This window comes from Nocardia brasiliensis NBRC 14402 (genome assembly GCF_000308475.2).
GTDB classification, from domain to species: Bacteria; Actinomycetota; Actinomycetes; order Mycobacteriales; family Mycobacteriaceae; genus Nocardia; species Nocardia brasiliensis.
Genome location: NZ_BAFT02000090.1, coordinates 1 through 52,129, shown reverse-complemented (window position 1 = coordinate 52,129; position 52,129 = coordinate 1). Strand labels below are relative to the sequence as shown.

43 protein-coding genes are annotated in these 52,129 nt (G+C 67.7%); 25 read left to right on the top strand and 18 right to left on the bottom strand.

The features are described 5' to 3' along the window. Positions 1–516 precede the first annotated feature (516 nt). Positions 517–1,512, bottom strand: coding sequence for an alpha/beta hydrolase (locus TY25_RS31070; RefSeq protein WP_042262113.1), 996 nt, complete (start codon positions 1,510–1,512; stop codon positions 517–519). 417 nt (positions 1,513–1,929) lie between these two features. Here TY25_RS31070 and TY25_RS31065 point away from each other — a divergent pair, with 417 nt between their 5' ends. After that, positions 1,930–2,322 carry a hemophore-related protein gene (locus TY25_RS31065; protein WP_051728014.1) on the top strand — a complete coding sequence of 131 codons (393 nt, stop codon included), beginning with the start codon at positions 1,930–1,932 and terminating at the stop codon, positions 2,320–2,322. 160 nt (positions 2,323–2,482) lie between these two features. Beyond that, positions 2,483–3,778, top strand: coding sequence for a M18 family aminopeptidase (locus TY25_RS31060; protein WP_042262112.1), 1,296 nt, complete (start codon positions 2,483–2,485; stop codon positions 3,776–3,778). On the opposite strand, the gene TY25_RS31055 is transcribed toward TY25_RS31060, so the two are convergent. Beyond that, entirely contained in the window at positions 3,727–5,052 is a 1,326-nt protein-coding gene (locus TY25_RS31055; RefSeq protein ID WP_081869213.1) for a glycosyltransferase 87 family protein, read from the bottom strand. The two genes, TY25_RS31060 and TY25_RS31055, sit on opposite strands and share 52 nt — an antisense overlap. A gap of 199 nt (positions 5,053–5,251) precedes the next feature. Here TY25_RS31055 and purL point away from each other — a divergent pair, with 199 nt between their 5' ends. Together purL and TY25_RS31045 are read left to right on the top strand one after the other, a co-directional pair. Beyond that, positions 5,252–7,546, top strand: coding sequence for a phosphoribosylformylglycinamidine synthase subunit PurL (purL, locus tag TY25_RS31050; protein ID WP_042262110.1), 2,295 nt, complete (start codon positions 5,252–5,254; stop codon positions 7,544–7,546). Further along, positions 7,546–9,303 (top strand): alpha/beta hydrolase, encoded by a 1,758-nt coding sequence (locus tag TY25_RS31045; RefSeq protein WP_052383299.1) that lies wholly within the window; start codon positions 7,546–7,548, stop codon positions 9,301–9,303. Before purL ends, TY25_RS31045 begins: the two co-directional genes overlap by 1 nt. 64 nt (positions 9,304–9,367) lie before the next feature. On the opposite strand, the gene TY25_RS31040 is transcribed toward TY25_RS31045, so the two are convergent. After that, on the bottom strand, positions 9,368–9,658 hold the full coding sequence (locus TY25_RS31040) for a YiaA/YiaB family inner membrane protein (protein ID WP_014981461.1): 291 nt from the start codon (positions 9,656–9,658) through the stop codon (positions 9,368–9,370). A 237-nt stretch (positions 9,659–9,895) separates the two neighbouring features. Between TY25_RS31040 and TY25_RS31035 the strand changes: the two genes are divergently transcribed. The 4 genes from TY25_RS31035 to TY25_RS31020 all read left to right on the top strand — a co-directional run bounded on the left by TY25_RS31035 (position 9,896) and on the right by TY25_RS31020 (position 14,411). Then, a complete protein-coding gene (locus TY25_RS31035) occupies positions 9,896–11,635 on the top strand; it encodes an alpha/beta hydrolase (RefSeq protein WP_042262104.1) in 1,740 nt (579 codons plus the stop codon). Then, the gene (locus tag TY25_RS31030; RefSeq protein WP_052383298.1) at positions 11,632–12,312 is read left to right on the top strand and encodes a CPBP family intramembrane glutamic endopeptidase; all 681 of its coding nucleotides are present in this window, start codon (positions 11,632–11,634) and stop codon (positions 12,310–12,312) included. Before TY25_RS31035 ends, TY25_RS31030 begins: the two co-directional genes overlap by 4 nt. Before the next feature lie 126 nt (positions 12,313–12,438). Further along, positions 12,439–13,953: a serine hydrolase domain-containing protein gene (locus tag TY25_RS31025; protein ID WP_226887077.1), complete on the top strand. Its 1,515-nt coding sequence runs from the start codon at positions 12,439–12,441 to the stop codon at positions 13,951–13,953. A 65-nt stretch (positions 13,954–14,018) separates the two neighbouring features. Continuing rightward, complete coding sequence (locus TY25_RS31020) at positions 14,019–14,411, top strand: sterol carrier family protein (protein WP_042262099.1); 393 nt, start codon at positions 14,019–14,021, stop codon at positions 14,409–14,411. Positions 14,412–14,579: 168 nt separating this feature from the next. Here TY25_RS31020 and TY25_RS31015 read toward each other — a convergent pair whose 3' ends face one another. Next, positions 14,580–15,848, bottom strand: coding sequence for a YhgE/Pip domain-containing protein (locus TY25_RS31015; protein ID WP_042262094.1), 1,269 nt, complete (start codon positions 15,846–15,848; stop codon positions 14,580–14,582). 234 nt (positions 15,849–16,082) lie between these two features. Here TY25_RS31015 and purF point away from each other — a divergent pair, with 234 nt between their 5' ends. The 6 genes from purF to purM all read left to right on the top strand — a co-directional run bounded on the left by purF (position 16,083) and on the right by purM (position 25,027). Further along, positions 16,083–17,663, top strand: a complete 1,581-nt coding sequence (gene purF / locus TY25_RS31010; RefSeq protein ID WP_042262092.1) for an amidophosphoribosyltransferase — start codon at positions 16,083–16,085, stop codon at positions 17,661–17,663. A 515-nt stretch (positions 17,664–18,178) separates the two neighbouring features. Continuing rightward, complete coding sequence (locus TY25_RS31005) at positions 18,179–19,795, top strand: ABC transporter substrate-binding protein (RefSeq protein ID WP_081869212.1); 1,617 nt, start codon at positions 18,179–18,181, stop codon at positions 19,793–19,795. A gap of 122 nt (positions 19,796–19,917) precedes the next feature. Beyond that, positions 19,918–20,928 (top strand): ABC transporter permease, encoded by a 1,011-nt coding sequence (locus TY25_RS31000; protein WP_226887514.1) that lies wholly within the window; start codon positions 19,918–19,920, stop codon positions 20,926–20,928. A 92-nt stretch (positions 20,929–21,020) separates the two neighbouring features. After that, complete coding sequence (locus tag TY25_RS30995; protein WP_226887513.1) at positions 21,021–22,016, top strand: ABC transporter permease; 996 nt, start codon at positions 21,021–21,023, stop codon at positions 22,014–22,016. After that, positions 22,013–23,725: an ABC transporter ATP-binding protein gene (locus TY25_RS30990; RefSeq protein ID WP_042262086.1), complete on the top strand. Its 1,713-nt coding sequence runs from the start codon at positions 22,013–22,015 to the stop codon at positions 23,723–23,725. The genes TY25_RS30995 and TY25_RS30990 overlap by 4 nt, the downstream gene beginning before the upstream one ends. A gap of 225 nt (positions 23,726–23,950) precedes the next feature. After that, complete coding sequence (gene purM, locus TY25_RS30985) at positions 23,951–25,027, top strand: phosphoribosylformylglycinamidine cyclo-ligase (RefSeq protein ID WP_029898795.1); 1,077 nt, start codon at positions 23,951–23,953, stop codon at positions 25,025–25,027. Between the two features lie 611 nt (positions 25,028–25,638). On the opposite strand, the gene TY25_RS30980 is transcribed toward purM, so the two are convergent. The 4 genes from TY25_RS30980 to ygfZ all read right to left on the bottom strand — a co-directional run bounded on the left by TY25_RS30980 (position 25,639) and on the right by ygfZ (position 28,932). Next, a complete protein-coding gene (locus tag TY25_RS30980) occupies positions 25,639–25,845 on the bottom strand; it encodes a DUF3073 domain-containing protein (RefSeq protein WP_014981474.1) in 207 nt (68 codons plus the stop codon). A gap of 176 nt (positions 25,846–26,021) precedes the next feature. Beyond that, complete coding sequence (locus TY25_RS30975; protein ID WP_042262083.1) at positions 26,022–26,975, bottom strand: asparaginase; 954 nt, start codon at positions 26,973–26,975, stop codon at positions 26,022–26,024. Beyond that, positions 26,972–27,712 (bottom strand): MOSC domain-containing protein, encoded by a 741-nt coding sequence (locus TY25_RS30970; protein ID WP_042262081.1) that lies wholly within the window; start codon positions 27,710–27,712, stop codon positions 26,972–26,974. Before TY25_RS30970 ends, TY25_RS30975 begins: the two co-directional genes overlap by 4 nt. Before the next feature lie 107 nt (positions 27,713–27,819). Continuing rightward, a complete protein-coding gene (gene ygfZ, locus TY25_RS30965; RefSeq protein WP_042262080.1) occupies positions 27,820–28,932 on the bottom strand; it encodes a CAF17-like 4Fe-4S cluster assembly/insertion protein YgfZ in 1,113 nt (370 codons plus the stop codon). Positions 28,933–29,115: 183 nt separating this feature from the next. Here ygfZ and TY25_RS30960 point away from each other — a divergent pair, with 183 nt between their 5' ends. The 5 genes from TY25_RS30960 to cydC all read left to right on the top strand — a co-directional run bounded on the left by TY25_RS30960 (position 29,116) and on the right by cydC (position 36,662). Continuing rightward, the gene (locus tag TY25_RS30960) at positions 29,116–30,036 is read left to right on the top strand and encodes an aminodeoxychorismate lyase (protein ID WP_042262078.1); all 921 of its coding nucleotides are present in this window, start codon (positions 29,116–29,118) and stop codon (positions 30,034–30,036) included. Between the two features lie 212 nt (positions 30,037–30,248). Continuing rightward, the gene (locus tag TY25_RS30955; protein WP_042262077.1) at positions 30,249–31,748 is read left to right on the top strand and encodes a cytochrome ubiquinol oxidase subunit I; all 1,500 of its coding nucleotides are present in this window, start codon (positions 30,249–30,251) and stop codon (positions 31,746–31,748) included. A 9-nt stretch (positions 31,749–31,757) separates the two neighbouring features. Continuing rightward, positions 31,758–32,780 carry a cytochrome d ubiquinol oxidase subunit II gene (cydB, locus tag TY25_RS30950; protein WP_042262071.1) on the top strand — a complete coding sequence of 341 codons (1,023 nt, stop codon included), beginning with the start codon at positions 31,758–31,760 and terminating at the stop codon, positions 32,778–32,780. 4 nt (positions 32,781–32,784) lie between these two features. Beyond that, on the top strand, positions 32,785–34,812 hold the full coding sequence (locus tag TY25_RS30945) for an ABC transporter ATP-binding protein/permease (protein WP_042262069.1): 2,028 nt from the start codon (positions 32,785–32,787) through the stop codon (positions 34,810–34,812). Further along, entirely contained in the window at positions 34,809–36,662 is a 1,854-nt protein-coding gene (gene cydC / locus TY25_RS42055) for a thiol reductant ABC exporter subunit CydC (RefSeq protein WP_042262068.1), read from the top strand. Before TY25_RS30945 ends, cydC begins: the two co-directional genes overlap by 4 nt. A gap of 444 nt (positions 36,663–37,106) precedes the next feature. Here the strand turns inward: cydC and TY25_RS30935 are convergent, their stop codons facing one another. The 6 genes from TY25_RS30935 to TY25_RS30905 form a co-directional block, all read right to left on the bottom strand. Next, positions 37,107–37,814, bottom strand: a complete 708-nt coding sequence (locus TY25_RS30935) for a heme-binding beta-barrel domain-containing protein (protein ID WP_042262066.1) — start codon at positions 37,812–37,814, stop codon at positions 37,107–37,109. Positions 37,815–38,084: 270 nt separating this feature from the next. After that, positions 38,085–38,390 (bottom strand): DUF1416 domain-containing protein, encoded by a 306-nt coding sequence (locus TY25_RS30925; protein WP_014981486.1) that lies wholly within the window; start codon positions 38,388–38,390, stop codon positions 38,085–38,087. A gap of 2 nt (positions 38,391–38,392) precedes the next feature. After that, on the bottom strand, positions 38,393–39,226 hold the full coding sequence (locus tag TY25_RS30920; RefSeq protein ID WP_042262063.1) for a sulfurtransferase: 834 nt from the start codon (positions 39,224–39,226) through the stop codon (positions 38,393–38,395). Between the two features lie 29 nt (positions 39,227–39,255). Beyond that, positions 39,256–39,774 (bottom strand): DUF4395 domain-containing protein, encoded by a 519-nt coding sequence (locus TY25_RS30915; RefSeq protein WP_042262060.1) that lies wholly within the window; start codon positions 39,772–39,774, stop codon positions 39,256–39,258. Positions 39,775–40,074: 300 nt separating this feature from the next. After that, a complete protein-coding gene (locus tag TY25_RS30910) occupies positions 40,075–40,515 on the bottom strand; it encodes a thioredoxin family protein (protein ID WP_042262058.1) in 441 nt (146 codons plus the stop codon). Then, positions 40,512–41,312 carry an LmeA family phospholipid-binding protein gene (locus TY25_RS30905; protein WP_042262056.1) on the bottom strand — a complete coding sequence of 267 codons (801 nt, stop codon included), beginning with the start codon at positions 41,310–41,312 and terminating at the stop codon, positions 40,512–40,514. The genes TY25_RS30910 and TY25_RS30905 overlap by 4 nt, the downstream gene beginning before the upstream one ends. Positions 41,313–41,506: 194 nt before the next feature. On the opposite strand from TY25_RS30905, the gene TY25_RS30900 reads away from it, so the two are divergent. The 6 genes from TY25_RS30900 (at position 41,507) to pstB (ending at position 47,524) form a co-directional block, all read left to right on the top strand. Then, positions 41,507–42,271, top strand: coding sequence for a winged helix-turn-helix transcriptional regulator (locus TY25_RS30900; protein ID WP_042262054.1), 765 nt, complete (start codon positions 41,507–41,509; stop codon positions 42,269–42,271). A 179-nt stretch (positions 42,272–42,450) separates the two neighbouring features. Beyond that, the gene (gene mshD / locus TY25_RS30895; protein ID WP_226887075.1) at positions 42,451–43,401 is read left to right on the top strand and encodes a mycothiol synthase; all 951 of its coding nucleotides are present in this window, start codon (positions 42,451–42,453) and stop codon (positions 43,399–43,401) included. Positions 43,402–43,644: 243 nt separating this feature from the next. Beyond that, positions 43,645–44,757, top strand: coding sequence for a phosphate ABC transporter substrate-binding protein PstS (gene pstS / locus TY25_RS30890; RefSeq protein WP_088607050.1), 1,113 nt, complete (start codon positions 43,645–43,647; stop codon positions 44,755–44,757). A 100-nt stretch (positions 44,758–44,857) separates the two neighbouring features. Next, a complete protein-coding gene (pstC, locus tag TY25_RS30885) occupies positions 44,858–45,829 on the top strand; it encodes a phosphate ABC transporter permease subunit PstC (RefSeq protein ID WP_042262117.1) in 972 nt (323 codons plus the stop codon). Next, positions 45,829–46,728, top strand: a complete 900-nt coding sequence (gene pstA / locus TY25_RS30880) for a phosphate ABC transporter permease PstA (protein ID WP_042262051.1) — start codon at positions 45,829–45,831, stop codon at positions 46,726–46,728. The genes pstC and pstA overlap by 1 nt, the downstream gene beginning before the upstream one ends. A gap of 19 nt (positions 46,729–46,747) precedes the next feature. Beyond that, positions 46,748–47,524, top strand: coding sequence for a phosphate ABC transporter ATP-binding protein PstB (gene pstB / locus TY25_RS30875; protein ID WP_014981496.1), 777 nt, complete (start codon positions 46,748–46,750; stop codon positions 47,522–47,524). Positions 47,525–47,573: 49 nt separating this feature from the next. Here pstB and TY25_RS30870 read toward each other — a convergent pair whose 3' ends face one another. The 4 genes from TY25_RS30870 to TY25_RS30855 form a co-directional block, all read right to left on the bottom strand. Continuing rightward, a complete protein-coding gene (locus tag TY25_RS30870) occupies positions 47,574–49,118 on the bottom strand; it encodes a hypothetical protein (protein WP_042262049.1) in 1,545 nt (514 codons plus the stop codon). Further along, the gene (locus tag TY25_RS30865) at positions 49,115–49,405 is read right to left on the bottom strand and encodes a hypothetical protein (RefSeq protein WP_115347013.1); all 291 of its coding nucleotides are present in this window, start codon (positions 49,403–49,405) and stop codon (positions 49,115–49,117) included. The genes TY25_RS30870 and TY25_RS30865 overlap by 4 nt, the downstream gene beginning before the upstream one ends. 167 nt (positions 49,406–49,572) lie before the next feature. After that, positions 49,573–50,235, bottom strand: coding sequence for a phosphate signaling complex protein PhoU (phoU, locus tag TY25_RS30860; protein WP_014981499.1), 663 nt, complete (start codon positions 50,233–50,235; stop codon positions 49,573–49,575). A 102-nt stretch (positions 50,236–50,337) separates the two neighbouring features. Beyond that, the coding region (locus TY25_RS30855) for an LCP family protein (RefSeq protein ID WP_052383296.1) at positions 50,338–52,129 on the bottom strand (1,792 nt) is incomplete at its 5' end.

Below are 52,129 nucleotides of genomic sequence, written 5' to 3'. Positions count from 1 at the left end.
AGCCGTGGCGGCCCTGGGCGTGATTCTCGGAATCATCGTCGCCGTCGTCTAGTTGTCACCTCTGACTGGCTACTGATCCAGTCAGCACAGAACGAAATCGTGCCGGACGACTGCAGCGTCCGGCACGCTTCTTTTTATCCGGCTGAGTTCGGCTCCGGAGAATTGTTGTAGCCGAACAGTGAAATAGATTGTGTTCATTTCAGGCCCGGTGCGGATGGCTCCCGATGATGTAGCTCGGAGTCTCCGGCCGTGCCCGGGGGATACCTATCGAGAGGGCCGTGTGCGGGGTCGTGCGTCGGGGCTCGAATATCGCCGGTGCGGGCATATCGTGCGCGGCCGGCACCCGGGCAGATAGGCTTCCTGCGGTGTTTACCCGCCGACCACCGTCGAGCGCTGCGCCGCGGTTCGCCTCAGTGCGCGTAACCTGTTGGCCCCCATACGAATCGGAGGACCGGGGCGGCCCGTACGCAGGCTGCACCCGGTCCTCCGGACCGTCGAACTATCGGTGGTGGGGAATTATTCTTTCACGCCCATGCCGTGCGCGAGGGTCGGCCAGGACAGCTTCAGCTCGTCCTGCCAGTAGCCCCACGAATGCGTCCCGGTGTCGTGGATGGTGAAGGTGGCGGGAATGCCCAGCGAATCCAGTTTCGTCTTCAGATTCTGGGTGCAGTGCGCCGTGGCCGCCTCGATCAGGCCGCCGATGATGATCTGGTTGGCCAGACCGTTCGGGCCGGGCTGCGTATGCGGTCCGTCCAGGGTGTCGTAACGACCCGGCATGCCATTACCCGAGGAGATATACAGTTCGGTGCCGCGCAGGCCCTCGGCGTTGACGTAGGGGTCGTTGGCGATCCATTCCCGGGAACCGGTCGGCCCCCACATGTTCTCGTGGCTGGCGCCGCCGTAACCGTCGACGACGAACTTCACGAATCGCGAACCGAGCGGGTCACTGGTCTGTGCGCAACCGCTGTACGCGGCCGCCACGTTGTAGAGACCCGGTTTGGCGATGGGCAATGCGAGCACGGTGGTCGCGGAGGTCGAGATACCCGCGATCCCGTTCACGCCATTCGTGCCGAGTGCCGCATCGATGATCGGCGGCAACTCTTCGGTCAGATAGGTCTTCCATTTGTTGCGGCCGAGTACCGGATCATCCTTGATCCAGTCGGTGTAGTAACTGAACATCCCGCCGATCGGCAGGATCAGGTTCACGTCTTTGTCCGCCATGAACGCGCGGGCGTCGCTTTGCGCCTGCCAGGAGGCGATGTCGATACCGCCGCCCGCGCCGCTCAGCAGATACAGGCTCGGGCGCGGCTTGGACGTATCGGCGGGGCGCTGGATTTCGACCGGAAAGGTCTTGTCCATCGCCGCGGAATAAACCTGAAGTCGGATATTGCGGTCGTCGATGGTCTCTGTGTCGGTTATCCGAGATCCGTCCGGTGCGGTAACCGAAGTGGTCAGCAGTTTTGCATCGGTGGCCGGGTCGGCCGTTGCCGCCGATACACCCAGTGCGGTCATGGCGCAGGCGAGCAGTCCGGTCGCCGCGATGGAGGCTACGGAACGTGATCTGCGGGAGTTGTGTGCTTCTGCGTTTACGCTCCAATTCATAGGACAAGCTTTTAGCACGCCGTTCGGATCGCACATGCGGCGACACGAAGCAATGTCCGAATTACGTAGAATCCTCGGCAAACTGGTCAGTTGTCATAGGTGGCGTTCCGGAAGCTGCCAAGGGGCGCAACGTTCTTCGCCGCACCAGCGGTCATCGGTCGTCCACTGTGGAAATCTCCGCGGCAATTCACCACGTCCGGACGCGAATGCGCGGACATATCCGGGTGCGGAACGGATGCACTTGGTACTTCGTGGAAGTCCTTGGGTACCATCTGCGCCGGGGTATTCAGCCCCGACATCCGATCGAGCTCTCCGAAGGGTGAATTCATGAAGATGCTCAACCCGCGTTACGCCTTCGCTTCTCTCGCCATCACCGGTATCGCCGCCGGCGCCTCGCTGTTCGGCACCGGAATTGCCGCGGCGGATATGATCGACGATCTCGCTCCGCTGCTGAGCTCGGAATGCTCCTTCAAGCAGATCGACGCCGCGATCCATCAGGACGCGCCGGAGATGGCCGCGAAGCTCGACGCCTCGCCGGTGCAGAAGATGGCGCTGGAGGCGGCCTACAACATGCCGACCGACGTGCGTGTGAAGACGTTCCAGGAGTTCACCGCGCAGAAGAAGAGCGGCGTGGAGACCCCGCTCGACGCCATGAGCCCGGACCTGGGCGACAAGATGACGAAGATCAGCACGTCCTGCAAGACGTTCCCGCAGTCGTAGTTTCGCGCTAGAACTACTTGGGCACTCGCGCTGTTCGACGGACAGTGGGTGGGCAGGTCGGCGTTCGCGCCTCGGCGGGGACGCCACCGGCCCTGCTCTCGACCGGCCCCGCGGGTCGGCGTTCGATCACCGCGGCGCACGCGTGCCTAGGATCGCAGACATGCCCGTTTCCTCTACTGCTGCCACGGCCACCGGGTTGTGCGCGTTCGTCGACGAATCGCCCTCGCCCTTCCACGTCTGCCGAACGGTGGCAGCGGAACTGGAAGCCGCCGGGTTCACCCGGCTGGCCGAGGCGGACCCGTGGCCGGCGGACGGGGCCGGTAAGCATTTCGTGGTGCGCGGTGGTTCGCTGATCGCCTGGGCCGCCGATGCCGCGGGGGTGACGCCGTTCCGGGTGGTCGGCGCGCACACCGACAGCCCGAACCTGCGCGTCAAACAGCATCCCGACCTGGCGTCCGCGGGCTGGCAGCTGGTCGGCCTGGAGCCCTACGGCGGCGCCTGGCTGAATTCCTGGCTGGACCGCGAACTCGGGATCTCCGGGCGGCTGAGCGTGCGCGACGGAGATGCGGTGCGCGAGAAGCTGGTTCGCATCGATGATCCGATTCTGCGGGTGCCGCAGCTGGCCATTCACCTGTCCGACGATCGCAAGGGCGTCGCACTGGATCCGCAGCGGCACGTGAACGCGGTGTGGGGTGTCGGCCGGGAGCCGCGCTCGTTCCTCGAATTCGTCGCCGAGCACGCCGATCTCGACCCCGCCGCGGTGCTCGGCTGGGAACTGATGACGCACGACCTGGCGCCGAGCCGGATCGTCGGCCGCGACCTCGATCTGGTCAGCGCACCGCGCCTGGACAACCAAGGCACCTGCTACGCGGGCCTGCAGGCCTTCCTCGCCGCGGCCGCCGAGCCCGGTGCCGCGATTCCGGTGCTCGTCATGTTCGACCACGAGGAGGTCGGCAGTCAGTCCGATCGCGGCGCCCAGTCCGATCTGCTGCCCCGGGTGCTGGAGCGGATCGTGCTCACCCGCGGTGGCGACCGCACGGAATACCTTGCCTCGCTGGCCGGTTCGGTGGTCGCCTCCGGCGATATGGCGCATGCGACGCATCCCAACTACCCGGAGCGGCATGAGCCCGCGCATCGGATCGAGGTGAACGGCGGGCCGGTGCTCAAGGTCAACCAGAATCTGCGCTACGCCACCGATGCGGCCGGAGCCGGCGCGTTCGCGCTGGCCTGCGCGCAGGCCGGAGTTCCGTTGCAGCGCTACGTGCATCGCGCCGATCTGCCCTGCGGCTCGACGATCGGCCCGATGACGGCCGCGGGCACCGGCATCACCACGGTCGATGTCGGCGCGGCCCAGCTGGCGATGCATTCGGCGCGCGAAGTGATGGGCGCCGCCGACGTGCCCGCCTACGCCGCGGCGCTGGCCGCCTTCCTCACGCCCGCCGCCACCGGGCGGTAGGTGAGCACCGCGACGACGAAGACGGCGAGGGTGGCCAGCACATAGCTGCTGCCGATGAGCTGCTGCCACCACGCCCAGTCGAGTTCCTTGTCGTCGGAGTGCGGCAGCAGCCACTGCGGTCCGATCAGGAACATGACGGTCAGCGCACCGACGCAGCCGAGGAACACCGGCGAACGCTTGCCGCGCACGATCACGTCCGCGGTCACCACCGCGGCGGGCGCGATCCACACCCAGTGGTGCGACCAGGAGACCGGCGAAACCAGCAGCACCGCAGCCGCATTCACCAGCAGCGCGGCCACCGTGGCGCCCGCGTCGATCAGCCTGCGCATCCAGACCGCGGCCAGCGCGACCGCGACCAGCGACAGCACGATCCACAGCACGGTGGCCGCCGAGTCGGGCAGACCGAGCCGGAACGCCATACCCTTGATCGACTGGTTGCCCGCGAAATAGGGCGGGCCGATCCGGCCGGTGTCGGCCAGCGTGTGGAACCAGTACTCGGTCGAATCGCTCGGGAACAACAGGAAGCCCAGACCCACCGCCCCGATCGCCGAGACGATCAGCGTGCCCGCCGCCTTCCAGTCCTTGCGCAGCAGGAAGTACAGCAGGTAGCCGCCGGGGATCAGTTTCACCGACACCGCGATGCCGATCAGCATGCCGCGCGGCCAGAATGGCTTGCGCACCAGGCAATCCAGCGTGACGGCGGCCATCAGCACCAGGTTGATCTGGCCGAAACCGAAGGTCTGGCGCAGCGGTTCGAAGGTCTGCAGCAGCGCGACCGCCCCGATCACCAGGGTCCACATGGTGACCCTGGGCAGCCCCGGCCGGATCCGGGCGAGCACCAGCCACAGCGTGATCGCCAGGCTCGCCAGCGAACTCGTCAGCACGATCACCTCGGCGACCGGCAGCGCGATCAGCGCGAGCGGGGCGAAGAACAGCGCGGCCAGCGGGGGATAGGTGAACGGCAGGCCGATACCCGCCACCGGCGGCATCGGGCCGTACAGCTCGCCGTCGTCGAGCCAGACCCGGGCACCGTTGCGGTACACCTGTAGATCGATGTAGCCGGTCCACCAGTGCACGACCAGCGACAGCACCGCGGACGCGGCGAACAGGCCGATGGCGAGCAGGAGCCAGCGCAGTTGGTCACCGGACAGCGGAACGCGCACCTGGGCAGTCGACTCGGTGCTGGTGCCATCCTGCCCGTCGTGCTCGGCAACCGGCCCGGCCTTCGCGACAACCGGCTCAGCGGAATCCGCGATCCCCGATCGTTCGTTCACGGGCCCCAGCGTAACTGTGTGGGACGGTGTGACCCGCGTCGGCGCGCGTGGCCACCCGCGCGCGCTGTGACCGGGCGCACAGGAAAACGGCGAACCGGGCGTGAGGTGTATGCGGCCCGGTGCCCACGAACCGTGACGGCTAAACTTCCAGGCGAATCCCCAGCTTCGCGCTCCCGGCCCGAAAGGACCCTGGTACCCCGTGACTTCGCAGGTCGACACCGTCAGCGCAGCCGCAGCAACTCCCGACGTGCCGCAACCCTATAAAGAGCTGGGTCTGAAGGACGACGAGTACGCCCGCATCAAGGACATTCTCGGCCGCAGGCCGACCGACGCCGAGTTGGCGATGTACTCGGTGATGTGGAGCGAGCACTGCTCCTACAAGTCCTCGAAGGTGCACCTGCGCTACTTCGGCCAGACCACCACCGAGCAGATGCGCGCCTCGATGCTCGCGGGCATCGGCGAGAACGCGGGTGTGGTGGACGTCGGCGACGGCTGGGCGGTCACCTTCAAGGTGGAGAGCCACAATCACCCGTCCTACGTCGAGCCCTACCAGGGCGCGGCGACCGGCGTCGGCGGCATCGTGCGCGACATCATGGCGATGGGCGCGCGCCCGATCGCGGTGATGGATCAGCTGCGCTTCGGCGCCGCGGACGCGGCCGACACCCGGCGCGTGGTCGACGGCGTGGTGCGCGGGGTCGGCGGTTACGGCAATTCCCTCGGCCTGCCGAATATCGGCGGCGAGACCGTGTTCGATGCCTCCTACCAAGGCAATCCGCTGGTGAACGCGCTGTGCGCGGGCGTGATGCGGGTCGAGGATCTGCACCTGGCCTTCGCCTCCGGCACCGGCAACAAGATCATTCTTTTCGGTGCGCGCACCGGCCTGGACGGCATCGGCGGCGTCTCCGTGCTCGCCTCGGACACCTTCTCCGGTGACGAATCCGGTACCGGTCGCAAGAAGCTGCCGAGCGTGCAGGTGGGCGATCCGTTCACCGAGAAGGTGCTCATCGAGTGCTGTCTCGAGCTGTACGCGGCCAAGCTGGTGGTCGGCATCCAGGACCTCGGCGGCGCCGGATTGTCCTGCGCCACCTCCGAACTGGCGGCCGCGGGCGACGGCGGCATGCACATCGAACTGGACCGGGTGCCGATGCGCGCCACCGGGATGACCCCGGCCGAGGTGCTCTCCAGCGAATCGCAGGAGCGCATGTGCGCCGTGGTGACCCCGGAGAACGTGGACGCCTTCATGGCCGTGTGCCGTAAGTGGGACACGCTCGCCACGGTGATCGGCGAGGTCACCGACGGCGACCGGCTGGTCGTCACCTGGCACGGCGAGACCGTGGTCGACGTCCCGCCGCGCACCGTCGCGCACGAGGGCCCGGTGTACGAGCGCCCGGTGCAGCGACCGGACGAGCAGGACGCGCTGATCGCCGACAGCACCGGCAAGCTGACCCGCCCGAAGACCGGCGACGAACTGCGCGCCACGCTGCTGCAGATGCTGGCCAGCCCGCAGCTGTGCAGCCGCAAGTGGATCACCGAGCAGTACGACCGCTACGTGCGCGGCAATACCGTGCTCGCCGAGCACGCCGACGCGGGCGTCATCCGGATCGACGAGTCGACCGGGCGCGGTATCGCGCTGGCCACCGACGCGTCCGGCCGCTACACCAAGCTGGACCCCTACACCGGCGCGCAGCTCGCGCTCGCCGAGGCGTTCCGCAACGTGGCCACCACCGGCGCGACCCCGAAGGCCGTCACCAACTGCCTGAACTTCGGTTCGCCGGAGGATCCGGGCGTGATGTGGCAGTTCCAGCAGGCCGTGCGCGGTCTCGCGGACGGCTGTGTGGCGCTGGGCATTCCGGTCACCGGCGGCAACGTGAGCTTCTACAACCAGACCGGGCAGACGGCCATCCTGCCGACCCCCGTGGTCGGCGTGCTCGGCGTCATCGACGACGTGCACCGGCGCATCCCGACCGGGCTCGGGCTGGAGCCGGGCGAGACCCTGATCCTGCTCGGTGACACCCACGACGAATTCGACGGCTCGATCTGGTCCCAGGTCGTGCACGATCACCTGGGCGGTGTGCCGCCGAAGGTCGATTTCGCGCGCGAGCAGCTGCTGGCCGAGGTGCTCACCGCGGGTTCGCGCGACGGCATGATCAGTGCCGCACACGACCTTTCGGAGGGTGGCCTGATCCAGGCCGTCGTGGAGGCCGCGCTGGCCGGTGAAACCGGTTGCCGCATCCTGCTTCCCGAGGACGCGGACCCGTTCGTCACGCTGTTCTCCGAATCGGCGGGCCGGGTGCTCGTCGCGGTGCCGCGCTCGGAGGAGACCCGGTTCACCAAGATGTGCACCGCCCGCGAACTGCCGTGGGTGCGCATCGGCGTGGTCGACCAGGGCGCGGATTCGGTTGAGGTGCAGGGACAGTTCTCCGTCCCGATGGACGAGCTGCGGGCCGCGCACGAGGGCACGCTGCCGAAGTTGTTCGGAGCAAGTGCGCTCTGATGGCGGCTGAGGCTGGAGCGGTCTCAGTAGTACGTGTGCGCGACGGCGCCGGCCGGATCGTCGGCGCCGTCGAGCGTTTCTTCCGCCCGAACTATGTGGGTCTTGTCGTCGCGACGCTGTTCTTCTCGTTGTCGCTGACGCCCTCGCTGCTGCCGCGGGATTGGTTGTTCGAGGGACTGATCGGCGGGGTCAACGCGGCCATCGGCTACGGCGTCGGCTGTCTGCTGGAGTTGATGTACCGCAGCTGGATTCGGCCGCGGCTGCCCGAGCAGGTCACCACAGTGCTGGCGGACCTGCCTGCGCGGCTGCCCGCGGTGGCGAAGGTGGTGGTGCTGCTCGGCTGTGCGCTGGCCGCGGTGCTCATGCTGGTGCAGTCGGCGCGCTGGCAGCGCGAGATCACCCAGCTGATGGGCATGGACGACATCACGACCAGCGGCTTCCTGCGTACCGGTGCGTTGAGCGCCGCCGTGATCGCGCTGGTGATCGGTGTGTTCCGGGCGGTGCGCTGGCTGGTGCGGTGGGTCGCGGGTGAGCTGACGAAGTGGGTGCACGTCCCGCGCCGCCTGGCCATGCCGCTCGGCTTCCTGATCGTCACCATCGTGGCCGTCACGCTGTTCAACGGCGTGCTGGCGAAAGCCTTCTTCTCGGTGGCGAATTCGGCGTTCAGCGTGCGCAACAGCCACACCTCGCCCAATGCCACACAACCGCAGCTGCCCGAAAGATCCGGCAGCCCGGCCTCATTGGCGAAGTGGGAGACCCTCGGCTCGGAGGGGCGATGGTTCGTCTCCTACGTGCCGAGCGCCGCGGACATCGAAAAGGTCACCGGCAAACCGGCCAAGGAGCCGATCCGGGTGTACACCGGCTTGGAATCGGCGGACGGTCCCGAGGCGCAAGCCGAACTGGCCGTCGCCGAACTCGAGCGGACGGGGGCCTTCGATCGCAAGATCCTGGTCGTGGTGACCACGACCGGCACCGGCTGGGTCGACTCGACCAGCGCCGAATCCGTGGAGATGATGTACGGCGGCGACAGCGCGATCGTCGCCACCCAGTACTCGTATCTACCCAGCGTGCTGTCCTTCCTTTCGGACAAGGACAAGGCGACCCGGATGGGAAAGCTGGTGTTCGACAAGGTGTACGAGCACTGGTCGGTGCGGCCGGCCGAGGCCAGGCCGAAGCTGCTCGTCTACGGGGAGAGCCTCGGCTCGCAGGGGGCCGAAGGCGCGTTCTCCGGTCTCGCCGACCTGCGTAACCGGACCGATGGCGTGCTCTGGGTGGGGCCGCCGAACTCGAACCGGTTGTGGAGTGAATTCGTGGCGCGGCGCGATCCCGGCTCTCCCGAGGTACTGCCGACCTACGCCGACGGCCTCGTGGTGCGTTTCGCGGACGGCCGCGGTGATCTGTGGCAGCCGTCGAGCACCTGGCTGACACCGCGCGTCGCCTACCTGCAGCACGCGTCCGATCCGGTGGTGTGGTGGTCGCCGGATCTGCTGTTCAGCGAACCGGATTGGCTGCGCGAACCGCGCGGCTCCGACGTGTCGCCGACGATGGCGTGGTATCCGATCGTCACGTTCTGGCAGGTCGCCGCCGATCTGCCCAATGCGCAGGGCGTCAACGACGGACACGGGCACCGCTACGGCACGCTGGTGCTCGACGCCTGGGCCGCGATCGCGCAGCCGCCGGACTGGACCGCCGATCTCTCGGACCGGATCCGAAACTACTTGGCGGAGTCGGCAGTTCGGGAACGCTCGCTCAAGTGACGAGTTGATCCGCTGGCCTGGGCGGGCCAGGACCCCTCGTCACCGGGCCCGCCCAGGAGCGTGATCAGGCGATGGTGTTGAACGGATCGTGCTCGGCGAGCAGCTTTTCCATCCGTGCCTGATCGATGCGACCGTGCACGGTCGCGGCTTCGTGCTGGTCCCGCACCACCTTCGCCAAGGTGAAGGTGCTGGTGACCAGGAAGAGAAGGCTCATCGCCAGAAAGCTGCGCTGCCAGATGTCCAGCGGCAGATACAGAATGCCCGCGCCCGCCCCGAAAAAGCTGACGCCGAACGCGATCGCGGCCTGGGCGACGAAGGCCGAGGTGGTCTTCGGCTGTGCGTTGGGAGTGCTCATGCCAAGAATTCTGGCGACACGCGTACCCGCACAACCGTGTACAACTACTCGAGCACCCTGGGTAGTTGCCGATCCGTCGTTGCGGGAGACGACAGGCGCGGCAGGCGAGTGTGATCTGTGTCGATCCGCCGCTTGGCGGCCTGGCCAACACTCGCCGGCGGAACCGGACCGCCATACTGTTGCGATGATGATCGCTATGGAACTGCTCGCGGCCGAACTCCGCACGCGCTGAGTTTCGTGCTAGAGACCGCCTCCACCCTGACGAAGCTGCGTACGCGCGGCGTCGTCGTCGTGCGGCGCGTGGAAGACGTCATCGACCTGAACTATGTCGGACTGGTCTTCGCCACGTTGTTCTTCGCGCTGTCGGTGACGCCGTCGTTGGTGCCGCGCGACTGGCTGTTCCAGGGTCTGATCAGTGGGGTCAACGCCGCGCTCGGCTACGGCGTCGGCTGCCTGCTCGAGTGGTTGTTCCGGCTGTGGGTGCGGCCGCGGTTGCAGAAGTTCCTGCCGCCGCCGCCCACCTGGGTGCGCTACGCCGTGAAGTCCGCGATCTTGTTCACCGCGGCGTTGAGTGCGGCGCTGATGCTGGTCCAGTCGGCGCGCTGGCAGCGCGAGATCACCGCGCTGATGGGCATGGAAGGCACCACGACACCGGCCTATCTGCGCACCGGATTGCTGAGCATGGCGGTCGGCGCGGCCGTGGTGGCCGCGTACCGGACGGTGCGCGAGACCATCCTGTTCCTGGCCCGGCTGCTCAACCGGTGGGTCCGGGTGCCGCGCGAGCTGGCGCCCGCCGCCGGCTTCCTGGTGCTCGTCGTGCTGACCGTGACGATCTTCAACGGTGTGGCCTCGCGCGCGTTCTTCGCCGTGGCCAATTCCGCGTTCAGCGTGCGCAACGACCACACGTCGACGAATGCGATCCAGCCGACCCAACCGGAACGGTCCGGCAGTCCTGCGTCCCTGGCCAAATGGGAGACCCTCGGGTTCGAGGGGCGCTGGTTCGTCTCGCACGGACCGACCGCGAGCAAGATCAGCGAGGTGACCGGCAAGCCCGCGCGCGAGCCGATCCGCGCCTATGTCGGGTTGGAGTCGGCCAAGAACGGCGAGGAACCCGCGGAGCTGGCGGCCGCCGAACTCGAACGCACCGGCGCCTTCGATCGCAAGGTGCTCGTGGTGGTGACGACCACCGGCACCGGCTGGGTCAATGCCATGGCGGCGGGTGCGATCGAATACATGTACGGCGGCGACAGTGCGATCATCGCCACGCAGTACTCGTATCTGCCGAGCGTGCTGTCGTTCCTGGCCGACCGTGGCAAAGCCGCGACGGCCGGAAAAGAGTTGTTCGACGCGGTATATCGGCACTGGAGCGCGCGCCCGCAACAGCAACGGCCGAAGCTGCTGGTCTACGGGGAGAGCCTGGGCTCGCAGGGCTCCGAGGCGGCGTTCGACGGGCTCGCCGACCTGCGCACGAAGGTGGACGGCGCGCTCTGGGTGGGGCCGCCGAACTCGAATCGCCTGTGGGAGCAGTTCGTTTCGCGGCGCGATCCGGGCTCACGCGAGGTCGAGCCGGTTTATGCGGACGGCTTGGTCGTGCGATTCGCCTCGGACAGTGCGGATCTCGCGCGTCCGTCCACCGAGTGGCGGCCGCCGCGGATCGCATACCTGCAACACGCCTCGGACCCGATCGTCTGGTGGTCGACGGATCTGATCTTCTCGCAACCGGATTGGCTGTCGGAACCGCGCGGTTCCGATGTCTCTTCACAGATGCGCTGGTGGCCGTTCGTCACCTTCTGGCAGGTGGCCGCCGACCTCACCAATGCCCAGGGCGTCACCGACGGGCACGGGCACCGCTACGGCAGCCTCGTGCTGGACGGCTGGGCGGCAGTGGCGGCGCCGCCGGACTGGTCGGCGGCGATGTCGGACCGGATCAGGGCGGAGATCGAGTCCGCCGAGGATTTCGAACGGAAGATCAAGTGAGCCGTTTACCGAAAGCCTTTGCTGCCGTCGGGATTCCGCTGGTTTGGAGCAATCTCGTGCTGCCCGGGCTCGGGCTCGGAGTGCGCGGGCGGACCGCGGCCAATGCGGGGTTCGCCACGGCTTACGCCGCTTCCTTTCGGGGTGTTCCTGATTGGTTTTCTGCGAAGGGTTTTCGTTACGGTGCGATGTCGGCTGCGCTGGTTGCCGCCGGTTACGGTGTGGCCCTTGCGATCCCGTCGGCGCGCCGAGGCTTGGCGGCGGCCGCTGATCGAGCGCCGGATGTTCCGGTCGCCGAGTGGGTCGGTGTGCACATCCCGATCGGCACGGTTTACAGCGAAGAGCTGATCTTTCGGGCGACGTTGGAACCCCTGCTGGACAAAGCTTTTGGTTCGATCGCCGGAACCGTGGTGGGTTCGTCTACCTTCGGCTGCTGGCATATCCATCCGGCGCGAGCCGCGGGTGACAGTGTGCCGGTGACCGTGGCCGCCACCGCCGCGGGTGGTTTCGTTCTCGGCTGGCTCCGCCGTCGTACAGCGAGCGCCACGGCTCCCGCTCTGCTGCATCTCGCCACGAATGTGGGTGGTGCCGTTGCGCCGCAATTGGCTCGGCGACTGTCCTTCGGGCAGGGCGAGACACGGCCATCGCTGCATGGGCCGGTTGGCGGGGGCGACCGCTAGCGCGTTCCGCCCCGGGCCGGCATGTGTTGCCGGCCGGGCACTTTGTGGTCGCCGAATTCCGCTGAATCGGCTGTGAACTGGCATTTCTGACGCTTCCGCGATGACTCTTGCGTACAACGTTCTGCCATGAGTACAGTGTTCGCAGCAGGAGAACGGCGTACGCGCCGACTGGAAGCAGGGCAGGAGAAGGACATGTCGAACACGGTGAACCAGGGCGTCGAAGATGGCCGGAAGCCAGGTGGAAATGCGGCTGGGCACGCGTTTTCCCTGGCGCATTGGCAGCAGCGGCTGGACGAACTGCGTGCCACGCACCATGTGCCCGGCGCAGCGCTGGCCGTGCTGGTCGACGGCGAAATCCACGAAATCGCCAGCGGGGTACTGCATCGCGGCACGGGTGTACCGGTCACCACCGATGCGGTGTTCCTGTGCGGGTCGGTCGCGAAGGTCTACACCGCGACGATGATCGTGCGGCTCGCGGATGCCGGCAAACTGGATCTCGACGCCCGGGTGCGGGATGTGCTGCCCGAGTTCGCGACGCCGGATGCCGAAGCGACCCAGCAGATCACGGTGCGTCAGCTGCTCAGCCACACCGGCGGCGTGACCAACGACTTCAACTTCGACGGTGGCCGCGGCGACGACTGCCTCGCCCGATATGTCGCGGCGGCAAGGGAAGTCGCGCTCGACTGCAAACCGGGGACGGCGATGTCCTACGGCAGCCTGGGCTACGGAGTGCTCGGGCGCATCATCGAGGTGATCACCGGCACCACCTTCGATCAGGCACTACAGGATCTGATCGCCACCCCGCTCGGCCTCGGCCAGCTGGTGACGCTGCCGGAACAGGCGCTGAAGTTCCCCACCGCGATGAGCCACCTCGGTGCGCCGGGGGCCTACCCCGAACCCGCGCCGGAGTGGGACATCATGCCGCGTGCGGTCGCGCCGATGGCCAGGGTGATCACCTCCGCTGGCGACATGGTGCGGTTCGCCCGCCTGCACCTCGACGGTGGTCGCGCCGCCGACGGCACCGTGCTGCTGTCCGCGCAAGCCGTTGCGGCGATGCAGGATCAGGTGGTGGAGGTGCCGGACAAGTGGTCGGTCAGCGCGGACGGATGGGGTCTGGGCTGGACCTTGTACGACTGGGACGGCATCAAAGGATTCGGCCACGACGGTGCCGCGATCGGCCAGTACGCGTACCTGCGGGTCGTCCCCGCGGCCGGGGTGGCGGTCGCGCTGCTCACCAATGGTGGTGGCGCGCGCCAGCTTTACGCGTCGCTGTTCCGTGAGCTGCTCGGCGAATTGGCCGGGGTGCGGGTGCCGGAAGCTTTCGCCCCGGCCGACCCGCCGGTGCAGGTGGACATCGCGCCGTTCGTCGGCACCTATCGGCGGGCCGGTGTCGTGATCACGGTCAGCAAGCGCGCGGACGGATCCGCGCACATGCTCTACGAATTCGTCGACGACATGAAGGACATGTCGCCGCCCCTGAGCATGGACCTCACCCCTGTCTCGCCCACCGTCTTCGCCGCCTCCGGCGCTGGCCCCTCATTCAGCGAGGACTACATGCCCGTCGTCTTCAGCACCCTCACCGACGGCACCGAAGCCTGCTACGTAGGCATGCGCGCCACCCCCAAACATCCCACCCCCTGAAGCCGGGTAGCGAGGGCGCCGGGGCGTCGGATCGGGGGTGGGGGTGCGTCGGTAATGTCGGTGGGGTGGCACGTCAGACGGTGAGTCCGGCCGAGTTGCGGTCGGCGGTGGATGCGGTGAGCGAATGGCTGCGGGACGAATCGGCGGCGGCGCCTGCGCGCACCGAACTCGCCGCGGCGGTCCGCGCGACGGCCCGCACACTGGCCGCTTCGGCACCGGGCCACTCGGTGGAGGTCCGGGTGCCACCGTTCGTCGCGGTCCAGTGCATCGAGGGCCCCCGCCACACCAGAGGCACACCCCCGAACGTCGTCGAAACCGACCCCCGCACTTGGCTACTCCTCGCCACCGGCCTCCTGGATTTCGACGCCGCCGGCACCGCCGGCACCCTCACCGCCTCCGGCAACCGCGCCCCCGAAGTAGCCCACTGGCTCCCCATCGCCCGCCTCACCACGGATTGAACCCTGCGGTGGCCCACTGGCGCCCCGCGCTGACGAACGGTGCGGTCCCGTCGAGCAGATAGCCGCCCACCGTGCGACGGGCGGCGAGCGACGGCGGTTCGGCCGCGCCGGCATAGCTGACACCGGCGCGGAGCCGCCCGTCCCGCAGATCCGCGGTGAGAATGCTGGTCAGGCTTCGACGCGGTTGGTGCGGTGCAGGCCTTTGCGGTCGTAGAAGCGGGTGATGGCGGCGCCGAAGGCCAGGCCGATGGCGAGGCCGAGGACGGCCATCCAGACGCCACGGGACAGGCCCGCTGCGAAATTCGCGTCGAAGTACAGGATGGCGCGGATGCCGAGGAACACCTGGTGCATCGGTTCGAAGGAGGCGAGCCAGCCGAAGTACTGCGGGGTCGCCTCGATCGGGACGGTGCCGCCGGAGGACGGGAGGCCCAGGATGATGAACAGGATCAGGTTCACCAGCAGGCCCGCCGAACCGATCGCGGCCAGCATGGACAACCCGGTGGCGCCGACGGCGATCATGGCGAGCGCGCTGTAGAGGAACAGTGCGAGCGGATGGTCGATCGGCATGTCCAGGATCTTGCCGACGATCAGGAAGACCGCCGAGACGATGTTCGCGGTCACCACCAGCACGCCCCACTTGATCAGCAGGGTGCGGAAGCGGGAGATCGGCGTCGGCGGATAGTGCACGTACCACGGCCCGTATTCGGTGGGAATGAAACCGAGTTGGGCGTCGATCATCGTGTGGATGACCATCGCGCCGACCACGCCGGCCAGCAGCAACAGCAGCGCGTAGAAGAACGCGGACAGGCCTTGGCCGGTGCCGTCGGGCAGCGGGCGATACTGCTGGACGACCACTTTCACCGGATCGGCGATCGCCAGCCGGGTCGCGCCGGACAGTTCGGGCGCGGGCGGCCCGCCGGGCTGCGGTTTCAGCTGTTCGTTCACCTGATCGGTGAGCTGCTTGCCGACCTGCTTGTTCACTTCGGTCAGCGCCTGATTGCCGACCCGCAACACGATCTGGGTGCCGAACGCGCCGGTGCGCGGGTTGGTCTGCAGCGTGATGATCGGGCGTTCCAGGTCGCCGGGGATCACGCTGCCGATGCCGAGATTGCCGAGCTGCTTGCTGAAGTCACTCGGAATCACGATCGCGCCGTAGACCTTGCCGGCCTGCAGCTGCCGTTCGGCCTCGCTGATGCTGATCACCTGCAGGTCGACCTTGTCCGCGGGCACCCCGGTGCGCAGTGCCTCGGTGATCTGCTCGCCGAAGTTGACCTGCTGCTGCCCGTCGGCCTTCTTGATGACATCGCCCACATCCTGATTCACCAGGGCGATCGGAAAGTCGTGCAGGTTCTTCTCCGGATCGACGACGTAATCCAGATACATGATGCCGAGCAGAGCGGTCAGCAGGGTCAGCACGGAGATGGGAAACAGCACCATACGGGCCCATGGCCGGCGCTGCGGTCCCGTTCCCGCCGTGTTCGATCCCGCTCCGCCGCCGGTGTCCGCGCTGTCGGTAGTCGTCACGGCAGGCACGGTAACAGTTACCGGCCCGCCTGCGCCGGGTCCTGGGGCGTGCTCGATTGCTGTCCGGATGCGGTGGCGAGTGATCGCGAACGAAGTTTCACCCGTAGAATGAAATCGCCCCCAGCCCGCCCGAACAGGGAGCAAACGGTGACCAACGCCGAACTGCCGGTCGTAAGCACATCCGCCACCCCCGATCAGGACGAGAACGAGCCACGCGAGGAGTGTGGCGTGTTCGGTGTCTGGGCCCCGAGCGAGGACGTGGCGAAGCTCACGTACTACGGGCTCTATGCCCTGCAGCATCGCGGCCAGGAGGCGGCGGGCATCGCGGTCTCCGACGGTTCGCAGATCTTGGTCTTCAAGGACCTGGGTTTGGTCAGTCAGGTTTTCGACGAGCAGACGCTGGCCGCCATGCCGGGCCATATCGCCGTCGGGCACTGCCGCTACTCCACCACGGGCGGGGTGACCTGGGAGAACGCACAGCCGATCTTCCGCACCACCGCGGTCGGCTCCGGACTTGCCCTGGGCCACAACGGCAATCTCGTCAACACCGCCGAATTGGCGGGCCGGGCAAGGGAACTCGGACTCATCGGCGCGACGGTGGCGAACGGCCGCCCGCAGCCGATCGCCGCGACCTCCGACTCCGACGTGATCACCGCGCTGCTCGCGCACGCCTCTGCCGATTCGAGCATCGAGCAGGCGGCGATGGAACTGCTGCCGACCTTGAAGGGCGCGTTCTGCCTGACCTTCATGGACGAGCACACCCTCTACGCCGCGCGCGACCCGCACGGCGTGCGCCCGCTGTGCCTCGGCCGGCTCGACCGTGGCTGGGTTGTTGCCAGTGAGACCGCGGCCCTGGACATCGTCGGCGCGGCGTTCGTCCGGGAGATCGAGCCGGGCGAACTGCTGGCGATCGACGCCGACGGCGTGCGCTCGATGCGGTTCGCCAACCCCGAGCCCAAGGGCTGTGTCTTCGAATACGTGTACCTGGCCAGGCCGGACAGCACGATCTCCGGCCGTTCGGTGCATGCCACCCGGGTCGAGATCGGTCGCCGCCTGGCCAAGGAACATCCGGTCGAGGCCGACCTGGTGATCCCGGTGCCGGAGTCCGGCACGCCGGCCGCGGTCGGGTACGCGCAGGGTTCCGGCGTGCCCTACGGCCAAGGCCTGATGAAGAACGCCTATGTGGGGCGCACGTTCATCCAGCCGAGCCAGACCATCCGTCAGCTCGGCATCCGGCTCAAGCTCAATCCGTTGCGTGAGGTGATCCGCGGCAAGCGGCTGATCGTGGTGGACGATTCGATCGTGCGCGGCAACACCCAGCGCGCCCTCATCCGGATGCTGCGTGAGGCGGGCGCGCTGGAGATCCATGTCCGGATCGCGTCGCCGCCGGTGAAGTGGCCGTGCTTCTACGGCATCGACTTCGCCTCGCCCGCGGAGTTGATCGCCAACGGTTCCGGCGCGGAGGGCAGCTTCGACGAGATGGTGGAGGGGGTGCGCCGCTCGATCGGCGCGGACACCCTCGGCTACATCTCCACCGAGGGCATGATCGCGGCGACCGAGCAGCCACGTTCGCGGTTGTGCTGCGCGTGCTTCGACGGCCACTACCCGATCCCGCTGCCCACCGAGGCGGCTATCGGCAAGAACGTGCTCGAGGGCATGCTCACCGGCCAGTCCGAGGCGGCCCTGCTGGCCGACAACGCCAACGCCAGCGCGCTCAGCCGCCCGTAGTCCCAATCTTTCGCGGTAAGCGAGGCGAGTCACTCCGGTGGCTCGCCTCGTGGCTTTTCCGGCCGTTTCGGTACGGCTGCGCAGTGTCCCTGATCGACTGTTCAGGCGAGTGCCGGTAACCCCGACACCGCGCGGGGTGTTTCCGGGACGGTTCTATTTGCCGCGATGATCGTCGGTCGGCGCGCTGAGGTGCGCGCTTGCCGGGTCGCGACTTTCGGCGAGTCGAATTCGCGCGCCGCATGGTTCCCGGTGTTTTGTCCATTTTGGAACCGTGGCGTCTTCGAGACGCGGAATCGGACGTTCTAGCCAGAACCTGGACATTCGTCCGGTGATCTGGCCCCTGTGATGCACTATTTGCAACGCTGGCTCACGTCCCGGCAATCTTTTCTGTGAAAACGCAACGTGCCGGAAATGGTTCGTGGGTACGGTGCCCGTCAGATCGGATGTTCAATTGTGTCCGCACCGGGCCTGCGATCCAGGACAACGCGGTGTGGCGCTCGAGAAGTGGGGCCCTGATGTTGGTTTCGAAAACACCTGGGGGCCGGACCCGGACGCGAACTATCGCGGCCGTCGGCCTGGCGACGCTGGTGGCGTCTGCCTTGGCCGGCTGCGGTTCGGGCCGGACCGGTGACGGTGGTGACGGTGGTGGCTTGCTTGCCGGCACTACGGACAAAATCTTCTCGCTCGACCCGGCGGCCGCCTATGACAACGGCTCCCTCGTCGCGGAAACGCAGTTCTACCAGTACGTACTGAACTTCGCGCCCGGCGACGCGACCCCGAAGCCGGACGCCGCGGAGAAGTGCGAGTTCACCAGCCCGACGGTGTACAGCTGCACCATGAAGCCGGGCCTCAAGTTCGCCAACGGCAACCCACTGACCGCCAAGAGCGTCAAGTTCTCCTTCGACCGGATGGTCAAGATCAATGACCCGAACGGTCCCGCGTCGCTGCTCGGCAACCTCGAGAAGACCGACGCCCCGGACGACCGCACGGTCAATTTCACGCTGAAGGTCGCCAATGACCAGACCTTCCCGGCGATCCTGCCGACCCAGGCCGGCCCGATCGTCGACGAGAAGGTGTACGCGGCGGACAAGGTGATGGCCGACGAGGAAGTCGTCAAGGCCAAGGGCTACTCGGGCCCGTACACGATCGCCAGCTACGACAAGAACAAGCTGGTCGAGTACAAGGCGAACCCGGACTACAACGGCATCCTCGGCACGCCGAAGTCCAAGACGGTGTCGACGAAGTACTACGCCACCACCGACAACATGAAGCTCGACCTGCAGAACGGGTCGCTCGACGTCGCATACCGGTCGCTGACGCCCACCGATATCGAATCGCTGCGCGGCGACAGCAAGGTCACCGTGCACGAGGGCCCCGGCGGTGAGCTGCGCTACATCGTGTTCAACATGAACACCATGCCGGGCGGCACGCCGGAGCAGAAGCTGGCCGTGCGCAAGGCGCTCGCGTCCACCGTCGACCGGGCCGCGCTGGCCAAGGGCGTGTACAAGAACACCTACCTGCCCGCGTACTCGTCTGTGCCGCAGGGTGTTCCGGGCGCGACCGAGCCGTTCAAGGACATCTACGGCGCCGATCCGAGCAAGGAGAAGGCGGCGAAGTTCCTCGCCGACGCCGGCGTCGCCACCCCGGTCGAGCTGAACCTGCAGTACAACCCGGACCACTACGGTTCGAGCAGCTCCGAGGAATACGCGGCGATCAAGTCGCAGCTCGAGGCCAGCGGCCTGTTCCGGGTCAACCTGCAGTCCACCGAATGGGTGAGCTACCAGCGCGAGCGCGCCCGCGACTCCTACCCGCTCTACCAGTTCGGCTGGTTCCCGGACTTCCCGGACCCGGACAACTACCTGACCCCGTTCTTCGGCCCGAACAACTTCCTGCAGTCGCACTTCGAGGATCCGAGCATCTCGGCGCAGCTGACCGCGGAGACCACGGAGAACGACAAGACCAAGCGCATGGAGATCTTGAAGAACGTGCAGCGTGACCTCGCGCAGAACCATCTGCCGATCGTTCCGCTCTTGTCCGGCAAGCAGATCGCGGTCTCGGGCAAGAATGTGCAGGGTGTCGAGCAGACACTCGACGCGTCCTTCAAGTTCCGTTACACGGTGCTGAGCAAGTGACATCCGGCGAAGCCGGGCCCGGGACGATAGCTGCTCCAGAAACGAAGCCAGCGCCGGCCCGGGCCCGGCGCTTCGGCGTGCCCCGAAAAGGGAAGGGCGGGAGTGATTCTCGCCAGCTCGCGCTGCTGCGCTACCTGGGCGTGCGCCTGCTGCTGATTCCGGTGACCGCGTGGATTCTCGCCACCGTGGTCTTCTTCCTCATGCGCGTGGCCGGTGACCCGATCAGCGCGGCAATGGGTGGCCGGATGACCCAGGACCAGATCGAGGCCCGCAAGGAGGCGGCCGGGCTGAACCGGCCGATCCTGACCCAGTACTGGGAGTACATCTCCGGCCTGTTCCGCGGCGATTTCGGCCGCTCCCAGGACAATCGGCAGATCAGCGAGGTGATCACCACCTACGGCGCCGCCTCGCTGGAGCTGATGTTCTGGGCGCTGATCGTCGCGTTCGCGATCGGCATCCCGCTCGGCCGTTACGCGGCGACGCACCGTGATTCGGTGTCGGACACCGGACTTCGGCTCTTCGCGATCCTGGCCTACGCGGCGCCGGTGTTCTTCGTCGGTCTGCTGCTCAAGCTGGTGTTCGCGGTCAAGCTGGGCTGGCTGCCGGTGGCCGGCCGCGCGAGCACCAACGTGGAACTGCAACTGCAGCACGTCTCGCCGAAGACCAACATCATGCTGGTCGACGGAATCCTGTACGGCGACGCCGGTTACATCGGCGACGTCCTGAAACACGCTGTGCTGCCCGCGATCGCGCTCGGCCTGCTCACCGCGGGCATCTTCCTGCGCCTGGTGCGGATCAACCTGATCCAGACGCTGCGTTCGGATTATGTGGACGCGGCCCGGGCTCGTGGCCTGTCCCGCCGGGTCGTCACCGGACGACATGCGTTCCGCAACGCGATGATTCCGATCGTCACCGTGATGGGCATGCAGATCGCGATGATGCTCGGCGGCGCGGTGCTCACCGAGACCACCTTCGAATGGAAGGGGCTCGGCTATCAACTCGCGACCTACCTCGCGGCCCGTGACTTCGTCGCGGTGCAGGGCATCGTCGCGTTCATCGCGGTGTTCATCGCCCTGATGAGCTTCCTGGTGGATGCCCTTGTGGCACTGATCGATCCGAGGGTGAGGTTCTGATGACCGCACCGGAATTGCTCAACGAGCCGGTGGTGACCCCGCCGGTGCCGCCGTCGGCCCGCCGTCGCCTGCCCGGCCTGCGGCTGTTCTCCATGACCGCGGGCCTGCAACGCGCGACGCTGATCCTCGGCTTGGCCCTGGTCGCGATCTTCGTGCTCGCGGCCGTCTTCGCGCCGCTGATCGCGCCCTACGGTTTCGCGCAAAGTGCCGCCGACGGCGTGGATTTCGTCCGTCAGCAGGCGCCCTCGGCCGACCACTGGTTCGGCACCTCGGTGCGCGGTGAGGACGTGTTCTCCCGGGTGATCTGGGGTGCGCGCACCGCACTGTTCGTGATCGTGATCTCGCTGGTGCTCTCGCTGTTCATCGGCGTACCGCTCGGCCTGCTGTCGGGTTACCTCGGCCGCTGGTTCGACCGGGTGCTGGTGCTGTTCATGGACGCCATGTACGCCTTCCCGACGCTGCTGCTGGCGATCGTGGTGTCCATCGTGGTCGCGGGCGGTCGCTCCACCAGCTTCGGCGGCGTGCTCTCCGCGGCGGTGGCGATCACGGCCGTCTTCGTGCCGCAATACTTCCGCGTGGTGCGCAACGCGACGGTCGCGGTGAAGAACGAACCCTATGTCGATGCCGCCAGGGTGACCGGGGCCTCGACGGCGCGAATCCTGTTCCGGCACATCTTCGCCAACGTCACCCAGTCGTTGCCGGTGATCGTCACCCTGAACGGGTCCGAAGCCATCCTCACGCTGGCCGGCCTCGGCTTCCTCGGGTTCGGTATCGAGCCGACCCAGGCCGCCGAATGGGGTTACGACCTGAACAAGGCGCTGTCGGACGTGTCCAACGGCATCTGGTGGACCGGCATCTTCCCCGGTTTCGCCATCGTGCTCGTCGTGCTCGGCATGACCCTGGTCGGCGAGAGCCTCAACGAGGTGCTCAACCCGATCCTGCGGACCCGGCGCGCCGTTTCGGCGGCGCCCGGTGACGCGATCACCGTCGAGTCCGCCACGGACCCCGAAAGTGCCACGGCGACAGCCGGAGCCGAGCCCGCTGTCGGCCTGACGAAGGACGGCACCGCCGGGAAGGAGACGTCATGACCAAGTCGGTACCGGTGGCCGAGCGGGATCGTCCCGCGCTGTCCATCGCGTCGCTGTCGGTCACCTTCGCGACCGACGCCGGACCCGTGTACGCGGTGAAAGACGTGTCCTACGAGGTGTATCCGGGCGAGGTGCTGGCCATCGTCGGCGAATCCGGCTCGGGTAAATCGGTGAGCTCGCGCACCGCGATGGGCCTGCTGCCGCTGACCGCGCGGGTGAACGGTCTGGTGACCCTCGGTACCCAGACCATCACCTCGATGAACGAACGCCAGCTCACCGCCCTGCGCGGCGGCGCGATCTCGATGGTGTTCCAGGAGCCGGGCCTCGCGCTCGACCCGCTGTTCACCGTCGGCTTCCAGATCGGCGAGGCGCTGCGCGCGCATTCGGACATGAGCAAGAAGGACGCGAAGGCGCGCGCGGTCGAACTGCTCCGCATGGTCGGCCTGCCCGACCCCGAGCACCGGGTGGACTATTACCCGCACCAGCTCTCGGGTGGGCAGAAACAGCGCGTGGTGATCGCCATCGCCATCGCCTGCGAGCCGAAGGTGATCATCGCCGACGAGCCGACCACCGCGCTCGACGTGACCGTGCAGGCCGAGATCCTCGAACTGCTGCGCGATCTGCGCGACCGGATCGGCAGTGCCATCGTGCTGATCACGCACAACATGGGCGTGGTGGCCGACCTGGCCGACCGCGTCGTGGTGATGCGCAACGGCAAGGTGGTCGAGCAGGCGCCGGTGGACGAGCTGTTCGCCAGCCCGAAAGCGGACTACACCAGGGCACTGCTCGCGGCCGTCCCGCACCTGGGCACCGAGCAGCTGGCACACGGCCCGGCCAAGGAGGTCGACACGACCGCCGAGCCGGTGCTCGAAGTGTGCGATCTGGTGGTCGAGTTCCCCGGCTCGTTCGGACGGCCGCCGTTCCGCGCAGTCGACGATGTGAACCTGTGCATCGGACCGGGCGAAACCCTCGGTCTGGTGGGCGAATCCGGTTCCGGCAAGTCGACCATCGGCCGCTGCGTCGCCGCGCTGCAACGCCCCACCTCGGGTGTGGTCAAGGTGCGCGGGCAGGACATCGCCGGACTGTCCGGGCGCAAGCTGCGGCCGATCCGGCGGCGCTTCGGGTTCGTGTTCCAGGACCCGGCCAGCTCGCTGAATCCGCGGCTCACCGTCGGCGAGTGCGTCGCCGAACCGCTGATCGTGCACCAGGCGGGCAGCTCGGCCGAGATCAAGGCGCGAGTCCGCAAGCTGCTCGACGACGTGCAACTGCCCGCGGGGACCGAACGCCGGTATCCGCACGAGCTGTCCGGCGGCCAGCGGCAGCGCGCCAGCCTGGCCAGGGCGCTCGTGCTGGATCCGGATCTGCTCGTCGCCGACGAACCGACCAGCGCGCTGGACGTTTCCGTGCAGGCCGCGGTGCTCGAGCTGTTCGGTCAGCTGCAGCGCGAATGTGGGTGGGCGTGCCTGTTCATCAGCCACGACCTGGCGGTGGTCGATCAGCTCGCCGACCGGATCGTGGTGCTGCGCAACGGCGCGGTGGTGGAACAGGGTGACCGGGATCGCATCCTGCGGGCACCGCAGCAGGAGTACACCCAGCGCCTGGTCGCGGCGGTGCCGGTGCCCGATCCGGTGGAGCAGCGGCGCCGGCGCGCGGCCAGCGCCGGACTGTTCGCCACCGAGATCGACGACGTCGAGGTACAGACGGGATAATCTGGCGAGTGATTTCCCGCGCAGCTGGGTAACTCGCCGGGCACCCGTCGACGGCGCCGCGGGGCGCGACCACCGGCCAGGTTGTCAAGTCCCGCGGCGCCGGCAAGCGGTAAAAGACGCCGAGAGGCGGGCAGCACGAAGCAATACCGGTGCTGGGCTGTTATTCGTCTCCGGTAGCGTGAGCAGGCATCTATCCGCCGATTCGGTTTGGAGCTTTCCCCGAAAATGACTGAACAGACCCCCAGTGGTGGTGCCTCTTACGCCGCGGCAGGCGTGGATATCGAGGCAGGTGACCGCGCAGTCGAGTTGTTCGGGCCATTGGCGAAGAAGGCGAGCCGACCCGAGGTGCAAGGCGGCCTCGGCGGATTCGCCGGACTGTTCGCACTGAAGGGCGGCTACCGCGAGCCGTTGCTCGCCGCGTCCACCGACGGGGTCGGTACCAAGATCGCGGTCGCGCAGGCGATGGACAAGCACGACACCGTCGGACTGGACCTGGTCGCGATGGTCGTCGACGACCTGGTGGTGTGTGGCGCGGAACCGCTGTTTCTGCAGGACTACATCGCCATCGGCAAGGTCGTCCCGGAGAAGGTCGCCGAGCTGGTCTCCGGCATCGCCGAGGGCTGCGTGCGGGCCGGTTGCGCGTTGCTGGGCGGGGAAACCGCCGAACATCCCGGCCTGATGGATGCCGACGACTACGACCTGTCCGCGACCGGCGTCGGCGTCGTCGAGGCCGACGCGGTGCTCGGCCCCGACCGGGTGCGTCCCGGCGACGTGGTGATCGCCATGGGCTCCTCGGGCCTGCACTCCAACGGCTACAGCCTCGCCCGCAAGGTGCTGCTCGACATCGACCGCATGTCGCTCACCGGGCACGTCGAGGAGTTCGGCCGGACCCTCGGCGAAGAACTGCTCGAGCCGACCCAGATCTACGCCAAGGACTGCCTGGCCCTGATCGCCGAAACCGATGTGCGCACCTTCGCCCACGTCACCGGCGGTGGCCTGGCCGCCAACCTCGGCCGCGTGCTGCCCGCCGGCATGGTCGCCGAGCTGGATCGCGGCACCTGGAACCCCGCGCCGGTCTTCAAGATGATCGCGCAGCGCGGCCGGGTGGAGCGGGTCGAGATGGAGAAGACGTTCAACATGGGCGTCGGCATGGTCGCCGTCGTCGCCCCCGAAGACGTCGACCGCGCCCTCGCCGTACTGACCGCCCGCCACATCGAATGCTGGACCCTGGGCACCGTCAAGAAAGCCAAAGACACCGACGCCCTGCGCGCCGTCCTCGTCGGCGAACACCCGCGCTTCTGAGAGTTCGCGTCCGGCCGACCATGCGTCCGTCCGCCGCACGTGCTGTGTCGGCCCGTCTCGCAGAGCAGACGCAAGACCCCTGCCCGGTGCACCGCAGCTACCCCTGTGATGCACCGGGCAGACGCTTGCGTGCCCCGTGGCCCCGTGGCCTCGCAGCCCCGTCAGCCTCGCCCATTCGATCGCCGCGCACGTTTGGTGCGGCGCGCGCGAAATAGTCGGCTATTCCGCGCGCGGGACGCTGAGATGTGCGCGGGAGACTGAGGTGCCGGTGCCCGCTGGGTTGCGGTGCCCAAGGCTGGCGCCGGGTGGCCGCGCGCTGCGGATGTCGGGTCGAATCCTCGTTGGGCTCGGCTCGGCTTCGGGACGCGGCAGGGAGGTCGATGTTCGGCGGGATGAGCCCAGCGGCGGAGTGGGGACTCACCTCATCGGGTGTGCTGACCCGTGTGCTCGGCGCAGCGTGAAATCAACGCATCGGGAAATCAACGCAGCGTCCCGCATCGCTCGGATGCGGGACGCTGGTGTGTTGTAAGGCTTTTCGGCGGAGGCCGTCGACACTGGGCAACGGCTGAAGGGGGAGGCACGCGACCTCCCCCTTCATGCGTTGCTTCGAGTCAGCGGCGCCAGTCGTCGTAGTCGTCCTCTTCCCAACGGGTAGAGGACTCGTCCGCGTTGTGCTCATCGGACAACACACCACTCCGTTGGGAGTTGGGGCTGCCCGAAAGCTCGCGCTGAAGGCTCGCGAAGTCGCTCGGCGGGCTGCTGTACTTCAGCTCGCGTGCGACCTTGGTCTGCTTTGCCTTAGCCCGGCCACGGCCCATGGCTGACCCCCTCGCGTCACTGCGGGGCGGCCTGGGGTTTGGTTGGCGGCCCCGTTCGAATTAATACTCTTCCTGACAGACACTTTAGCGTGTGTCCGGCGGTCTCGCTTCCAGGAGTGGGTGAAGAACTCCCGAAGAGGTTCCGTTTGCCCGGTTGTCGCCCTTGACCGGGGCGGCTACAGCACTCCGGGAATCGCTCGGATGACGCCGACGCGAGCGCCGCCACCGAGTACCGCAGGGGCCGCCAACTCGGCATGCGCGTCGGACCAATCGACCCCGATTCGATGCAAAATGGCCAGCGTCAGGGGCATTCGGGCACGGTCGTGACCGTCGTCGATCTTGTAGGCGAAGGCGGTGCCGTCGGGTAGCGCGCCCGCGTGCACCCCGTCCGCGCCGATCTTGCAGACGAGTCCGGGGGTGGCCTGCATAGCTGACAAATCGGGTGCGTTGGTGCCCGAAATCACTCGCGGATGGGCGCGGATGGCGTCGGCGACGCGCCGCTCCGGCGCGTCCGGCGCGGCAGTGGCCATCGTGGCGAACACCCGGGCCAGGTTCACCAGCGAGACCGGAATGATCGGCAGTCCGCAACCGTCGATGCCGAGATCGGTCTCGGGTTCGCCGGTCAGTTCGGCGACGGTGGCGATGACCGCCTGCTGCAGTGGATGCGCGACGTCGAGGTAGCCCTCGGTCGGCCAGCCGTTGATCGCGCAGGTCGCCAGCATCGCGGCATGCTTGCCGGAGCAGTTCATGTAGATCCGTCGCGGTTCCTGCGACCCGGACAGCACGGCCGCCCGCGCCTTGTCGTCGACCGGCAGGTCCGGCGGGCATTCGAGGGATTTCTCGTCGAAACCGAACCGGTCGAGCAGTCGGCGGACCAGCGCGATGTGATCGGGTTCGCCGTAGTGCGAGGCGGTCGCGATGGCGAGCTCGGCGTCGTCGAGTGGTTCGAAACCGTGCCGCAGCAAGGTGATCGCCTGCATCGGCTTGTTGGTGGAGCGCGGGAAGATCGGCAGATGCACCTCGCCGAGGGCGAGCGTTGGCTCACCCGCGGGATCGAGGATCACCACCGAGCCGCGGTGCACGCACTCGCGGAAACCGGAGCGGACTACTTCGACCAGATCCACACTCACAGCTGTGCTCCCGTGTCGAGTTCGGCGGCGCGCCGGTCGGCGACGCCGGAGACGGTGGCCGCGCCGGTCCGGCGCTGCGCGGCGCGTGCGGCGTTCGCGTGCCTGCGCGCGTGCCGCTCGATCTGCATGCGCACATCGTCGGAGATGGTCGGTTCCGCGGCGAGCAGGATGGCCAGCAGATCCGGATCCTGGCCGGTGAACAGGTCACGGACAGTCACGCCGTGCTCGGGTACATGCTGCACGGTCACCGTGTCGCCCGCGCCGATCGTGCCCTCGGTGAGCACCCGGAAGTAGGCGCCGGTGTCGCTGCGCAGCGTGAACCGCTTGACCCACTGGGCTTCTCCGCTCCAATGCTGAAACGTCGCGCACGGCACGCGGGGCGCGCTCACCTCGAGCAAGGTGTCGCCGATGGCCACGCGGGCACCGAAAACCGCGTCGCTGATCGGTAATCCGGACACGCGTAGATTCTCGCCGAACCAGCCCGCGGGCAACTCCCGATCGAGTTCGCCGGCCCAGCGCCGGGCGTCCTCGTCGGCGTAGGCGTAGACCGCCTGGTGCACACCGCCGTGGTGGGCGGTGTCGCAGACGTGGTCGCCGTCGAGACCCAGCGCCCGCACCGGCACCCGGTCCGGGCGCGGTCGCTTGTCGATGGCGGAGCGGCCGACCCGAGTGGGTACCTCGATCTCGGCGTGCACCACGCACACCGCGAGTACTTCGCCGGTGTCACCGGGGCGCATGGACGCTCCTTTCGCGGTGTGTTCTGGTCGGTGGGTGCGCGGGGCCGGCGCGGTGGCGCGCCGCCATGCGGCTTGCGCCCCTCCGGAATTCGATCGGCATCGGTGGGTCAGCGGCCGCGCAGTCGATCGACGGCGAGCCGGCCCGCCTGCGGTGCGTCGTCGGCGGGCACCGAGTCGGGATCGATGGCCGCGGCCGTCGGGCCGGCCGTGAGCTGGGTGTCCACCGGGATCGTGCGTTTGATCAGCGCGAGGGCGATCGGGCCGAGTTCGTAGTGGTCGATCACCGTGCCGAGGCGGCCGATGGCCCGGCCGCCCGCGGTGACGTCGTCACCCGCCGCCGGCCGTTCGTCGGCGGATCCGTCGAGATGCAGCAGCACCAGATGCCGCGGCGGCTTGCCGAGATTGTGCACCCGCGCCACGGTTTCCTGACCGCGATAGCAGCCCTTGTCCAGGTGCACCGCGCCGTACTCGGTGACGCCGCCGATCCAGCGGGCCTCGTGCGGGATGGTGCGGTCGTCGGTGTCGAGGCCGATCCGTGGGCGCACGGCCGCGACCCGCAGCGCCTCGAACGCCCACATGCCGGCCGGCGCGGCACCCGCCGCGACGAGCTTGCCCCACCGGTCGGCGAGTTCCGCGCGCGGAACCACCAGGTCGAAGGAGTCGGCGACCGGCCACGGCATCCGCCGCACGAAACCGCCGCCGGGCAGCGCCACGGCCTCGTAGACGCCGGGCACGGAGTCGACGCCGAGCGCGGCGAGCACCTCGGGCGCATTCGGCCCGAGCAGACTGAGCACGGCGTGCTCGGATTCGACCGGCTGCGCGTCGGCCCAGAAGACCATCTTGCGCAGGAACTCCAGCAGTGCGGGGCCGCGGTCGCCTTCGGTGTCGATCCACACCGTGGCGTCGAGTTCGGTGAGCACGAAATGGTTCAGCACCCGGCCGTTGAGGTCGAGGTCGAGGCTTTCCGCGGACTGCCCGTCGGTGAGGGCTGCGATGTGCTGGCTGGTGATGGTGTGCAGCCAGGTCAGCCGCTCGGCGCCGGCGATGTTCAGCACGAATCGATGCGAGCGATCGACGACCGCGGCCCGCTGCACGGCTGTCCGCTGTTCGCCGAGCGGGTCACCGTAATGCCACGCCACGGCGGCATCCGGCGAACCGGGCGCTCCCGCGACGGCTCCCGGTGTAGACAGGATGGGGCTGGGTGCAACGACCACGGACACGTTTCCACTGTAGGCCGGGTCCGCGATGGGTGCCCGAACCGGGGCTCGCGGAACGCGTTCGCGACACCATCTCGGCGGCCCGGCGACGACGCGGTGATGAACCCCGCGCGACCCGCGGTAAAAGATGGACCGAAGTCTGCCGTGACCTGAGCGCGACCAACCAACACCGCCTAGTCTCGACGCATGGTAGATCGGGTTCTTGTCTCACTCGACGGCGCGGTCCGGGACGCGGACGCGCCGTTGGTGTATGCGGACGATATCGGGCTTCTGCGGGGCGACGGTATTTTCGAAACGGTACTGGTGCGTGCGGGCAACGCGTGCGCGATCGAATTCCACCTAGGCAGGCTGCGCCGCTCGGCGCAGGCGCTCGATCTGCCGGAGCCGGAACTGGGGCGGTGGCGTGCGGCGGTGGAGCGGGCCGCGAAAGAGTGGGGCGCCGATCGCGAGGGTGTGATGCGGCTGGTGCTCACCCGCGGGCGTGACTCGGAACTGTCCGGGGTCGCGGAGAAGGTCACCTCCGGTGATCTCGCGGCCGCGGTGCCCGTGCCGACCGCCTACGTGCTGGTGCTACCCGTGCCCGATCGGGTGCAGAAGGCTCGTACCGAGGGTGTCGCGGTGGTGACCCTCTCCCGGGGCATCTCGATCGATCTCGCGCAGGCCGCGCCCTGGCAGTTGCTCGGCGCGAAGACGCTCTCCTATGCCTCCAATATGGCGGCCCTGCGTTTCGCCGCCCGGATGGGCGCCGACGACGTGATCTTCACCAGCACCGAGAACCGGGTGCTCGAGGGGCCGCGCTCCTCCGTGGTGATCGCGCGGGACAAGCAGCTGCTCACCCCACCCGCGAAAAACGGTGTGCTGCCTGGCGTCACCCAGCGCGCGCTGTTCGCCGAGGCGCAGAAGGCCGGTTGGGAGTGCACCTACAAGTCGCTGTTCACCGCGGACCTGCTGACCTGTGACAGCATCTGGCTGCTCTCCAGCATCTCGCTCGCGGCGCGGGTGAATTCGCTGGACGGGCTGCGGATGTCGGCGCCGGACAACGCGGCCGAGATCGTCGATCTGGTGGACCGCGGTGTCGAGCGGGCGGGTGCCATCGGCGACTGGTGACGACCGCCTCCGCACGTCCGGTCGACTGCCCACGACCGGCGCCGCCGAGGTGATCTCCGTCTAATCGAGGCGCGGTCCGGCGCGCCCGAACTCGGCGAAGGTCTTTTCGGGGCCGAAAGGCCCGGTGTGTCGTGTCCTACGACGCATTGCTCGACCCTCCCTCCGGCGTAGTCTTTACTACGACACGTCGTAGACCGGCAGGAGGTTCAAAGGTGAACGCGCTGGACATCTCGCGATGGCAGTTCGGCATCACGACCGTCTACCACTTCCTGTTGGTGCCGCTGACCATCGGCCTCGCGCCCTTGGTCGCCGCCATGCAGACCGCGTGGGTGATCACCGGCAAGGAGCACTGGCTCCGGCTGACCAAGTTCTTCGGCAAACTGTTCCTGATCAACTTCGCGCTCGGCGTCGCCACCGGCATCGTGCAGGAATTCCAGTTCGGCATGAACTGGAGCGAATACTCCCGCTTCGTCGGCGACGTGTTCGGCGCACCGCTCGCGCTGGAAGGTCTGGTGGCCTTCTTCATGGAATCGACCTTCCTCGGCCTGTGGATCTTCGGCTGGTCCCGGCTGCCGAAACTCGCGCACCTGGCCGCGATCTGGATGGTCGCCATCGGCGTGAACGCCTCGGCGTACTTCATCGTCGCCGCCAACTCGTTCATGCAGCATCCGGTCGGGGCGCGGTTCAACCCGGAAACCGGGCGCGCCGAACTCGAGAGCATCGTCGCGGTGCTCACCAACAACACACTGCTGGCGGCCTTTCCGCACGTGGTCGCCGGATCCTTCGTCACGGCAGGCACTTTCGTCGCCGGTATCGCGGGTTGGTGGATGGTGCGCAAGGCGCGCACCGGGGACGCCGCGGAGATCACCGAGGCGCGCACCATGTGGCGGCCCGCCGCCCTGGCCGGCATCTGGGTGATGCTCGTCTCGCTGGGCGCGCTGTTCCTCACCGGTGACACGCAAGGCAAGCTGATGTTCGAACAGCAGCCGATGAAGATGGCCTCGGCGGAATCGTTGTGCCACACCGCGACCGACCCGGACTTCTCCATCCTCACGGTCGGCACGCACAACAACTGCGACAGCGTCACGCACGTGCTCGAGGTACCCGGCGTGCTGCCCTACCTCGCCAAAGGCAAGTTCAGCGACGTCACGCTGCCCGGTGTCGTCGACCTGCAACAGGAGTACAACGCGAAATACGGTGTCGGCGACTACCGGCCCAACCTGTTCGTCACCTACTGGTCCTTCCGCGCCATGATCGGCCTCGCGGCCGGCTCGGCTCTGCTTGCCCTGGCCGGACTGTGGCTCACCCGGCGTGGGCGCGTGCCGAACCAGCGCTGGTTCGCCTGGCTCAGCCTGCTCGTCATCCCGACGCCGTTTCTGGCCAACAGCGCGGGCTGGGTGTTCACCGAAATGGGCAGGCAGCCATGGGTTGTCGCGCCCAACCCGACCGGCGACCCGAACCTGCGGCTGACCGTGCAGCAGGGCGTGTCCAACCATTCGCCCGGCGTGGTGCTGTTCTCGCTGATCACCTTCACGCTGCTGTACGGCGCGCTCGCCGTCGTCTGGTTCTACCTGATGCGGCGTTATGTGGTGCACGGACCGGAACAGCCCGCCGCGAGCCCGCCCACCGACTCGGGGCCGGACAAACCCGCGGGACCGGCCGGACGCTCCGGCGAAGAGCCTGCCGTCGAACAACTTTCGTTCGCCTACTAGGAGCCGACGATGAGTTTGCAAGAGTTCTGGTTCGTGCTGATCGGGGTGCTGTTCACCGGGTACTTCGTGCTCGAGGGTTTCGACTTCGGCGTCGGCATGCTGATGCCGATCCTCGGCAAGGGCTCCGACACCCGAAGGCGGGTGGTGCTCAACACGATCGGGCCGGTGTGGGACGGCAACGAGGTCTGGGTGATCACCGCGGGCGGTGCCATGTTCGCCGCCTTCCCGGAGTGGTACGCCAGCCTGTTCTCCGGCTTCTACCTGGCGCTGCTGCTGTTGCTGGTGGCGTTGATCCTGCGGATCTGCGCGATCGAATACCGCGGCAAGATCGACGACCCGCGTTGGCGGGCGCGCTGTGACCTCGGCATCGGAATCGGTTCCTGGATACCGGCACTCGCGTGGGGCTGGGTCTTCGCGAACGTGGTGCGCGGGGTGCCGTTGAACGAGAAGAAACAGTTCGCCGGCTCGGTTTGGGATCTGCTCGGACCGTACGCACTGCTCGGCGGACTGACCACCGGACTGCTGTTCGCGCTGCACGGCGCGGTGTTCCTCGGCCTGAAGACCGGCGGCGAGGTGCGAGCCGACGCGCAGCGCACCGCCAAACTGCTGCTGGTGCCCACCGCGGTAATCGTCGGCGTCTTCGGTGTCTGGACGCAGCTGGCCTACGGCACCGGGTGGACCTGGATTCCGTTGGGGCTGGCCGTGCTCGGACTGGTCGGCGCGGGCGTCGCGGTGTACGCGGACCGGGACGGCTGGGCTTTCACCGGCACGGCCGTCACCGTGGCGGCGGCAACCGCGCTGCTGTTCGGCTCGCTGTTCCCGAATGTGCTGCCCTCCACCATCGATGCCGCGTTCGACCTGACCATCCACAACGCGTCGTCCACGCCGTACACGCTGAAAGTGATGAGCTGGGCCGCCGTTCTGGTCACGCCGGTGGTGCTGCTGTACCAGGGCTGGACCTACTGGGTGTTCCGGAAGCGGATCACCGTCGACCAGATCCCCGCGCCCATCGGGCTTTCGCTGAAGGACTGAGCTCATGGCTCGACCGCCTGTCGACCCGCGCCTGTGGCGGTACGCGCGCTCGGCCCGCCGCTACCTGGTGCTGAGTGTGCTGCTGTCGCTGGTGATCACCGGTTCGATCGTCGTCGCGGCGGTCCTGCTCGCCCGGGTGCTGGCCGGGGTCGTCACCGAACCCGGTCAGCGCACATTCGGCGCGTGGAGCACCGAAATACTGGTGCTCGCAGTCGTTCTCGGCGTGCGGGTACTGGCCACCTGGTGGCAGTCACGGCTCGGGCACCGGGCCGGAGCCGGCGTCGTCGCGGAACTCGAAACCGCGGTGCTGACCGCCGGCGCGCAGCTGCCGCCGCGTGAACTCGAAACCCGCAGAACAGAACTCGCGGTCGTCGTCGGCACCGGGCTGTCCGGCTTGCGCGGCTACCTCACCGGTTACCTGCCCGCGCTGCTGCTCGCCGTGCTGGTGCCGCCGATCGTGTTGGCGGTCATCGCGATACACGATCCGATCTCGGGTCTGATCGTGGTCGTCACCTTGCCGCTCATCCCGATCTTCATGATCCTCATCGGACTGCTCACCCAGGGCCGGGCCGAGGCGACACTCGCGGCGACCACCCGGCTGTCCGATCAGCTGCTCGATCTGTTCGCCGGGATGCCGACGTTGCGTGCGTTGGGGCGGGAAGCCGGTGCGGGGTCGGCTGATCGGATCAGCGGTGGTGATGGGGTCCGCTCTGGTGCAGCCGAAGCGGATGCGGCGGATTCCGCCGAGTTGCGCCGGACCACGATGGTGCCCAGGGTGCGCGAGCTGGGCGATGCGCTCCGGCAGCGGACGATGCGGGCACTCCGCATCGCCTTCCTCTCCTCCATGGTGCTGGAAATGCTCGCGACGCTCAGCGTCGCCCTCATTGCCGTCTCCATCGGCCTACGCCTGGTCTTCGGCGAAATGAGCCTGTACGCAGGCCTGGTCGCCCTCATCCTCGCCCCGGAGGTCTACCTCCCACTCCGCATGGTCGGCGAACGATTCCACGCCGCCCAAGACGGGATGGCAGCCGCCGATCGCGCCTTCGCGATACTCGAATCGGATAGTCTCGCAACCGATTCGGCGCAGGCAGACGACTCTTCGGCGGTGGTCGACCAGGTCGGCAAGTCCGCCGCAGGTGGTCAGCGGAGCCGTCCGGATGCGGGTAGCGTCGGGGTTCGCGATGCTTCGAGCGGTCGTTCGGATACGGACGGCGTTGCAGGGCAGCTGGATTGCGTCGGTAGCTCGACCGCCGGTGGTGTTGATGCGGCGGCCGGTGGCCTGGCGTCATCGGGGCGTTCGGATGTGGGCGGAGCCGGGGTGGCGGGGTCTGGTGGGGTAGTCGAGGTGCGGGGGTTGTCTGTGCGGGCGCGTGGGGGTTTCGCGCCCGAGGGGTTGTCGGCGGTGTGTCGGCCGGGCGAGGTGACGGTGTTCGCTGGGGCCAACGGGAGTGGGAAATCTACGGCGGTGCAGGCGATTCTGGGGTTGATCGAGCCTGATCGCGGGGCGGTGACGGTGGACGGGGTCGATGTGCGGGAACTGGATTCGGCGGCGTGGTGGGCGCGGGTGGCCTGGTTGCCGCAGCGGCCCGTGCTGGTGCCCGGCACGCTGCGGGAGAACCTCGAGTTGTTCGGCGCGCAAGCGGAAATGCCCGCGGCGCACGGGGCGGCACGGATCGTGGACGATCTCGAAGCCGCCTGCGTCGCCACCGGTTTCGACGCGATCCTGGATGAATTGCCCGACCGCTGGGACACCGTCGTCGGTTTCGGCGGCGTCGGCCTCTCCCTCGGCCAACGCCAACGTCTCGCCCTCACCCGGGTTCTCGCCGCCGACCGCCCGCTCCTGCTCCTCGACGAACCCACCGCCCACCTCGACACCGACAGCGAAGCCGCCGTCCTCACCGCCCTACGCCACCGCGCCCGCGCCGGCACCACAGTCGTCCTCATCGGCCACCGCCCCACCGTCCTCGCCGCCGCCGACCACGTAATCCAAGTCCGTGCCGCCACGAACGCCCTGACGGAGGTGCGGGGATGAGCGGGGTGCTGGTGGGGGATCTGCGGCGGATGTGGGCGTTGCTGGGGGTGTCTCGGTGGCGTGTGGTGGTGGCGGTGGGGTGGGGCGTGCTGGCGCTCGGGAGTGGGCTCGGGCTGGCGGCGTTGGCGGCCTGGTTGATCGCGCGGGCCTGGCAGATGCCGCCGGTGCTGGATTTGAGTATCGCGGTGGTCACCGTACGGGCGCTCGGCATTTCGCGGGGGCTGTGCCGGTACCTGGAACGGTTGGCGACGCACGATGTGGCGTTGCGGGCGATGACGACGGCGCGTACCACGGTGTATCGCACGCTGGCGCGCTCGGACTTCTGGTTGTACCGGCCGACGCGCTCGAAAGATGCGGCGGCGCAAGGAGCGAGCGCGGCGGCGCTGCGGCGCGGTGATCTGCTCGTTCGTACGGGCAGCGATATCGATGATCTCGGCGCGGTCGTGGTACGGGTGTTCGTGCCCGTCGCGGTGGCCGTGGTGCTCTCCGCCGTCGCGATCGGGCTGCTCGCTACGATTTCGGTGGCGGCCGCAGCGATTCTGGCTGGGGCGCTGGCACTTTCCGGGTTGGTGGCGCCCTGGCTGTCGGCTCGGGCCGCACGCGATGCGGAACGCGCCGTGCGAGCGGACCGGGCCGAGTTCACCGCCCAGTCGTTGACCGTGCTCGATCACGCGGCCGAACTGCGGGTGGCGGGCCGACTCGACGCCGCGCTCGCCGCCGCTGTCGCAGCCTCTCGGCGCGCGGTCGCCGCGGAGGACCAGGCAGCGGCACGCAGTGCCTGGTCCGCCGCGGCCACGCCGCTCGCCATCGGCGCAAGTGTGCTGGGCGCCTTGCTGATCGGCATCACCCTCTACGGACCCTCCGGCGGCACTCCCGGCGCCATGACGCCGATGGCACTCACCATCCTGATGCTGCTCCCGCTGTCGGCATTCGAAGCGGTCGGCCCACTCCCCGCCGCCGCCCAATCCCTCACCACTGCCCGCGCCGCCCTGCACCGCCTGACCCAACTCGACGAGATGCAGGACGAACGCCACACCTCCGCCGTGCGGCTTGGCGGCCAACACATCCCGCAGCCGGTGGTCGACGATGTCGAGGTCAGTAGCGGTGGAGCGTCCGGGCGAGGAGTTGAACCGGCTGGTGGCCAGAATGTCCTGGGGGCAGAGTCCGTCGAGGTCGGAGCGGGCAGGGGTGCGGTCCCGGTGCGGGCCCGCGACTCGTCGGATAGTGCTTTGGCGCAGGCGGTTTCGGAGATTCCGGCGGGGCGTCGGGTGGCGGTGGTGGGGCCTAGCGGATCTGGGAAGACGACGTTGCTCATGCGGTGGGCCGGGTTGTTCGATACTCCCCGTCCCGGGGTCACGTTCTTTGCGGAGGACGCGCATCTGTTCGGTACGTCGGTGTTGGAGAATCTGCGGGTCGGCTGCGGTGATCTCAGTGTGGCTGATGCTGAGAAAGCTTTGCGCACAGTGGGTCTCGGTGAATGGCTGGCCGGGTTGGCGGACGGTGTGCACACGGATCTGGTCGGTGGTGCGGCCGCGGTGTCCGGGGGGCAGCGTCGTCGAATTCTGCTCGCCCGGGCACTCGTCTCGCCGGCGCGCGTGCTGCTGCTCGACGAGCCCACCGAGCATCTCGAGGCGGACGCGGGAGCACAGTTGCTGCGCGAGCTGCTCGACGCCGAGAGCGGGCTGGTGGAACCCGACCGGATTGTGGTCGTCGTCACACATCAGTTGCCGGGGGATCACCGCGCCGACGCGATCGTCCGCGTGGACGCATCAGGGCAGGTGACGACGCATTTTCCCGGTCGGCCGGGCGCAGTTTCCGCCCACCGAGAAATTCCGTTGCCGACCCGCTGACTCCTCGCTAAATTCGTTCTTACACAAGGAAGGAGGTGGTTCGAAGAATGTATGTTCATAGGACTCGTGAGGTGGCTGTCCGCTAGCGCCACCGCTGCAACGGTCTCCGTTCGCGCGAGCGCTGAGCGAATACCAGGCAGCCACCCGGCCCCCGAGCCCCCGGTCTTGTCCGATCGGGATCGCGCAGGTGTTTACACCCGTGATATGGCTCGGGGGTCGTTCCTGTTTGGGGGGTTGGTGTGCCCGCTGGCGCGGGCTTGCTGCGGCGTGCCCCACGCCTGCGGCGCGGGTCTGTGAAGGCCGGAGTATCGAGGAGCACACGTAACGCGCCGGGCGTCGACACGCTGATGACGTGCTGGTCAGGCGATCACCAGGTAACCATGGCGGCATCGTGCGAGAAGGTCCCGCCACCAGTACCTGGTGATCAGTTGACCAAGGAAGGGCCTAGCCGATGTAGCGCTGGAGGCGGGCGGAGAGGCGCGGCTCGAGCGGCCCGTCGGCTACGACGCGCTCCTCGACGTAGGCGAGGTCGCCACCTTCGACGATGCCGTAGAGGCGTTTGGCGCCGCCGACGACGATGCCGGATTGGCTGCGGATGACCACGTCGGTGGCCAGCTCCCAGGAGGACTGGGTGAGGGCTTGGCCGTAGAAGAGTTCGACGATGCCGGTGCTGTGGGTCAGCAGCAGTTCGATGACCTCGTCGTTGCCGTCGATGCCGACCCGCCAGAAACCGCTCTCGCGCAGGTCGGGGCCGCCGTAGCTGCCGTCGGCGTCGATCACCCAGGAGCGCGAATCCCAGGCCAGGTAGTCGCCGCCGTCGTGGGAGACGATGATCTGCTGGCCGAAGCGGTAGTCGCCACGCTCGGGGTGGTTGCCTTCGCCCTCGCCGCGCCACACGCCGACCATGGGCAGCAGCGCGAGCATGGAGGAGCTCAGGTCGGGGCCGAGGCGCAGGTTCGCGGTGTCCTCGGGCAGTGGCAGGTCGGGCAGGCCGGGGATATTGCGCGCACCGGTCGACTTGGCGCGCTCGGCAGCCTCGGACACGGCTGCGTCGCCGCTGCGGCGGGGAGCCGGATCCGCCGAACCGTTGCCGTTCAGTTGTTCACTCGCTCGCTCGGCTGGACTGGAACCCTCGCTCGCGAGTTCGCTCATGCCTGAGCCTCGCTGGCGCTCACCTCAGGCATGCGCGAGGCACGCTGTGACATGATTCGCTCGCTTCGCTCGCTCATGACTCGGTGAACAGCCGGTAGAAGACGTAGAGGCCGAACCATCCGATGAGGACGGCGACAGCCACCAGCAGAATCTCGAAGAAGAGGACCACATTTGGAGTCTAACGACTCGCGTGGCCGCGTACACAAACGACCCCGGTGGTTCTCCTCATAGTGAGGGGAAGCACCGGGGCCGTTTGCTGCGTACGGTTTCTTACTTGGCGACCGCGACGTCCACCGGGTGGATTCCGGCACCGTCGGGGCGGATCTCCGCGGAGCCGTTACCGGCCGAGGAGAGCGCCCGCACGGTCCACGCGCCGGGCGCCGCGAAGAAGCGGAAGTCGCCGGTGCCGGAGGCGACGACCTCGGCGGTGAAATCACCGTTGCCGTCGAGCAGGCGCACGAACGCGCCGCCCACCGGCTGACCGTCGGTGCTCAGGACCCGGCCGGTGATGACCGTTTCCTTCTCCACGTCGACACCGGCGGGGATGGCCTGACCCTGGGTAGGTGCTGCACACATGATTACGCTCCCAATTCGATCGGTGCACCGACGAGGGAGCCGTATTCGGTCCAGCTCCCGTCGTAGTTCTTGACATTGCTGTGGCCGAGCAGCTCCTGCAGCACGAACCAGGTGTGCGAGGAACGCTCGCCGATGCGGCAGTAGGCGATGGTGTCCTTCTCGCCGTCGAGGCCGGCTTCCTTGTAGATCTCGGTGAGCTCGGCGTCGGACTTGAAGGTGCCGTCCTCGTTCGCGGCCTTGCTCCACGGCACATTGATGGCGCCGGGGATGTGGCCGGGACGCTGGCTCTGTTCCTGCGGCAGGTGCGCGGGGGCCAGGATCTTGCCGGAGAACTCGTCGGGCGAGCGGACGTCGACCAGGTTCTTGGTGCCGATGGCCGCGATGACCTCGTCCCGGAAGGCGCGGATCGAGACGTCGGGGGCGGCGGCCTTGTACTGGGTGGCCGGACGGTTGACGCCGGCGGTGGACAGCGGGCGGCCGTCGAGCTCCCACTTCTTACGTCCACCGTCGAGCAGCTTGACGTTGTTGTGGCCGTACAGCTTGAAGTACCAGTAGGCGTACGCGGCGAACCAGTTGTTGTTGCCGCCGTACAGGACTACCTCGTCGTCGTTCGAGATGCCGCGCGCCGAGAGCAGGTCGGAGAACTGCTGCTGGTTCACGAAGTCACGACGAACCTGATCCTGCAGGTCCTTCTTCCAGTCGAGCCGGACAGCACCCTCGATGTGGCCACCGTCGTAGGCGGAGGTGTCCTCGTCGACCTCGACGAAGACGACGCCGGGGGCGTTGAGGTTCTCTTCGGCCCAGTCCACGGAGACCAGGACATCGGAGCGAGCCATGTTGTTCCTTTCAGAGATGACTTGCAGGGTCAGTTCGGTGCCGGGGACCCCGGACCACCGCCAGTTGGTGCAGCTATCCGGCGGAAACGGGCGACCAGCGGGTAGATCTGGCAACCCAGGCAGATCCCGAACGCCGCGTTCAGGAACGCCGCGAACAGGGCGAAGCCGGCGAACACCGCGCCGACGATTGTGGAGCCGAGCGCGAAGCCCAGCAGGCTGACAGCCGCGAACACCAGGCCGAGCAGCTGCGCGAATTTCAGCGGCGGCACCGGCTCGGTTTCGGTGGTCGGGGCCCGGCGCGGCGCGACGAATGTCGCGTAGATGCGGCCGTACGGGTGCTTACGCGGACCGTAGGCGGCGCCGATTGCGAAGACGACCGCCTGAACGGCGATCAGCGCCGCGGCCGCGATGGGGGAGAAGATGGCGGCGATCAGGACCAGGACCAGGACGGCGGTGGTGATCCAGGCGGCGAAACGCGGGCCGCGAACATCTACCTGTCCCTGCGGAATTGGCTGATTCTGCGAAGTATTACGAATTTCAGTGGACATTGTGCGTACTCCTGCGCTGGATGCGACTGATGGCTGGAAATTGGCCAGTTCGCCGGGGGATCGAGAAGATCACTCGCGCGGCGGACGAAGGTCGGCGTCAGGAAATCTGGAAAAGCCGACCGCTCAGCGGCACAGGCAGCAACAACCACCGAGGCGGCACAGATCAACCGTGCGGCGTCGGGTGAGCATCAGCTCGTGGTTGGAAAGCACGAAGGCAGTTTACCCAATTGGGCGGGAGAATTGGACCCCGGGTTCGTCACAGGGATCCGGTGAACCTGTCAAGCCGCCTACGCAGCCTGCTCAGGCGGCGACGGTGAGCGGCTCGAGCGCGGAGCGCAGATCGGTCACCTTCGGCACGCCGGAGATCCGAAAACGTTCGCGCCCTTCACTATCGAAGACGAACGTGGTGGGCAGCGAGAGCACGTTGAGTTCCTTGGCGAGCACCGGCTCGGCGTCGATGTCGATCTCGATGTCCAGCGGCGGCTGCGGCGATTCGGCCAGTTGCCCGGTCACATCGGCGACGACCCGGCGCACCGCGGCGCAGGGCCCGCACCAGTCGGCGGAGAAATGCAGCACGGCGGGGCCGGTGCCGGTCACGCCGACGGACGCGAGCAGATCGGCACGCGCGGAGCCGTTTTCGATGTGATCGGCGGCGCGGACTCTGCCGTCGCGCCGGCGCAGCAGCAGGCCCACCGCCAAGGCGGCGAGCAACATCACTGCCAGAATTGTGATTTCGATCATGGTCGCTGCAATCGGTCGAGGTCGATCGTGACGTTCACGCCCTTGCCCTGGACGACGATCCAGCCGCCGTCCGCACGGACTTTCGCGGGCTGGACACCGAACGGCAATTCCTTGAAGTCGATAGTACGGGTGAAGCGTGCGAGCACCGCCGGTCGATCGGCCTCCGGCAGCATCGCCACCGGAATGGTCGAGGTGTTGGTGTCTTTGCACGAACCGGTCGCGGTGACCCGCACCTGGCCGCCGTCGAGCGCCAATTCGGCACGCACCGCGACGTTTTCGCCGCCGAATTGCGCACCGGGCGATTCGGGCAAAGTGCCTGTGAGGCACAGCACACCGTCGGTCGCGGTCATGCCGGTGCCACCCGAACCGCCGGTGCCGTCGGATTTGTCCGCGGGCGGTCCCTTCACCTGCAGGTCGGGAATGCCGAACAGCTGACCGAGCTCGGTCGGCCCGATCCGTAGCGAACTGTCCACCCGCTCCACCGGCACATTGCGCAGGCTGCCGTCGACCAGGTCACGCAGCGGGATGCGCAGGCCGGTCAGCGTCGCCTCCATCTCGAACTCCCCGCGAATGTCGGGCCGCTTACCGCTGGCCCTGATCACGACGTTGTCGTAGCGGCCGTTGACCGCCTGAGCGAGGAAGGAGACGCCGCTGATGGCCACCGAGGGCTCGGCGGCGAGGTCGGCGCCCTGGCGCAGCGCGCGCGAGACCCGATACTCCGAATAGGCCGCGATGCTGAAATCAGTGACCACTGCCAGTCCCGCGAGAATCAGCAGCCCGATGATGAGCTTGCGCATTGGTGAACCTTAACGGGGGCGGGTTCGACGGTGCATTTCCGGTATCAGACATATCTGCCGGGGTGCGTCGGCAACCCGGATGGCGAGGTCATCGGGGTTCACACGCTAATCTTGCATCCGATTACCTGTGATCAGCGACGTGGCCCCGGCAATGCGGCTGTAGTCCTCGGAGCTATGAGATGGGAGGAGAGCTTGTGGAGCTGCTCCTGCTGACCTCCGACCCCGACCCCGAGTCGGTGTTGCCCTCGCTGGCGTTGCTGGCGCACAACGTGCGTCCCGCACCCACCGAGGTGTCCTCTTTGCTGGAAGCGGGTACCGCGGATGTCGCACTGGTCGACGCCCGCACCGATCTGGCGGCCGCACGCGGACTGTGCCGGCTGCTCGGCAGCACGGGGTCCTCGGTTCCGGTCGTCGCGGTGCTCACCGAGGGCGGCCTGGTCGCGGTCAACGCGGACTGGGGCCTGGACGACATCCTGCTGCCCGGCACCGGGCCGGCCGAACTCGATGCCAGGCTACGCCTGCTCGTCGGGCGCAACGGCGGCGTGGCGAGCCCGGAGAACACCGGCAAGATCACCCTGGGTGAACTGGTGATCGACGAGGGCACCTACACCGCGCGGCTGCGCGGCCGCCCGCTCGACCTGACCTACAAGGAATTCGAGCTGCTGAAGTACCTCGCGCAGCACGCGGGCCGGGTGTTCACCCGGGCGCAGTTGCTGCAGGAGGTGTGGGGCTACGACTTCTTCGGTGGCACGAGAACCGTCGACGTGCACGTGCGCCGCCTGCGCGCCAAGCTCGGCAGCGAATACGAGTCGCTCATCGGCACCGTGCGCAACGTCGGCTACAAGGCGGTGCGTCCGTCCCGGTCCGCGAGCAAGGGCGAGTCCGCGCCGGCGCCGGAGGACGAGGCCGAGGGGACCGACGACGCACCGCTGGCGCCGGTCAACGGCTCTGTGCAGTGAGGTCGGCGGACGGCCGATCCGAAACACCGGTGCGTCATTATCTGTTCGGGTGGAGTTCAGTCGGCTCCGGCGCGGTTTCGCCACGTGGCGCCCGCCGCGCCCCGTCGCGAAATGTTCGCTGAGTCCGCGGTGTTGAGCGGAAAGCAATGACGTTGTCCGAGTGCGGAAATGAGGACCGAGTGAGCGAGCGTGCGCAAGCGGACCGGGCCAGTGGTGCTGTGTCGACACGGTGGGCGGCGCAGGTCGACGCGGACACCGCCGCAGCGATCCGGCAACTGCTCGACCGGGCTACCGCCGCAGACGGGGTCGCCCCCGTCTCCGAACAGGCGGTGCTGTCATTGAACTCGGCCGACGACGCTCCCGCCCGGCACCTGGTCGCCACCCGCGACGACGTGATCACCGGTTACGCGAACCTCGTTCCGGCGCATGGTGACCACCCGGCGATGGCCGAGGTCGCAGTCGATCCGGCGGCGCGTGGCCAGGGCATCGGCGCCGAATTGGTCGCGGCCGCGCTCGCCGAGGGCGGAGCGGGCACGCGGGTGTGGGCGCACGGCAACCGGCCCGCCGCGCAGGCCGTCGCGGCCCGGCTCGGCCTCGCCACCGCGCGCGAGTTGTGGCAGATGCGACGAGCCCTGGCAACGCCGGAGCTACCGGAGTTGCCGGAGCGTGCCGACGTGACGATCCGGACCTACGCGGGCCCCGCCGACGACGCCGAACTGTTGCGGGTGAACAACGCCGCCTTCGTCTGGCATCCCGAGCAGGGCGGCTGGACCGAACGCGATATCGTCGCCCGCCGCGCCGAGTCGTGGTTCGACCCCGCCGGACTGTTCCTCGCCACCGATCCGGCCACCCCTGAGCAGGTGCTCGGATTCCATTGGACCAAGGTGCATTACGACGAGAACCCGCCGGTGGGCGAGGTGTACGTGGTCGGTATCGACCCGGCCGCGCAGGGCCGCGGACTCGGTCGGCTGCTGACCCTGGCGGGGCTGCGGCATCTGCGTGATCGCGGCCTTGCCGAGGTGTTGCTCTACACCGAGGCGGACAACACCGCGGCCGTGCACACCTACACGCGTTTGGGGTTCGCGCCCGCGCATGTGGATGTGGCGTATTCGGCCGCGTCAGCTGAATAGCGGAAGGCGGGTCGGCGGCGTCCGAGTAAAACTGGGGCTAATGTCACACATAACGCCCTAATCGCGCTTGGCTGTTCACCCGCCGTTCACTCAGGTCGGTCCAACTGTCAACCACGTGACTTTACGTTGATTGGTGGGCAGCCCACGGCTGCCTGGTGCGCAGGTTCCCCGCGAACAGCACCCACATCACCCGTCCGGGCCAGGTGAGGGACCGGACGAGTAGGACGCCTTTCCGGAGGAATAGTGAATCTCAAGCGCAGCAGCGCCCTCGTTGGTGTGCTGGCGGTCAGTGTCATGGGCCTCGCCGCATGTGGCAGTGATGACAACACGTCGAGCAGCAATGGCGACACCGCCAACTCCAACGTCGCCTGTGGCGGCAAGAAGGCGCTCAAGGCCAGCGGTTCGTCGGCGCAGAAGAACGCCATGGAGCGCTTCATCGCCGCCTACGAGGCCAACTGCGACGGCAACACCCTGAACTACACCTCGAGCGGCTCCGGCGCGGGTGTCAACGAATTCCTCGGCGGCCAGACCGATTTCGGCGGCTCCGACTCCCCGCTGAGCGCCAAGAAGGACGAACCGACGAAGGCGCAGGACCGGTGCGGCGCCCCCGCGTGGAACCTGCCGACCGTGTTCGGCCCGATCGCCGTGACCTACAACATCGACGGCGTCACCGACCTCGTGCTGGACGGCCCGACCGCCGCCAAGGTCTTCAACGGCGCGGTCACCACCTGGGACGCCCCCGAGATCAAGGCGCTCAACCCGAACGCGAAGCTGCCGAGCGACAAGATCGCCGTGATCTTCCGTTCCGACGAGTCGGGCACCACCGACAACTTCCAGCTCTACCTCGACGCCGCCTCCGACGGCGCCTGGGGCAAGGGCGCGGGCAAGGCGTTCACCGGCGGCGTCGGCGAGGGCGCGAAGGGCAACGAGGGCACCTCGGCCGCCATCAAGGCGACCAAGAACTCGATCACCTACAACGAGTGGTCGTTCGCGAAGGCGCAGAACCTGTCCATCGCGCAGATCGTCACCTCGGCCTCCAAGACCCCGGTGAAGCTGGACACGGCCTCGGCGGGCAAGGCCATCGACAGCGCGAAGATCAAGGGCGAGGGCAACGACCTGGTGCTCGACACCAGCTCGTTCTACAAGCCGACCGAGGCGGGCGCCTACCCGATCATCCTGCCCACCTATGAAATCGTCTGCTCGAAGTACAAGGACGCCGACACCGCCAAGGCGGTCAAGGCGTTCCTGACCTCGGCGACCACCAACGGTCAGAAGGGTCTCGACGAGGCGGGCTACGTCCCGATCCCCGAGAAGTTCAAGACGCGTCTGACCACCGCGATCAACGCCATCTCCTGATCGCACAGTTGCAGCCATGACCGTGCACCCTGAGGTGACCGCCGCCGGCTCGTCGGATTCTGATCCGGCGGGCCGGCGGGCGGCCGGAGACAAAGCCCCCATGCCGAGTGAACCGAGCACCGAACCAGCCAAGCGGGTTCGACCAGCCCAGAGCCATCGGGCCGAGACCATCTTCCGGTCTCTCGCCACGGCATCGGGCGCAATCATCGTCGCCGCCATCGCGCTGATCGCGCTATTCCTGCTGATCCGCGCGGTGCCCTCGGTCATGGCGAACGACGCGAACTTCTTCACCAGCACCGAGTTCAACACCAGCAACGCCGACCACCTACGGTTCGGCATCCGCGACCTGTTTATGGTCACGGTGCTGAGTTCGATCTTCGCACTGGTGATCGCGGTGCCGATCGGTGTCGGCATCGCGCTGTTCCTCACTCATTACGCGCCGAAGGTGCTGTCCCGGCCGTTCGCGATGCTGGTCGACCTGCTGGCCGCGGTGCCGTCGATCGTGTTCGGCCTCTGGGGCTTCCTGGTGCTCGCCCCGCAGCTGGAGCCGGTGCAGAAATTCCTGAACAACAAGCTCGGCTGGTTGTTCCTGTTCTCCGACGGCAACGTCTCGATCGCCGGTGGCGGCACCATCTTCACCGCGGGCGTGGTACTCGCGGTGATGATTCTGCCGATCATCACCTCGGTCTCGCGTGAGGTCTTCAACCTCACCCCGCCCGCGCATATCGAGGCCGCGCACGCGCTCGGCGCCACGAAGTGGGAGATGGTACGGATGACCGTGCTGCCCTACGGCCGCAGCGGCGTGATCGCGGGATCCATGCTCGGCCTCGGCCGCGCACTCGGTGAGACCATCGCGGTGCTGGTCGTGCTGCGCACCTCGGCGCAGGCCGGGCACTGGTCGGTGTTCGACGGCGGCTACACCTTCGCATCGAAGATCGCCTCCGCGGCTTCGGAATTCAGCTCGCCGCTGCCGACGGGCGCTTACATCGCGGCAGGCTTCGTGCTGTTCGCGCTGACCTTCGTGGTCAACGCGCTGGCGCGGCTGGTCGCGGGCGGAAGGGTGAACGGGTAATGACTGCAACGCTCGACAAGCCGATCAAAGCGCCGACCTTCCGCGACATCAGCACCGCGCGCCGGGTCAAGAATCAAATCGCGACCGGCATTGTCTGGCTGTGCTTCGCGATCGCGCTGATCCCGCTGGCCTGGGTGCTCATCATGGTGGTGAGCAAGGGCATGGAGTCGATCGTTTCGATCGACTGGTGGCAGAAGTCGCAGAAGGGCATCCTGCCGGATCAGGCCGGCGGCGGTGTGTACCACGCGATCTACGGCACCATCGTGCAGTCGGCCATCGCCGCGGTCATCGCGGTGCCGCTGGGCATCATGGCCGCCATCTACCTGGTCGAGTACGGCCGCGGCTTGCTCGCCAAGACCACGACCTTCATGGTGGACATCCTCGCAGGCGTGCCCTCGATCGTGGCGGCACTGTTCATCTTCGCGCTCTGGATCGCGACCCTCGGTGCCCCGCAGAGTTCGTTCGCAGTGTCGTTGGCGCTGGTCCTGCTGATGCTGCCGGTTGTGGTGCGCAGCACGGAGGAAATGCTGAAGCTGGTGCCGGACGAGCTCCGGGAGGCGTCGTACGCGCTTGGCGTGCCCAAGTGGAAGACCATCGCCCGGATCGTGGTGCCCACCGCGCTGCCCGGCATGATCAGCGGCATCCTGCTGGCCCTCGCCCGCGTGATGGGCGAGACCGCGCCGGTGCTGGTCCTGGTCGGTTACAGCAAGTCGATCAACACCAACCTTTTCGACGGCAATATGGCGTCTCTGCCGCTGCTGATCTATCAGGAGCTGGCGAACCCGGAAGCGGCAGGCCGGGCCAGGGTGTGGGGTGCGGCGCTGACGCTGATCCTGCTCATCGCGCTGCTGTACGCGGCGGCCGCGGTCGTCAACAAGCTGCTCACGCGGAACCGATAGAAGCGAACGGATAACTGAGATGGCCAAGCGGATCGACGTCAAAGATCTGAATATCTTCTACGGCAAGTTCCACGCGGTCGCCGATGTCGACCTCACCGTGCTGCCGCGCAGTGTCACCGCCTTCATCGGCCCGTCGGGTTGCGGCAAGTCCACGGTGTTGCGCTCGCTCAACCGCATGCACGAGGTGACGCCCAACGCGCGCGTCGAAGGCGCGGTGCTGCTGGACGGCGAGGACATCTACGGCTCGCAGATCGACCCGGTCGGGGTGCGCCGCACCATCGGCATGGTGTTCCAGCGCCCGAACCCGTTCCCCACCATGTCGATTCGCGACAATGTGGTGGCCGGGCTGAAGCTGCAGGGCGTGCGCAACAAGAAGGAACTCGACGAGGTCGCCGAGCGCTCGCTGCGCGGCGCGAACCTCTGGAACGAGGTCAAGGACCGGCTGGACAAGCCGGGCGGCGGCCTCTCCGGTGGTCAGCAGCAGCGGCTGTGCATTGCCCGCGCGATTGCGGTCTCGCCCGACGTGCTGCTGATGGACGAGCCCTGTTCGGCCCTGGACCCGATCTCCACGCTGGCGATCGAGGACCTGATCACCGAGCTGAAGAAGGAATTCACCATCGTCATCGTCACGCACAACATGCAGCAGGCCGCGCGCGTGAGCGACCAGACCGGCTTCTTCAACCTGGAGGCGCAGGGCAAGCCCGGCCGCCTGATCGAGATCGACGACACCGAGAAGATCTTCTCCAACCCGGGCCAGAAAGCCACGGAGGACTACATCTCCGGCCGCTTCGGATAACCCCGGCATCAAACGAAAAGGCCCGCACCTTCCGGTGCGGGCCTTTTCGCTATTCGGCCGGTGCGGGTACTTCGTCTTGGACGAATTGCGGGACGTAGTTGTTGGCCCGGTGTTCCTGGTCGGTGTCGCCGCGGGTGGGGGAGGGGAGGCCGAAGAGGCTGCTGCCCTGGGAGGTGGTGGCGGCGGGGGACTGGGCTGCGGGGTAGGACGCGGGGCTGGTGGTGCCGGGGTCCATCAGCGAACTCTGGGGCTGAGTAACGGATTTCGGTGCGTCGGGGTCCGCCTTCGGCGCCGTGGTGTCCGGCTTGGGCGTGGTGCTGCCGGGTTCCGCGGGCTTGGCGCTGGGCTTGTCTTCCTGCTTGGTTTCCGGGTTGTCGCCCGCCTTGGGGTCGGGCTGTTTGTCGCCGGCCTTGGGGTCCGGCTGTTTGCCGTCGGTCTTGTCGGCCGGGTCGGTGCTCTCGGGAGTCTTCGGCTGCTGGTCGGTGTAGGTGGGGTCGTCGCCGGCAGGTTGCGACGGTGTATTCGCGGGCGCGGCAGCATTGTTGTCGACCGCGTCGACGATCTTCTCGATACCGGTCGTCGACGCTTCGATGAGGTTCTTGCCCGCCTCGCCACCCGCCTTGACGATATCGGCAAGATTGTCGTCGAGCTTGCCGACCGATTCGAGCAGGGTGGGGATGTTGCCGGTGACCGAGGTGATCGCGGAGGCCACCGAGGTGAGGTCGGAGACCTTCCAGGTGCTGAGATCGGTGAGCTTGCTGGTCGAGGTGTCCGTCGCCGGCACTGCGGATTTGGGCTCTGTGGTCGCGGGTTCGGTGGAGGCGGGTTCGGTGGTTTTGGGTTCCGTGGAGGCGGGTTCGGTGGACGCCGGCTCCGTGGACTTGGGCTCCCCGTTCGTCTTCTCGGAGACCTCGGTCAGCTTGCTCGGGTTGGTGCCCGCGGGCTGCGTGTCCGGCTGGGACTCGTCCTTCGCCGTCGTCGGATCGTCCTCGACCTGCTCCTGGGTGAGCGTCGATTTCGGGGCCCCGCTGAGCAACGAGTCGCTGTTGTCGATCGGATCACCGTCGCCGAGCTGCTCGCCGCGCGTTTTCACCGCGGCGCTGGCGGTTTCGATCGCGGTGGTGATGCCGGCCTGGGTGCCGAGCATCTCGTTGAGCGCGGTGGTGATCGCGGTCTGATGGGTCTGCAGGTTCTCGTCGTCACTGCCGGAACTGTCACCCGACGAGGTGACCTGCCAATCTTCGGAGACGGTGAAACCGGCCGCGGTGGCCTCGGTCACCTTGTCCAGCAATGCTTGCCGGTAACCGGTCAGCGTGGTTCCGCCGTCGACCAGGGCCTGCGCCAGGGTCTCGGTCTCCTGCGCGACCTTGTTCCCGTTGTCCCGGTCGCCGGCGACCCGGTCGTACGCGGCGTAGTACGCGTCACCGCTCCAGTGCGAGCCGGCCTCCCTGATCTGGGTGACGGTGCCGTCGATCATCGTGACGAATTCGGCGTTGCGAGTGCGGATTTCGGCACCCGCATCGTTGAGCAGCCACGGCTTCCATTCCGTCTGCACCTGGCTCAGCGTCGGAACGCTCTGGTCGCCGCTCCTCATCGATCGCTGCCCGCCGCGTTGAGCTTGTCCCGGAAGTCGGTGTCGGTGACCTCGTAGTTACCGGCGCCGCCCTTGGCGATATTGGATACGGCCTTGCAGCGCTGCGCCATGCGTAGCCAGGCGGCCTCGATCTGGGGTGCGCCGCCGGTGAGCGCGCCGGTGATCGTCGAGCCCGGCAATGCGGTGCTCAACGTGTCGGCGGCGAGGGCCTTCAGCCCGCCGATCTCGCCGCTGATCTTGTCCATCGATGCGGCTAACGCGCGCAACTCTGCCGGATCGACCTTCATCTGCTGTCCCCTTCGTGCCGCAACTCCCTAGCGGCAGGTACAGCCGAAGTCCTGCGCTCGGCTGTAAGGACGATTTTTTACTGATCTACAACGTAAAAGCAAGACTGGCAGTGTGATACGGCAGTGCCGAGCTGCCTGCCACCACCGGCGGCAGGCAAACCGCTCGCTCAGCCCTCCGCGTCGGGGTCCGGGGGAAGGACGCCGGTGACCAAGAAGATGACGCGGCGGCCGATTTCGACGGCGTGGTCGGCGAAGCGCTCGTAGTAGCGGCCGAGCAGGGTGACGTCGACGGCTGCGGCGACACCGTACTTCCAGTCGCGGTCCATCAGCAGCGTGAACAGGTGACGGTGCAGATCGTCCATCGCCTCGTCGTCCTCGTTGAGCTGTGCGGCGCGCTCCGGGTCGCGGGTCTCCAGCACCTCTTTGGCGCCCGCGCCCATATTGACCGCGATGCGGCCCATCTCGGCGAAGTAGCCGTTGACCGCCTCGGGCAGCGCGTGATTCGGGTGCCGCCGCCGGGCCACCTTCGCCACGTGCAGTGCCAGGGCGCCCATCCGGTTGACGTCGGCCACGATCTGGATCGCGCTCACCACCTGGCGCAGATCGCCCGCGACGGGCGCCTGCAGGGCCAGCAGCGCGAACGCGCGCTCCTCCGCGTCCTGGATCAGCTCGGCGATCCGGTCGGACTCGGTGATCACCTGCTCTGCCAGAGCGAGGTCGGCCTGGAGCAGTGACTGGGTGGCCCGGTCCATGGCCGAGCCGGCCAGACCGGCCATCTCACCCAGCAGCTGGGCGAGATCTGCCATTTGCTCGTTGTAGATGACACGCATGAAATCAGACATTAGTTCCCGGCGCTGTCCAAGTCACGAACGGTGGGTGAATGCCCGGTGCCGATGCCCCGTGTCGGTGTTACCGCAGGTAGCGCACAACCCCTACTTGCACGTCTCGTCCGCGGCGTTCACGTGTTCCAGGTCGGAGGGCAACGTGACCGGCGTCGCAGGTCCGGTGCTGACCGTCACGTCCGGGATCGGGTCGCCGACCGGCGTGGGCGCCTTGACCGTTCCGGTGAAGTCACCGCCGATCACCACCTCGATGATGCCGCCGAGATCGCTCGCCGGTTCCAGCAGCGCACCGGGGATGGTGCTGGCCACCGTGGCTGCCGCGGCCTCCTGCCCCGCGCCGAAGCGGACCTTGGAGGTGAGTTCGCTACCGCCGGAATAGTTGCCGGTGTTGAAGATCTGGAAGCCTTGGTTGCCGAGCTTCGTCGCGGCCCGCTGCGCGGCACCCGAGACGCCCGAGCCGTTGGACACCAGCAGCGAGGCGGTGCTCGGATCGACCGCGGTGAGCTTCGGCGGCGACGGCGGCGGGGTCGGGATCGACCCGGGGGCGGGCGTCACCTTCTTCTCGCCGGGCAGCGGCTGGTCGTCGCGGATCGCCTTGAAGATCGCCTTGATGTCCTGCTCGCGCGGGATCTCGTTGCCGTACGAGGTGGTGCCCGCGGTCGGAATGGTCAGGAAGGTGACCGTGCCCGCATCCAGTTTCTGCAGCGAACGGCCGAGCGTGAGCAGATCCGCGGGCTGCACCTTGTCGACCCAGGTGTGCTTGGTGAACGCCTGGATGAAGCTGTTCAGCTTGCCCGGATCGAAGAGCACCTTGCTCGACAGCGCGCCGCGCAACAGCGAGGCCATGAAGCGCTGCTGCCGATTGATCCGGTCGTAGTCGCTGCGTTCCTCGCCGTAGACGTGCCTGGCGCGCACGTAGTTCAGTGCCGTCTGCCCGGTCACCATCTGCTTGCCCGGGTTCTCCAGCACGGTGCCCAGGACCTCGTCGTTGATCGGCTTCGGCGCGCACACCTCGACGCCGCCGATGGTGTCGACCATGGCTTCGAACCCCGCGAAATCGATCGCGATGAAGTGATTGATCGCGCTACCCGTCATCCGCTGGATCGTGGTGAACAGGCACTTGGGCCCGCCGAGCGCGTAGACCGCGTTCAGTTTGTCACCGATCGCCGAGGGGTAGACCTCGCTGGTGTACTGGACCTTGTCGTTGTCCCAGCCGTTGCACTGCGGCCGGGTCACGTCCAGGTCGCGGGGGAACGACACCACGACGACGCGTGAGCGGTTCTTGGGGATGTTCACCAGCATGACGGTGTCCGCGCGGGAACCCTCGGCGTCGTCGAGCGTGCCCGCGCCGACCTGACTGTTCACGCCCGCGCGGGTGTCGGTGCCGACGAGCAGGTAGTTCTCGTCACCGAGCTGCGCGTTCGAGTCGACGACGTCTTCGGTGTTGTCGTCGATCGCGGAGATCTGGGTGAAGCTGTTGCCGGTGGAGCGCAGATAGCTCCAGCCGCCGCCGGTGGTGAGCAGGCAGATCACCGCGAACACCACCAGGGTGCTGCGGCCCACGACGCGAAGCCGCTTGTTGCGACGTTGTTTACTGGCGGCCAGCCGCGACAGCGGGGCCGCGCCGACCGATTTGGGCGGTGCGGCACCGTCTTCGCCGGTCTTCTTGCGCTTGGCCCGGGTGGGCTCGTCGAGCGGCGGCAGGATGTCGGTGACCTCTTCGGCCGTCTCCGGCTTCGGCCGCGCCTTCGGGACGGCTCGGGTCTCCTCGGCCGGGCCGCGCCGGTTCGGGGTGCGCGCTGCCGGGGCGCCCGCGATGTCCTGGGCGACCGGGGTGCTGCCGGTGCGCGGCGGCGGCGCGTCGGCGCGCCGGGTGGGCGGT

Coding starts and splice junctions, on each gene's coding strand:
- TY25_RS31070 (WP_042262113.1), bottom strand. CDS start 1,512: ATGACCGCACTGGGTGTATCGGCGGCAACGGCCGACCCGGCCACCGAT.
- TY25_RS31065 (WP_051728014.1), top strand. CDS start 1,930: ATGAAGATGCTCAACCCGCGTTACGCCTTCGCTTCTCTCGCCATCACC.
- TY25_RS31060 (WP_042262112.1), top strand. CDS start 2,483: ATGCCCGTTTCCTCTACTGCTGCCACGGCCACCGGGTTGTGCGCGTTC.
- TY25_RS31045 (WP_052383299.1), top strand. CDS start 7,546: ATGGCGGCTGAGGCTGGAGCGGTCTCAGTAGTACGTGTGCGCGACGGC.
- TY25_RS31040 (WP_014981461.1), bottom strand. CDS start 9,658: ATGAGCACTCCCAACGCACAGCCGAAGACCACCTCGGCCTTCGTCGCC.
- TY25_RS31025 (WP_226887077.1), top strand. CDS start 12,439: ATGAGTACAGTGTTCGCAGCAGGAGAACGGCGTACGCGCCGACTGGAA.
- TY25_RS31015 (WP_042262094.1), bottom strand. CDS start 15,848: ATGGTGCTGTTTCCCATCTCCGTGCTGACCCTGCTGACCGCTCTGCTC.
- TY25_RS31005 (WP_081869212.1), top strand. CDS start 18,179: ATGTTGGTTTCGAAAACACCTGGGGGCCGGACCCGGACGCGAACTATC.
- TY25_RS30995 (WP_226887513.1), top strand. CDS start 21,021: ATGACCGCGGGCCTGCAACGCGCGACGCTGATCCTCGGCTTGGCCCTG.
- TY25_RS30990 (WP_042262086.1), top strand. CDS start 22,013: ATGACCAAGTCGGTACCGGTGGCCGAGCGGGATCGTCCCGCGCTGTCC.
- purM (WP_029898795.1), top strand. CDS start 23,951: ATGACTGAACAGACCCCCAGTGGTGGTGCCTCTTACGCCGCGGCAGGC.
- TY25_RS30980 (WP_014981474.1), bottom strand. CDS start 25,845: ATGGGCCGTGGCCGGGCTAAGGCAAAGCAGACCAAGGTCGCACGCGAG.
- TY25_RS30970 (WP_042262081.1), bottom strand. CDS start 27,712: ATGCGCCCCGGTGACACCGGCGAAGTACTCGCGGTGTGCGTGGTGCAC.
- TY25_RS30960 (WP_042262078.1), top strand. CDS start 29,116: ATGGTAGATCGGGTTCTTGTCTCACTCGACGGCGCGGTCCGGGACGCG.
- cydB (WP_042262071.1), top strand. CDS start 31,758: ATGAGTTTGCAAGAGTTCTGGTTCGTGCTGATCGGGGTGCTGTTCACC.
- TY25_RS30945 (WP_042262069.1), top strand. CDS start 32,785: ATGGCTCGACCGCCTGTCGACCCGCGCCTGTGGCGGTACGCGCGCTCG.
- cydC (WP_042262068.1), top strand. CDS start 34,809: ATGAGCGGGGTGCTGGTGGGGGATCTGCGGCGGATGTGGGCGTTGCTG.
- TY25_RS30935 (WP_042262066.1), bottom strand. CDS start 37,814: ATGAGCGAACTCGCGAGCGAGGGTTCCAGTCCAGCCGAGCGAGCGAGT.
- TY25_RS30925 (WP_014981486.1), bottom strand. CDS start 38,390: ATGTGTGCAGCACCTACCCAGGGTCAGGCCATCCCCGCCGGTGTCGAC.
- TY25_RS30920 (WP_042262063.1), bottom strand. CDS start 39,226: ATGGCTCGCTCCGATGTCCTGGTCTCCGTGGACTGGGCCGAAGAGAAC.
- TY25_RS30915 (WP_042262060.1), bottom strand. CDS start 39,774: ATGTCCACTGAAATTCGTAATACTTCGCAGAATCAGCCAATTCCGCAG.
- TY25_RS30910 (WP_042262058.1), bottom strand. CDS start 40,515: ATGATCGAAATCACAATTCTGGCAGTGATGTTGCTCGCCGCCTTGGCG.
- TY25_RS30905 (WP_042262056.1), bottom strand. CDS start 41,312: ATGCGCAAGCTCATCATCGGGCTGCTGATTCTCGCGGGACTGGCAGTG.
- pstC (WP_042262117.1), top strand. CDS start 44,858: ATGCCGAGTGAACCGAGCACCGAACCAGCCAAGCGGGTTCGACCAGCC.
- pstA (WP_042262051.1), top strand. CDS start 45,829: ATGACTGCAACGCTCGACAAGCCGATCAAAGCGCCGACCTTCCGCGAC.
- pstB (WP_014981496.1), top strand. CDS start 46,748: ATGGCCAAGCGGATCGACGTCAAAGATCTGAATATCTTCTACGGCAAG.
- TY25_RS30870 (WP_042262049.1), bottom strand. CDS start 49,118: ATGAGGAGCGGCGACCAGAGCGTTCCGACGCTGAGCCAGGTGCAGACG.
- TY25_RS30865 (WP_115347013.1), bottom strand. CDS start 49,405: ATGAAGGTCGATCCGGCAGAGTTGCGCGCGTTAGCCGCATCGATGGAC.
- phoU (WP_014981499.1), bottom strand. CDS start 50,235: ATGCGTGTCATCTACAACGAGCAAATGGCAGATCTCGCCCAGCTGCTG.